General features: G+C 37.7%; 51 protein-coding genes (1 of these 51 running past the window's edge). 10 read left to right on the forward strand and 41 right to left on the reverse strand.

The window, feature by feature from the left end; all coding sequences use genetic code 11:
- The 7 genes from MW695_RS09420 to MW695_RS09450 form a co-directional block, all read right to left on the reverse strand.
- Positions 1-577: the 5' portion of a prenyltransferase/squalene oxidase repeat-containing protein gene (locus MW695_RS09420; protein WP_247105051.1), read on the reverse strand. Its footprint begins 548 nt before the window's first position; the window shows 577 of its 1,125 coding nt (coding positions 1-577); its start codon is at positions 575-577; its stop codon lies off the left edge, out of view.
- 23 nt (positions 578-600) lie between these two features.
- Positions 601-1,476, reverse strand: coding sequence for a carbohydrate ABC transporter permease (locus tag MW695_RS09425; protein ID WP_247105052.1), 876 nt, complete (start codon positions 1,474-1,476; stop codon positions 601-603).
- A gap of 15 nt (positions 1,477-1,491) precedes the next feature.
- Positions 1,492-2,388, reverse strand: coding sequence for an ABC transporter permease (locus MW695_RS09430; protein ID WP_247105116.1), 897 nt, complete (start codon positions 2,386-2,388; stop codon positions 1,492-1,494).
- Between the two features lie 458 nt (positions 2,389-2,846).
- Positions 2,847-4,403 carry an extracellular solute-binding protein gene (locus MW695_RS09435; protein ID WP_247105053.1) on the reverse strand — a complete coding sequence of 519 codons (1,557 nt, stop codon included), beginning with the start codon at positions 4,401-4,403 and terminating at the stop codon, positions 2,847-2,849.
- 437 nt (positions 4,404-4,840) lie between these two features.
- A complete protein-coding gene (locus MW695_RS09440) occupies positions 4,841-7,138 on the reverse strand; it encodes a helix-turn-helix domain-containing protein (protein ID WP_247105054.1) in 2,298 nt (765 codons plus the stop codon).
- A 187-nt stretch (positions 7,139-7,325) separates the two neighbouring features.
- A complete protein-coding gene (locus tag MW695_RS09445) occupies positions 7,326-8,156 on the reverse strand; it encodes a sugar phosphate isomerase/epimerase family protein (RefSeq protein ID WP_247105055.1) in 831 nt (276 codons plus the stop codon).
- Positions 8,153-8,836 (reverse strand): rhamnogalacturonan acetylesterase, encoded by a 684-nt coding sequence (locus tag MW695_RS09450; protein ID WP_247105056.1) that lies wholly within the window; start codon positions 8,834-8,836, stop codon positions 8,153-8,155. The genes MW695_RS09445 and MW695_RS09450 overlap by 4 nt, the downstream gene beginning before the upstream one ends.
- A gap of 208 nt (positions 8,837-9,044) precedes the next feature.
- Between MW695_RS09450 and MW695_RS09455 the strand changes: the two genes are divergently transcribed.
- Complete coding sequence (locus MW695_RS09455) at positions 9,045-9,902, forward strand: metallophosphoesterase (RefSeq protein ID WP_247105057.1); 858 nt, start codon at positions 9,045-9,047, stop codon at positions 9,900-9,902.
- A gap of 69 nt (positions 9,903-9,971) precedes the next feature.
- On the opposite strand, the gene MW695_RS09460 is transcribed toward MW695_RS09455, so the two are convergent.
- The 6 genes from MW695_RS09460 to MW695_RS09485 form a co-directional block, all read right to left on the reverse strand.
- Complete coding sequence (locus MW695_RS09460) at positions 9,972-11,669, reverse strand: Ig-like domain-containing protein (RefSeq protein ID WP_247105058.1); 1,698 nt, start codon at positions 11,667-11,669, stop codon at positions 9,972-9,974.
- A gap of 30 nt (positions 11,670-11,699) precedes the next feature.
- Positions 11,700-16,109: an immunoglobulin-like domain-containing protein gene (locus MW695_RS09465; protein WP_247105059.1), complete on the reverse strand. Its 4,410-nt coding sequence runs from the start codon at positions 16,107-16,109 to the stop codon at positions 11,700-11,702.
- Between the two features lie 130 nt (positions 16,110-16,239).
- Positions 16,240-17,226 (reverse strand): galactofuranose ABC transporter, permease protein YjfF, encoded by a 987-nt coding sequence (yjfF, locus tag MW695_RS09470; RefSeq protein ID WP_247105060.1) that lies wholly within the window; start codon positions 17,224-17,226, stop codon positions 16,240-16,242.
- Positions 17,223-18,260: an ABC transporter permease gene (locus tag MW695_RS09475; RefSeq protein ID WP_247105061.1), complete on the reverse strand. Its 1,038-nt coding sequence runs from the start codon at positions 18,258-18,260 to the stop codon at positions 17,223-17,225. The genes yjfF and MW695_RS09475 overlap by 4 nt, the downstream gene beginning before the upstream one ends.
- Entirely contained in the window at positions 18,257-19,777 is a 1,521-nt protein-coding gene (locus MW695_RS09480; protein WP_247105062.1) for a sugar ABC transporter ATP-binding protein, read from the reverse strand. The genes MW695_RS09475 and MW695_RS09480 overlap by 4 nt, the downstream gene beginning before the upstream one ends.
- Before the next feature lie 90 nt (positions 19,778-19,867).
- Entirely contained in the window at positions 19,868-20,911 is a 1,044-nt protein-coding gene (locus MW695_RS09485; protein ID WP_247105063.1) for an ABC transporter substrate-binding protein, read from the reverse strand.
- A 407-nt stretch (positions 20,912-21,318) separates the two neighbouring features.
- Here MW695_RS09485 and MW695_RS09490 point away from each other — a divergent pair, with 407 nt between their 5' ends.
- The 3 genes from MW695_RS09490 to MW695_RS09500 all read left to right on the forward strand — a co-directional run bounded on the left by MW695_RS09490 (position 21,319) and on the right by MW695_RS09500 (position 25,680).
- A complete protein-coding gene (locus MW695_RS09490) occupies positions 21,319-23,058 on the forward strand; it encodes a sensor histidine kinase (protein ID WP_247105064.1) in 1,740 nt (579 codons plus the stop codon).
- 5 nt (positions 23,059-23,063) lie between these two features.
- Positions 23,064-24,575 carry a response regulator gene (locus tag MW695_RS09495; RefSeq protein WP_247105065.1) on the forward strand — a complete coding sequence of 504 codons (1,512 nt, stop codon included), beginning with the start codon at positions 23,064-23,066 and terminating at the stop codon, positions 24,573-24,575.
- 103 nt (positions 24,576-24,678) lie between these two features.
- Entirely contained in the window at positions 24,679-25,680 is a 1,002-nt protein-coding gene (locus MW695_RS09500) for a substrate-binding domain-containing protein (RefSeq protein WP_247105066.1), read from the forward strand.
- Between the two features lie 51 nt (positions 25,681-25,731).
- On the opposite strand, the gene mtaB is transcribed toward MW695_RS09500, so the two are convergent.
- From mtaB to hemW, 8 genes are all read right to left on the reverse strand, one after another.
- Entirely contained in the window at positions 25,732-27,072 is a 1,341-nt protein-coding gene (mtaB, locus tag MW695_RS09505; RefSeq protein ID WP_247105117.1) for a tRNA (N(6)-L-threonylcarbamoyladenosine(37)-C(2))-methylthiotransferase MtaB, read from the reverse strand.
- 5 nt (positions 27,073-27,077) lie between these two features.
- Complete coding sequence (locus MW695_RS09510) at positions 27,078-27,830, reverse strand: 16S rRNA (uracil(1498)-N(3))-methyltransferase (protein ID WP_247105067.1); 753 nt, start codon at positions 27,828-27,830, stop codon at positions 27,078-27,080.
- Positions 27,831-27,847: 17 nt separating this feature from the next.
- A complete protein-coding gene (prmA, locus tag MW695_RS09515; protein ID WP_247105068.1) occupies positions 27,848-28,786 on the reverse strand; it encodes a 50S ribosomal protein L11 methyltransferase in 939 nt (312 codons plus the stop codon).
- A gap of 32 nt (positions 28,787-28,818) precedes the next feature.
- Positions 28,819-29,928 (reverse strand): molecular chaperone DnaJ, encoded by a 1,110-nt coding sequence (dnaJ, locus tag MW695_RS09520; protein WP_247105069.1) that lies wholly within the window; start codon positions 29,926-29,928, stop codon positions 28,819-28,821.
- Between the two features lie 215 nt (positions 29,929-30,143).
- Positions 30,144-31,976, reverse strand: a complete 1,833-nt coding sequence (gene dnaK, locus MW695_RS09525; protein ID WP_247105070.1) for a molecular chaperone DnaK — start codon at positions 31,974-31,976, stop codon at positions 30,144-30,146.
- Between the two features lie 41 nt (positions 31,977-32,017).
- Positions 32,018-32,578, reverse strand: coding sequence for a nucleotide exchange factor GrpE (gene grpE / locus MW695_RS09530; protein WP_247105071.1), 561 nt, complete (start codon positions 32,576-32,578; stop codon positions 32,018-32,020).
- Positions 32,579-32,697: 119 nt separating this feature from the next.
- Positions 32,698-33,723, reverse strand: a complete 1,026-nt coding sequence (gene hrcA / locus MW695_RS09535; RefSeq protein ID WP_247105072.1) for a heat-inducible transcriptional repressor HrcA — start codon at positions 33,721-33,723, stop codon at positions 32,698-32,700.
- Between the two features lie 91 nt (positions 33,724-33,814).
- Positions 33,815-34,966: a radical SAM family heme chaperone HemW gene (hemW, locus tag MW695_RS09540; RefSeq protein ID WP_247105073.1), complete on the reverse strand. Its 1,152-nt coding sequence runs from the start codon at positions 34,964-34,966 to the stop codon at positions 33,815-33,817.
- Between the two features lie 336 nt (positions 34,967-35,302).
- Between hemW and MW695_RS09545 the strand changes: the two genes are divergently transcribed.
- Positions 35,303-36,298: a DUF3231 family protein gene (locus MW695_RS09545; protein ID WP_247105074.1), complete on the forward strand. Its 996-nt coding sequence runs from the start codon at positions 35,303-35,305 to the stop codon at positions 36,296-36,298.
- 240 nt (positions 36,299-36,538) lie between these two features.
- On the opposite strand, the gene lepA is transcribed toward MW695_RS09545, so the two are convergent.
- The 4 genes from lepA to gpr form a co-directional block, all read right to left on the reverse strand.
- Entirely contained in the window at positions 36,539-38,359 is a 1,821-nt protein-coding gene (lepA, locus tag MW695_RS09550) for a translation elongation factor 4 (RefSeq protein WP_252120711.1), read from the reverse strand.
- Positions 38,360-38,526: 167 nt separating this feature from the next.
- Entirely contained in the window at positions 38,527-38,850 is a 324-nt protein-coding gene (locus tag MW695_RS09555; RefSeq protein WP_247105076.1) for a DUF3679 domain-containing protein, read from the reverse strand.
- A 10-nt stretch (positions 38,851-38,860) separates the two neighbouring features.
- Positions 38,861-40,030 (reverse strand): stage II sporulation protein P, encoded by a 1,170-nt coding sequence (gene spoIIP, locus MW695_RS09560; protein WP_247105077.1) that lies wholly within the window; start codon positions 40,028-40,030, stop codon positions 38,861-38,863.
- A 492-nt stretch (positions 40,031-40,522) separates the two neighbouring features.
- Positions 40,523-41,632, reverse strand: a complete 1,110-nt coding sequence (gene gpr, locus MW695_RS09565; RefSeq protein ID WP_247105078.1) for a GPR endopeptidase — start codon at positions 41,630-41,632, stop codon at positions 40,523-40,525.
- Positions 41,633-41,815: 183 nt separating this feature from the next.
- On the opposite strand from gpr, the gene rpsT reads away from it, so the two are divergent.
- A complete protein-coding gene (rpsT, locus tag MW695_RS09570; RefSeq protein WP_247105079.1) occupies positions 41,816-42,082 on the forward strand; it encodes a 30S ribosomal protein S20 in 267 nt (88 codons plus the stop codon).
- Positions 42,083-42,137: 55 nt separating this feature from the next.
- On the opposite strand, the gene holA is transcribed toward rpsT, so the two are convergent.
- On the reverse strand, positions 42,138-43,154 hold the full coding sequence (gene holA / locus MW695_RS09575; protein WP_247105080.1) for a DNA polymerase III subunit delta: 1,017 nt from the start codon (positions 43,152-43,154) through the stop codon (positions 42,138-42,140).
- 444 nt (positions 43,155-43,598) lie between these two features.
- Here holA and MW695_RS09580 point away from each other — a divergent pair, with 444 nt between their 5' ends.
- Positions 43,599-43,736 (forward strand): YqzM family protein, encoded by a 138-nt coding sequence (locus tag MW695_RS09580; protein ID WP_035345665.1) that lies wholly within the window; start codon positions 43,599-43,601, stop codon positions 43,734-43,736.
- Positions 43,737-43,799: 63 nt separating this feature from the next.
- Here MW695_RS09580 and MW695_RS09585 read toward each other — a convergent pair whose 3' ends face one another.
- From MW695_RS09585 to MW695_RS09595, 3 genes are all read right to left on the reverse strand, one after another.
- Positions 43,800-46,100, reverse strand: coding sequence for a DNA internalization-related competence protein ComEC/Rec2 (locus tag MW695_RS09585; RefSeq protein WP_247105081.1), 2,301 nt, complete (start codon positions 46,098-46,100; stop codon positions 43,800-43,802).
- Positions 46,101-46,104: 4 nt separating this feature from the next.
- Positions 46,105-46,683, reverse strand: a complete 579-nt coding sequence (locus MW695_RS09590; protein ID WP_247105082.1) for a ComE operon protein 2 — start codon at positions 46,681-46,683, stop codon at positions 46,105-46,107.
- Between the two features lie 238 nt (positions 46,684-46,921).
- Positions 46,922-47,536 (reverse strand): helix-hairpin-helix domain-containing protein, encoded by a 615-nt coding sequence (locus tag MW695_RS09595; RefSeq protein WP_247105083.1) that lies wholly within the window; start codon positions 47,534-47,536, stop codon positions 46,922-46,924.
- A 62-nt stretch (positions 47,537-47,598) separates the two neighbouring features.
- Between MW695_RS09595 and MW695_RS09600 the strand changes: the two genes are divergently transcribed.
- A complete protein-coding gene (locus MW695_RS09600; protein ID WP_247105084.1) occupies positions 47,599-47,850 on the forward strand; it encodes a DUF2533 family protein in 252 nt (83 codons plus the stop codon).
- A 91-nt stretch (positions 47,851-47,941) separates the two neighbouring features.
- On the forward strand, positions 47,942-48,778 hold the full coding sequence (comER, locus tag MW695_RS09605) for a late competence protein ComER (protein WP_247105085.1): 837 nt from the start codon (positions 47,942-47,944) through the stop codon (positions 48,776-48,778).
- A 189-nt stretch (positions 48,779-48,967) separates the two neighbouring features.
- On the opposite strand, the gene MW695_RS09610 is transcribed toward comER, so the two are convergent.
- From MW695_RS09610 to MW695_RS09660, 11 genes are all read right to left on the reverse strand, one after another.
- Positions 48,968-49,903, reverse strand: a complete 936-nt coding sequence (locus tag MW695_RS09610; RefSeq protein WP_247105086.1) for an SDR family NAD(P)-dependent oxidoreductase — start codon at positions 49,901-49,903, stop codon at positions 48,968-48,970.
- A gap of 77 nt (positions 49,904-49,980) precedes the next feature.
- Entirely contained in the window at positions 49,981-50,556 is a 576-nt protein-coding gene (locus MW695_RS09615) for a TetR/AcrR family transcriptional regulator (protein ID WP_247105087.1), read from the reverse strand.
- Between the two features lie 101 nt (positions 50,557-50,657).
- Entirely contained in the window at positions 50,658-51,404 is a 747-nt protein-coding gene (locus MW695_RS09620; protein ID WP_247105088.1) for a class I SAM-dependent DNA methyltransferase, read from the reverse strand.
- A 13-nt stretch (positions 51,405-51,417) separates the two neighbouring features.
- Positions 51,418-52,275, reverse strand: coding sequence for a CvfB family protein (locus tag MW695_RS09625; RefSeq protein WP_247105089.1), 858 nt, complete (start codon positions 52,273-52,275; stop codon positions 51,418-51,420).
- Positions 52,275-52,625, reverse strand: coding sequence for a ribosome silencing factor (rsfS, locus tag MW695_RS09630; protein WP_247105090.1), 351 nt, complete (start codon positions 52,623-52,625; stop codon positions 52,275-52,277). Before rsfS ends, MW695_RS09625 begins: the two co-directional genes overlap by 1 nt.
- Before the next feature lie 7 nt (positions 52,626-52,632).
- On the reverse strand, positions 52,633-53,205 hold the full coding sequence (gene yqeK / locus MW695_RS09635) for a bis(5'-nucleosyl)-tetraphosphatase (symmetrical) YqeK (protein ID WP_247105091.1): 573 nt from the start codon (positions 53,203-53,205) through the stop codon (positions 52,633-52,635).
- On the reverse strand, positions 53,195-53,770 hold the full coding sequence (locus tag MW695_RS09640) for a nicotinate-nucleotide adenylyltransferase (RefSeq protein WP_247105092.1): 576 nt from the start codon (positions 53,768-53,770) through the stop codon (positions 53,195-53,197). Before MW695_RS09640 ends, yqeK begins: the two co-directional genes overlap by 11 nt.
- Positions 53,771-53,834: 64 nt before the next feature.
- Positions 53,835-54,125 carry a ribosome assembly RNA-binding protein YhbY gene (gene yhbY, locus MW695_RS09645; RefSeq protein ID WP_247105093.1) on the reverse strand — a complete coding sequence of 97 codons (291 nt, stop codon included), beginning with the start codon at positions 54,123-54,125 and terminating at the stop codon, positions 53,835-53,837.
- Positions 54,119-54,961: a shikimate dehydrogenase gene (gene aroE, locus MW695_RS09650; protein WP_247105094.1), complete on the reverse strand. Its 843-nt coding sequence runs from the start codon at positions 54,959-54,961 to the stop codon at positions 54,119-54,121. Before aroE ends, yhbY begins: the two co-directional genes overlap by 7 nt.
- 13 nt (positions 54,962-54,974) lie before the next feature.
- Positions 54,975-56,084 (reverse strand): ribosome biogenesis GTPase YqeH, encoded by a 1,110-nt coding sequence (gene yqeH, locus MW695_RS09655; RefSeq protein ID WP_247105095.1) that lies wholly within the window; start codon positions 56,082-56,084, stop codon positions 54,975-54,977.
- 3 nt (positions 56,085-56,087) lie between these two features.
- Positions 56,088-56,603, reverse strand: coding sequence for a YqeG family HAD IIIA-type phosphatase (locus tag MW695_RS09660; protein WP_247105096.1), 516 nt, complete (start codon positions 56,601-56,603; stop codon positions 56,088-56,090).
- A gap of 458 nt (positions 56,604-57,061) precedes the next feature.
- Between MW695_RS09660 and MW695_RS09665 the strand changes: the two genes are divergently transcribed.
- Positions 57,062-57,202, forward strand: coding sequence for a sporulation histidine kinase inhibitor Sda (locus tag MW695_RS09665; protein WP_035345636.1), 141 nt, complete (start codon positions 57,062-57,064; stop codon positions 57,200-57,202).
- Positions 57,203-57,403: 201 nt separating this feature from the next.
- On the opposite strand, the gene MW695_RS09670 is transcribed toward MW695_RS09665, so the two are convergent.
- Complete coding sequence (locus tag MW695_RS09670) at positions 57,404-57,613, reverse strand: hypothetical protein (protein WP_035345634.1); 210 nt, start codon at positions 57,611-57,613, stop codon at positions 57,404-57,406.
- Between the last annotated feature and the right edge of the window lie 58 nt (positions 57,614-57,671).

Below are 57,671 nucleotides of genomic sequence, written 5' to 3' on the forward strand. Positions count from 1 at the left end.
AATACTCAGTCGCAGCATTCAAAAATGGTAATCTCTCTTTCTCATCCATCTCCTGTAGGTAAATACATGATGTTGCTAATAAGTCACAACCGCGCCAACTATTGCTTAAATCAATGCTTTTCCACTTCTCAATATAGGCTTCTACTGATTTTGTAAACGCTGGTGCAGCCTTTGCTTTCAAAGGAAGTGGATACAACGGCTCACTTCCTAGCCTCTTTAATGCATTGACAGAATAACCGAGTGCACGTTGTACCATCACTTCATCTTTCTCCATCATTGGATCATCATCAAGGAAATATCCTGTTTCCTTAACTTGTTTACGTTGAAAAAAGTGAATCAGTTTGTTTTTGATCTCCTCCGGTAAAAAGGAGAGCGCATCGTTTCGAATGAGCATATTAATGGCTTGAGCCGTTGATTCAATATCTGGTTTAAAGTGAGTACTCTCCTTAGAGCTTCTAGCGTAATAAAACCCTCCTAATAACGGATCATATTGATACGCTAGCCATTTAAATAAACCGGTATATTGCTCATCTAATTGCTCTAAGGCTTTTATTAATTGCTGTTCTATCACTGACATACACTCACAACCTTTTCATTTAATTAACCTTTCATCGACCCAAGCAATGCTCCCTTGGCAAAATACTTTTGTAAAAATGGATAAACAGCTAGAACAGGTATCGTAGCTACAACAATGACAGCCATCTTTACCGTAATTTCCGGCGGTGGTACACTCGTAAATTCAGCACCGTCATAATTCAAGCCACTAGCTAAAACGACGACCTGTCTTAAAAGAACTTGCACCGGCCATTTTGATGAATCGCTTAAATAAAGGATGGCATGCATATACGTGTTCCAATACGTTACTGCATAAAAAAGCGATATCGTCGCAATGGCTGGCATCGAACAAGGAATCACTATCCGAAACAAGATTCCAAAGTCACTACAGCCATCAATTTTCGCTGACTCTTCAAGTCCTGCTGGAAGATTTTGAAAGAAGCTTTTCAATATAATCATATTAAAAGCATTAATCGCTACAGGTACAATAAGAGCTGCTAATGAATTTAGCAAACCGGTATATTGAACAACGAGAAACGTAGGAATCATCCCACCGTTAAATAACAATGTGAACACAATGAAAAACATTAAAAACCTTCTACCGACTAAATCTTTTCGAGACAGTCCATACGCTGTTAACGTCGATAAAAACATACTAAATATCGTACCACCAACCGTAACACCTATTGATACCATCATCGCCCTCATAATCGTATCAGTCGAAAAAATATAGCGATACGCATCCAAGCTCCACACTGTAGGAATTAATACGAATCGTTTATCCGCTAATTCCGCACTCGTTGTAAATGACGCTGCTACAACATGCAAAAATGGTAAAATACATAATAAAGCGATAATCGTTAATAACGTTATATTAGTCACATCGAAAATTCTACTCCCTATGGATCGATCCTTAACCATTTTTCAGCCCTCCTTTTAATAAACGCCTTCTTCTCCAGCTTTCTTCGATAACCAATTAGCAAACATCACTAGAATTAAACCAATAATCCCTTTGAAAAATCCTACCGCCGTACTATAACTAAACTGACCTTGTTTTAAACCGGCTGTGTACACATACGTATCGAATATTTCCCCTACTTCACGGTTCGAAGCATTTAATAACAGATATACATGCTCAAACCCAAGCTCGAGAACATCTCCAATCTTTAATATTAATAGGACAATAATGACACTTCGAATAGCAGGTAATGTGATGTGCCAGATTTGTCTAATTCGATTAGCCCCATCAATTTTCGCTGCTTCATATTGTTCAGGATCAACCGCTGCCACTGCTGCTAAAAAGATAATCGTTCCCCATCCAGCCTCGCGCCAAATGACTTGTAAGATATACATCGGTCTAAATGTATCTGGATTCATTAAAAAGTTAATCTTCTGAAAACCCATTGCCTCAATAATCGAATTAATAATTCCTCCATCTAACGTCAGCATGACAAAACTTATTGAAACAATAACTACCCAAGACATGAAGTGTGGAATGTAAATTAACGTTTGTACACTTCTCTTAAAAAACTGATTACGCACCTCATTGAGCATTAAAGCCAATATAATTGGAATCGGGAAAAACACTAAAAGCTGAAGAGCAAATAAAATAAGTGTATTTCGAAAAATCATCCAAAAATCAGGACTAGAAAATAAACGCTCAAAGTGTTGAAGGCCTACCCACTCACTTCCCATAATACCTAAATAAGGCTTGTAATCTTGAAAGGCAATAATGAGACCATACATTGGAATATACTTGTAAATAAAAAAGTAAAGAATACCTGGGGCAATCATTAAATAAATCCATTTATTCTTTCTTATATTCTTCATCATTTCAGCACGTCTGTTGTATGGTGGCAACGGTGCTTTCGTTTTCTCAACAACCACTTGATTTTCCATAGCTATCTTCCTTTCGTAACAAAATGGTGTAAACGCTTTCTTGAGTGTAATCTTAATCGCAAAATAAGATTACAGCTATAATCATTTCACCATAATCATGAGAAAATCGTCGTTTTATCAGGGTTTTCGACTAAATCGAAGATAAAGATTATCCGAATCTTTTGTTAATTGATTCAAGTGTATAACCTTTTAGGGCGTACTATGCTTTTCTTACAGGAGACGTGTACATTGTTACAATGAATTTAAGATTATCAAACGAAGTGTAACGTATGGACTCGACACCACCGACGAACCACTTCTTTCTCTCATGATTAAATACTTTAAATTTATTATTCTGTAAAAAAAGAGAATTGACTCTTATCGAATCAATTCTCTAAAATGTCAGTTAAATGTTAGTTAATAGCTTGATAGGAATCATTAATTTCTTCAATAATCGCATCTCCACCTTGTGATCGCCAATCTTCAACTACTGCATCAAAACCTTCTCGATCAGTTTGACCTAGAATATAACGAACTGTAGCATCTTCAATCATTTGATTTAAACGTTCACCGTCACGAATAAATGTCTCTGAATCGAGTGTAACAGCTGGGTTATGAATTAAATAATTGTTATTGTCTAACACTAACTCATCTGCTTTTTGTCTTACTTCATAATCTGTGTATCCCTCGTAACGACCAGTTGTTTCAGGTTCACCAATCTCTAATGTTAAATAAGGTCTTACCTCAGTATCAATAACACGCTGTTCAGCAATCGTATTATCAGCTCGACCATCTTTTAATTCATAGTGCTCACCTTCAACACCCCAGTAGAGAGTATTAATGACCTCTGGACTGGCTAACTTGTCATAGAATCCTAGAATATTTAATAAGTCTTCTTCCGTTTCGATCGATGATTTAGAGAAAATAATAATTTCTCCAAAGCCTGGAATTGCCCAAACACCAAATTCACCTTGTGGACCTTCTACATAATTTTGAACATCAAATTCAATGTCAGGATTAAGTGCCGTAGCATCATTATTCATTGACGTTACATCAGGAAGTGATCCGACGTAAACACCAGCGGTTCCATTAGTGACGAGTGCAATTTGATCATCTTTACTCGTAACAGGAAAGTCTTGATTAATATATCCATTAGAGTGCATCTCTTTATAGAAGTCTAACGTTTCCATATATTCATCAAACATAAACTCTGGAAGCAATTGTCCGTCTTTTTCACCCCACTCATTCGGTGTTCCAAACCACGAAGCGATTGTCTTGAAACCTCCATATATTAAGTCACTCCGATCAGCAATTCCGATCGTATCATTATTACCCGTTCCGTTTGGATCATCCTCAGTAAAGGCACGAACCATTTCAAAAAATTCATCTGTCGTTGTCGGCGCATCTAATCCAAGATTATCAGCCCAATCTTTACGATAAATAATCCCCTGTCTTGAAAGTGGTCGCCCTTGATAAATCCCAAATATTTTTCCGTCGATCATCGTATTAGCTACAATATCTTGATTTAAATTACTTAAATTTTCAAATTGATCTAAATAAGGTCCGATTTCCCAAAACTGATCATTACGTATGGCATCTTTAAATTGGTTTACTTGATTAAAACCTATTCTAACAACATCTGGTAGTGACCCAGTCGCAAAGGCTGTATTTAAGCGCTCATCATAGTTGCTATCAGGAACCCATTGAATATCAAGCTTATAGCCAGTCATTTCCTCAATTAATTCCTGGATTTTAGGGTCTGGCGTCTCAGCTGTGTGTAAGTTCGTCATAATTGAAAACTCATAGGGCTCTCCAGAATCTTCGCCTTCATTACTCGTAGCTTCACCTTCGGTATTATCAGAAGGTGTCGCATCCTCGTTTGAAGCGCTTTCATTATTACATGCACCAAGCATCATTAGTAAAAGAGCAAAAGTACAAATCATTACGATATACTTCTTAGATATCTTCATTCGTATACCCCCAATTAATATTCTTTTTTGATCATACCACACATCTAACCCTGTTTTCCCTAAACATATTACCTGAGCGTGACTTCATCCATAAGCACTTAATTCTTTTTTTACACCTCCAGACAATCATTTTAACAACGTTGTAATGATGATCCGTTCCATTTAAATAATAAAATCATCATACGGTTCATGTTGTTACTGATGATCATAGTCGAAAAAGAATATGATTCATATAATCACCATCTCATTATGTAAGCACTTACATCACTGCAACACTAGTCCTTTTCATCTATCTGATCTAATGATTATTGAGGATATATACAACCAATACCTTCATTTAAAATGCTACTACAATATACGCTGTACTATGTCTTCTACAATGAAAAAGCCCAATGAAAGGTAACACTCAACCTTTTCATTGGACTGCTATTCCTACACTAAGAAATATTTTGGTACTTCTTACGATATTGACCAGGTGTCATATCTTCTTGTTTTTTAAAGGACCGTATAAAATTTTGCGAATTTTTATATTGTAATTGATCAGCAATTTCCTTAACTGTCATAGATGTTTCAACTAACCATTGCTTCGCCTTTTTAAAACGGTAATTCGATAAATATTCACTAAATGTATGATTCGTTTCTTGCTTAAACACACTACTTAAATAGTTGGCATTGTAGTGAAGCTGCGATGCACATTCTTCTAACGTTATCTCCTCACCATAACGCTGGTGAATCATATCAATCATTTTCTCAGAAAGATTATGAAACTGCGATTCCTTTCGCTTTTGGAAAATTTGAATTAAAGGTTGAATCAACCTATCTTGAAACCAGCTTTCAATCTCGACTCTCATATTTAATTGTAGTAGCTCTTCATATAAGGATACATCGAATATTTCCAATTGCTCAAAGCTGACTTGACTTTCTTGCTTTAGCAATAATAAATTATTTAAAAGCTCCATCATATATATTTGGTATTCTCGTGGAGATTGAGCATTTTTAAACACTTTTTCCATCCATATTCGTAACTGTTCGTTCGCTTTCTTCTCTTCACCTAATTTAATCGCTATGAGCAACTCATCTTCAACTCTTTTCGGATAATCGAAAAGGGTTGCCTGCTTTCCAGAATACATCGACGAGAAGTGTACAATAACACCTGTTCCAAGCGTCATTCTATGCTTTAACGCTTCAATCCCTTCTTTATATCCTCTCTTCGCTGCCTTAATATCGGAAAATGAACGACTCACACCAATACTAATACATATTTTTAACGTTTGATGGATATTCATTTGGATCGTTTCCGTTAAATTATATATTTGATCTTTATGAACTTGCTCGTCTGAGAACCCTAATAATAAAATAAGCACTTGATCCATCCAAACCGTTGGTAAGCGGTTATCTGCTGGTACTGTTTCTTCAACAATATTTTTCACTGCAAATGAGATCTTCTCCAAATCATGTGACTGATAATCGTTTTTTTCAAGATTATCAATATGAATCGTACAAACGACCATTTGATCCCATGATTGAACTAAATCTTCTAGTTCAAAGCTTATTAATTTTTTATTAATTTCACTCGTTTTATAATGCCCCGTAAACAATTGATTAATAAAAACCGATTTCATTTGTTGTGAATGTTCCTTAAGTTCAGCTTCCAAATTGGTTTTAGATGAGAATAATTCACTAATATGATCTTCAATCAATTCTAACTCATTTCGCTTATTATTAGTATGTTCTGGCAAGTTTCCTTCAATATAAGACACGAGTTTATTAACTGGAGAGTATAATTTCTTGCTAATAATATATATATATAAACTACAAGTTAAAATAATAAACGTAATCATGAAAAACGTAATCCAGCCAATCGTTTTACTTTCTTCCGTTAAATCATCGATCGAGTTGAAGGAAATATAATTCCAATCATTAAAATCAGACTTATTATATGTAACCGTATATGACTCATCTTGATTAGAAACATTAAATTGACCTGACCGTTCATTAAATCCTTCTAGCGAATCAATGTAATGAGTATCGGCTAATGATTGACCAACCAAATTGGGATCACGATGCACGATAATCGTATATTCTTCATTTGTAATCATGACTTCATCTGACAGTTCATCTACGTTGATCATCTCTGCTAAACTACAAGAAGGGATATTTGTAAAAGCCAAGCCGTATTTTTCACTTAATTTAGGAGGGAGCTTCTTCACTAAACTTATTGTATATGGACATTCCCCAACTAAGATCGGTTCAGTAAACTCTTCATTCTCCAACAAAATCCAAGTCGTATTATGTTCTAAGTCCAAATAGGAAAGAAATTGTTCATGATCAGGGTGCTCATTCAACCTAGAGATTCCTGTGTAATCGACAATCCAATCTTCTTGTAAATTTAATAGAATCACTTCATCTACTTTCGTATCATATGATCTTAAATTGCTCAATTCCTGGCGTAACTCACGATAGATCGAAAAGTCTTCAGCCAATAATGGACGCCTAATAACTGATTCCATTAAGGGGGAATCAATTGATCGACTTACACTATGATGGACCGTTACTAATACCTGCTCTATATTAGATTGGATTTGCCTTATAACTTGTACCTTTTCATGATTCACTTTTTCTTGAATATGTTTTGATGATTGCACATATGAAAAAACACCTACGATAATAACGGGAATGACACTAACGATACTTGCAAATACGATAAGTTTTGTTAATAAGCTTTGGTTTTTCAAATGATTCCCTCCCTTCACCTTTTTATTTGTAAGGGTTTACATTTACGCGAGTAACAAGTTTTTTACATAATATGTAGATTATTATAACACATTCAAACCAATTGAATGATAGATGTTTTTGAGTTTAATTGGAAGAAGAAGAAGGAAAGCCTACTCCTAGGATTAACTAGAAATAGACCTAACAAGATTATTTGGCAAACTGTGCTCGTTTTTGTTCGATAAATTGAATCACTCTATACATATCCTCTGGCTCTGTATGCTCAATGATAATGTGACATTCTGGTTTGTACTGATGCAATCGCTGCATAAATAAATCATAATTTAACAACCCTAATCCTGGTGATGTTTCTCGCAAAATACCTTGCGCGTCCAGGAGGCGATCCTTCGCATGACAAGCAACTATATGCTTTCCTAATAATTCAAACGCTTCTTCAATCACTTCATCTTGTTTTTGATAGTTTTCTTGTGTTAATAAGTTCCCCGGATCAAGAACAACACCAACTTGAGAGCTATTTAATTCATCTAGCATTTGTTTTAACGTTCGTGCTGAACCTATTAAATGCCCATGTGCAGCCTCAAGCCCTACAATGATTCCCCATTGCTCAGCTTCCCTAACTAATTCAACTAACGAATGATAGAGCTTATCCCAATCCTTTTCATAGTCCCCATTAGGTTGAGGCCTTCCTACTTCAGTAGCAATCATAGGTGCACCAAACATTGATGCATAGCGAATCAATTCTTTATATCGTTGTATGAAAGTTTGATGAGCGACTTCATTTTCATCAAATAAATGTAAATAGGATGCAATAATAGAGATATCCACTTCGTTTTTGTCAAATTCTTTTTTTATATTTCGAACGAGTCCAGGGTTTAATACTCCAGGCTTTGTAAAATCATAGTCATTAAATGCTTTCCAAATAGCCAATTGCACATGATTAATCCTATATTCACCTAATGTTTGAGCCATTTCTTTATACGTGTATGTTCCAAATAAATGGGCTAATGCTCCTACCGTCATTTCAATTCCTCCTCATTCATCATAATCTCTATTAATTTTAAAGTATGTAATTGTTTGCACACAATCATTGCGATTTCTCTTGCTCCAAATTCACAGAAATGTGTATCATCTTGGATGCCTTCCTTGTAATTAGGATGTTCTCCTCGCTCTAACCAAAGAAATAAGCGCTTAGATTCTGCTGGACCTAGCCTTTTAAGCAGCTTACGTGTTTGCTCTGTTAAATCTATTAATGGTGTATTTAGCTTAGTAGATAGCTTTTTAATAGCAACAGGATACTCACCATGAGTGTCCAATAACAAACCATCTTCATTGAAGTGTCTTCGCTCAACAGGAGTCATTAATATCGGGATCGCTTCATTCTTTCTCGCTTCTTCAATATATTTTGTTAAATAAGCTTGAAATGTCGTGTATGGCTCTGTCCGCCTTTGTTGATCCTCTTTTTCGTCATTGTGACCAAACTGAATTAAAAGTAGGTCTCCTTTATTCAGGCTATGAGTAAATGCTTCTAACCTTCCTTCATCTATAAAGCTTTTTGAGCTTCGACCAGAAGCAGCATGATTATAAACTTTTATAGAGAGAGGAAGAAGCTCTTGTAACATCTCTCCCCAGCCAGCTTGAGGTCTATTCTTTTCCTCATAGCTAGAAACGGTTGAATCTCCAACAATATGTATATTCTGCACTTACATCGATCCCTCCTTTCTTTTAATGCATTTTATAGTCGTTTTACTACATAAATAGGTTATCCCAACCTCCACACTAACAACGTTGTTACTCTTTATAGTAAGCGCTATCTTATTTATTTGTCAATCAATCATACTATAAAACATGTAATTGAAAGGATAATGATTTTTCTTTATAATAAATATTATTTTATAGTGAGGTGAGAAATTGAAAAAGAGTCGATTGTTTATTTTTTTTCTAATCATTAGCGTACTTTGTTTATTCATTATTTTCTTCCATTCTCAAAACAACTCCCTTGTCGTTACAGAAATCCAGGTTCAGTCTGAACAAATCCCGATCGGCTTTAACGAATTTACCATTGTCCAATTATCAGACCTTCACAATAAAAACTTTTCAAATGACCAACAAGTTTTACTCAAAAAAGTCAATCATACAAATCCAAGTTTAATTGTATTTACAGGAGATTTAGTTGATTCAAAAAAGGATAATAACACACCTAGTCTTCTATTAATGGAGGAATTAGTGCAAATAGCTCCTACTTATTTTGTAACAGGAAACCACGAATGGTGGGCTGGCAATTTTGAAGAATTAGAGAATTCCTTAGTCAATATAGGTGTTCATGTAATGAGAAATTCAGTTGTTGAACTGATAAATAATCAGGATGTTATTCAAATGATTGGTATTGATGATCCAGCACACGCTAAGGGGCATGATTCAGAGCGTACTATCACAGAAATGTTTATTTTAGAAGCTATTACTGAACTCGAGGCAAATCATTTTCAAATTTTATTAGCTCATCATCCAGAAATGCTACCGCTTTATTCGGAATATGACTTTGATTTAGTTTTATCCGGGCATGCACATGGTGGACAAATGAGAATTCCTTTTATTGGGGGGCTGGTTGCTCCTAATCAAGGCTTCTTACCGAAATATACTTCTGGAGAACACGTACTAAACGATACGACAATGATTGTCAATAGAGGTCTTGGAAATAGCGTGATTCCATTACGTCTATTTAATCGTCCTGAAATCGTAGTCGTTACACTTAAATCTATTACGAACTAGAATATAGCTGTAGAGCTTGGAATAAAATCCAAGCTCGACTTTTACTCATTAAACGCATAACCTTAATCTTTATTGCTCTTGTTTTCTTCTTTTATATAAGTAGGTAATACCACCAACGAACAATAATAAGATTCCAATTAATAGGAACTGATATAAATTAGTTGCCGTATCTGGAAGAGGACCTTTACGATCTCCTCCTGGTGGCGGCTCTTCTCCTCCTGGTGGCGGCTCTTCTCCTCCTGGTGGCGGCTCTTCTCCTCCTGGTGGCGGCTCTTCTCCTCCTGGTGGTGGCTCTTCTCCTCCTGGCGGCGGCTCTTCTCCTCCTGGCGGCGGCTCTTCTCCTCCTGGCGGCGGCTCTTCTCCTCCTGGTGGCGGCTCTTCCCCTCCTGGTGGCGGCTCTTCTCCTCCTGGTGGCGGCTCTTCTCCTCCTGGTGGCGGCTCTTCTCCTCCTGGCGGCGGCTCTTCTCCTCCTGGCGGCGGCTCTTCTCCTCCTGACGGCGGCTCTTCTCCTCCTGGCGGCGGCTCTTCTCCTCCTGGCGGCGGCTCTTCTCCTCCTGGCGGCGGCTCTTCTCCTGATTGCTCAATGACATGAACAAAGGCCATCGCCATTAATGCACCATCCACTGTTGTTACTGTTATAGTAGCTGTTCCAACTTCAAGACCAATCATTTCACCTTCGTTATTAATCTCAACAATAGCTGGATCATTCGAAGTCCAAACAACCTGTTGATTGGTTGCATTTGTTGGATAGATATTTGCATGTAATGAGACTTCTTCCCCCACATTTAATATTACATCACTTTCGTCAAGCTCAATGCTCGTAACTGCTACATCATTTGATTCTTGAATACGTGGTAATGTCACTTGTAAATTCTCATATTCTGAACTAGTAATTGGTAATACTGATCCATGACGTGCATTTGCTGGGAATGTATAGCTACTTGGTACAGACCATTCACCCGAGTCTAAATCTGTTGATTCTAAAGGTACATATCCTCTACCGCCAAACTCATCAACAAATAAATACCACTTCTCTTCCTCATTCGATTTGAAAATGATTGGCCCTTCCGTATGCCCAACATCAGGACGTCCCACCCCTTCTCTAATCATGTCAAAATCCGAATCAAAGATCGAATCGCCAACTTCCTGGAAAATATATTTTCCATTAGGAGCTTGGTTGGAATTGTTTCGTTCATCTTTAGAAAAACGATATATTTGCCCATCATGCTCAATCATAGTCGTATCAATAATCGAGTATCCTCGATCAATGTAAATGTTAGGATCACTAAACGTATAAAAATCTCTCGTTGTCGTATACATCATTCGATTGTGAGTTGCACCCGTTTGTCGATGTGCTTCATCTTCATATAACTTCGAGGCCCAGAAGATCACATATTCTCCTTTTTCATCATCATAAAATATTTCAGGTGCCCATGTATTTCCAGCTTCAGGAGGGGCAACTTCAACCTTCCGTTGTTCTGACCAATTAATTAAGTCGTTTGATTCCCAAACCATAATAGAACGACTACCATTCGTTTGTGCTCCATGCCAATCCCAATTTCCATAGATTCTTAAATCAGTTGCGATCATATAGAAGCGATCACCTTCTGGTGCACGAATGATAAACGGATCACGTACTCCTTGATCTCCTAACTGTGAAGTAATAACAGGTTGATCATCGTTCAAATCATTATAATGTAGGGGATCGTTTCCTTCGCTTAAAGCAAAGTATATTTGCTCGCCATCAGATCGTCCTTCTCCCTTCATATAACTGAACAAATAGCCTTCTAATTCCTTCTATTCAGGCAGCTCCTTAACTGTAGCTAGGAACCCTTTCTTAATCACTTCTTCACCTTTCGTAATCGTTGCTATGAGTTTTACTTGCTGATCACCTTCTCCGTGTGCTGGACGAGTGACTTCCCCTGATTCAGAAATGATCTCAGGATTTTCTGAATGCCAAGTCATTTCCGATCCATTTTCACCACTTGTCGGTAATGTGAGATGACCTCGTACGTCTCTAATATGATGAATGTATAGAGCTCTAGCATCTTCAATTAGCTCTTCATATTCACTAGGCAAATGTAAGACCCTTACTGTAAACTTCTTTTCAACAGATTGAACTCCATCAGAGACCGTTAATGTAAGTGTCACCTCTTTATCTCCCTCTTCATAAGAAGGTCTACTCACAAATCCTTCATTAGTTATAATTGAAGAATCATTAGACTCCCATTTAAAAGTCATACCATATGCACCTTCACTAGGAAGAGATAAAGAATACATGACTTCTTCTTCATTTAAATTATTTGCTAAAATGTCACTAAAGCCGATTTGATTAGCGACATGTTCCACTAAAAACCCTTTTAAATCTTCTGCTTTAGCTGCTGATTCTACACTTAATTTCTCCACATCATCAGGCGATAGCGCACCATCATAGATTTGGAATTCGGCTATCATTCCTCCAAAATAAGGATCACTACTATAGAATGATCGACCAATAAACCCACTTGGCCCGGAAGTATTTGCAATCTCCTCTATCGTATAGCCATTTGTTGAACCAGAAGCTACCTCTTCACCATCGATATACAATGTAAGCGATTCTTCCTCACCGTCCATTACTGCAGTCACTAGCTTCCATTCATTAGCTGTTAATGGTCCAGTTGTCGCATTAGCATGCGCTTCATTTTGCCAGCTAGTGACCCCTAATCCGACCCGTGCTTCTCGATCACCTGAATTTCGGCTCGGTGTCGTAAACAAATATTTCTGATCATCCTGACCTAAGGCAAAGATCCACTCTGCTTCTCGATCACCTTTCCAATTCACTAATGATGAAACAGTCACACTATCTAAACCATCTAATACCCCTACAGGAAGCTCAATGTAAGACTGTACATCTCCTCCTTCAAAGTTTATTGCGCCGGCTTGATTTCCTTGAATCCAATCTCCACGCTCTCGGTTGACCCATTGTCCATTAAACGAGCCAGTTTGATCAGGAACCGTCGTTTCATTAATATCAGCCATATCATAATGTAAAATTAAATTAGACTCCGGCTCTTCAATTGGAATTGACCCATCTTCGTCTGCCAACTGAATAACCTCTTCGCTTGATAATGCTCGGTTGTAAATATGAAACTCATCGAATAAACCGTTAAAATACGGATGTGTATCTAGCCTTGACTTACCTAAATAATTCATTTTCGTTTCCATTAGCATTCTTGGCTCAACATTAAATGTAGAGCTTCTAGATACCTCTTCTCCGTTCACATAAAGAACAGCATCAAAGCCGTCAATTGTAATCGCTACATGCTGCCATTGACTTGTTGATAAACGCTGTGCGTTGAGCGCATATTTATAACTATTTGCTAATGGTGTCTGCTCATTACTGAACTTCTCTGTAAAAGGCGTGACAACGGCAAACTCTAACTGATTTGAATCTCCCTGTGTACTTAAATACATAGTATTTCGGTTTACAATTCGTCCAGTATCTGAAGCAAAGTCAAAAATGCGTTGATTCGCTTTGTTTTCCTTTACCTTTACCCAAGTTGACATCGTCATACTTTCTAAATTCAAATCTTGTATCAGATTTTCAGGTAACTCAACATACCCAGTATCTCCATCTAACTCAACAGCTCCAGACGAAGACCCAATTGTCTCATTTGTTGTAATAGTTGCTCCACCTTGTAAACTTGCATCAAAACCATTCCCTGAGACATCCCTAACTATTGTCCCTTCTACATCATTCGGATCAAACGAATATCGAACGACAGGCTCTTCGACTGGAGTAGGACCTGGTATTGCATAATGTTCCTGTACACGGTTATACTCATCACGAGTAATCGGGATAACCGTTCCATGTCTCGGTCCTGGTGGTAAAGCATAATCTGATGAAGGTAATAAATTGTCGACAAACTGCTGACCATCTTCTAAATTATCTGACCAACGTACATGGTAAGGCCATGAATCTAAAAACAAATACCACTTATCTTCATGAATATCTTTAAAAACCGTTTGTCCTTCATTATTCCCTTGATGGCCAATTAAGCCTCGGTTCCCATCACGAGTACCTTCAATTAGTTCAAACTGAAAGCCATTATCTTCAATACCATCTGCATCATAGAAAATATGTGGTGCCTTCTCATAATACACCCTATAATTCACTTCACTTTTTGTAAATCGGTACAGTGTATCATCATGCTCAATAAAGGTCGTATCAATCGTTGGAAAGCCGTCATCTATAAAAACTTTCGGCTCTGAAAAGGTGTGAAAGTCACGGGTCGTAGCATAATACATCACATTATATTGACCTGCAGGTCGTCCATTAGGGTAATCGCCATACGTATCTTCATTTTTCATTGACGAAGCCCAAAATACAACATAATCACCTGTATTCGGATCATAAAAAGCCTCTGGAGCCCAAGTGTTACCACCTTTTTCTGGAGCGACTTTCACCATGCGTTGCTCACTCCAATTCACTAAGTCATCTGACTCCCAGATCATTAAATAGTGACTACCTGTTATTTGTGCTTGATCAAAGTTCGTACTTTCTCCCATTTTCAAATCTGTTGCAAGCATATAAAACTTATCGCCTTCTGGGGATCGAATGATAAACGGATCACGTAATCCTTCTTCACCCATTGTCGACTGTATAACCGATTGTCCATTGTTCAATGCTCTCCACATTAAAGGGTCTTCTGCAGTTGCAAAGGAGATTTCTTCCCCACCTTCATATTCGCCGGTAAAATAAGAAAAGAAATAAGCATCATACTCGACTTCACCAGGATCTTTTAATACATTCACTTCAAACTCTCGTTGTTCAAATACGTCATCTAATGCGATTGTAGCCGTTAACGTAACTGCTACATCTTCACTTTGTCTAGTTACCCACCCTAATTGTTCTAATTGCCCTTCAGCTTCTTCTGTTCCTTTAATAATAGATGGGTGTGAAGACTCCCACGTAATCTTTGAATCGTGCTCACCCTCAATTGGTAAATGAAGATTCCCTTTCACTTGCTCTTGATTATAAATAGAAATAGCATTTGCATCAGATTGAACCTTATATTCATCTGTCCACTCTTGAAGGACAATTACTGTAAATGTCTTTGTAACCGATAACCCTTCATAATGAAGAGTTGCAGATAAATCAATCATCGTATCCCCATCCTCAACACTTGGACGAGTTACAGCCCCATTGTGAGAAAGAACATCAGGATGACTAGACTCCCAATCAATCTCAACACCATGCTTACCTAGAGTAGGTAATGATACATGACGAGTGACATGGTCTAAATCCTCATCTTGTTCTGAAAGATACGGTATTAAATCTAGAGATTCGTAAGCATCTTGCAAAACAAGTTCATGAATAGAGGTTATTTGAGCCAATGTATTTGTATAAAGCTCCTCTATTTGTACGTTTGATAGAGCTTCGTCATACACACGAAAATCTCCAATCACTCCTTTAAAATAAGGATCATTTTCAAAAATAGATTTTCCGATAAAGCCTGAAAATGAAGCACTATCATCAATAATATTCGCTAATTGCTTGCCTTGTGCTGATCCGGACGCGACTTCCTCACCATTAACAAATAAACTTAATGTATCCTCAGAGCCTGAGAACACAACGGTAACGACTTCCCAGCTATTAGATCTCAAGCCTTCGTTGCTTCTCATTAACGTTTCATTCCTCCAGCCAGCCTCTGAAATACCAGTTGCTGCTACATTGCTATTTTCAATTCCATGTCTCGGTGTCGCAAAAAAGTAAGCGTTACCATTTTCGATATCATCCGATACTTTCCCCAGCCCAAAGATCCAACGGTTTTGACCATCATTTTCCCAATTCACTAGCGCAGAAATTGTTACATCCTCTACTCCTTCAAGAATATCCTCACCTTCAGGACTTTTAGGAATTTCAATAAATCCACTATTCGAATTCGTTCCTCCGCCATTAAACGAAACAAATCCCCCTTCTTCATTATGAAGAATTTGACCATTTTCAGGGTTTTTAAATAGACCGTCAAATTGTTGTCCACTTTCTGATACATCCCTTACTTTTATAACCCCATCTTCTTCCGCATATGAAGACATATTGTAATGTAGGATTAATGAATCTTCTTCTGTATTTGCTAGAATTGGTGCTGGGTTTATCATAGAAGGGAATAGCAATAGAACGATTAAACTAATAGACAACCACTTTTGCTTCATTATTCGATTCATATTTTTCCTCCTTCAAAATTCTTTACTATACATAGACATAAAAGGTCACCTTAAAGATTAAAACCAAACTTTTTCAATGCCCTTTAAACATAACCTTCTTCCGTACGATTACTCACACCCCCTTCAAAAACTAATGAGCTGAAACTGTTTCTTTCTTATGATCAGTCCTCATAACGATGATACGTTGAAGGACAATGAATAAAAGCAGTAATAATCCAATCGCAATTCGCGTCCACCAGGCACTAAGTGACCCTTCAAAAACAATAAGTGATTGAATCGTCCCCAAAATAAGAACACCTACAACACTTCCGGCAACATATCCAACTCCACCGGTTAATAAAGTCCCACCAATAACGACAGCAGCTATTGCATTTAATTCAAACCCATTAGCATGTAAGCCATAGCCTGATAACATATAAAAGGTGAAAACAATTCCTGCTAATGAAGCTGTAAAGCCACTTAATGTATAAACCATGATTTTTGTTCTCCCAACCGGAAGCCCCATTAACATTGCAGACTGCTCACTTCCTCCAATCGCATAAACATTACGACCAAACTTTGTATAGTGAGTAATAAAAATAGCTGCTACAACAACAATCAAAGCGATAAGGACACTGTAAGAAAGAAAATAATCACCTACATAGATTCTTGTACTCGCCATGTATTTAAAGAAATCATGATCGATCGTAATCGTTTGCACACTTATTACAAAGCTTAACCCTCTTGCTAAAAACATCCCTGCCAGTGTTACGATGAAAGGCTGTAATTGAAAATAATGAATACAACAGCCCATTAAGAATCCCAGCACAGGACCGACTAATAGGGCTATAGGAATGACTAACCAAACAGGCACTCCTTGAACAAGCAAACTAGCAACGACCATGCTCGTCAAAGCAATGACCGATCCAACTGATAAATCAATTCCACCAGATAAGATAACAAATGTCATTCCAACCGCCACAATAATCAAAAAAGCATTATCGACAAATAAATTAAGAAACACTTGCGGTGACGAAAAGTTATCATATCTCACTAATCCAAATACATACATAAGTAAAAAAAGACCAATTGTAATAAACACCGGAATAAGCCGTTTATTTATGTGTAATAGATTCAAGTCATTGTCACTCCTTTCCCCTTTTCCTTCATAGGCTTATTACGAGAGAACACACTCGATATTTTCTTTCTAAATTGTGGGGATTGAAGAAGGCAAACGAGTAAGACGACTAAAGCTTTTACAACTAAAATAATATCTGCTGGAACCCCAATTGAATAAATCGTTGTTGTTAAGCTTTGAATAATAAGGGCACCGATCACTGTCCCCATTAAATAGAACCTTCCTCCCATTAATGAAGTACCGCCGATAACGACTGCTAAAATCGCATCAAGTTCATACCATAAGCCTGCATTGTTTCCATCTGCACTCATGACATTCGAGCTCAATATCAATCCTGCAATTCCAGCACATAATCCACAAAACATGTAAACCATTAAGATGACATTTTTTGATTGGATACCTGCTAAGCGGCTCGCAGTCGGATTTCCACCTACTGATTCAATAAATAATCCGATAGCGGTTTTTCGAGTCAGATACATTGCAATGAATAGAACAAATAGAACGATAAAAATCGAGAAAGGTAACATCAATAAATACCCTCCTCCTATAAATGAATACGGAGAATAATACACAGTTGTAATCTGTCCATTCGTGATAAGTTGGGCAATTCCTCTACCGGCTACCATTAGAATTAATGTCGCTACAATCGGTTGAATGCCTAGCCTAGAAATTAATAATCCATTCCAAAGTCCCGTCACAACCGCCAATAGCAGTGCAAACAAGATCGCTAGAAAAAGAGGTGTTAAACTGTCCGTTGATGCCCCAAAGCTCCCTCCGACAACAGTTGCAGCAATTGCCCCTGACATGGCAATAACTGATCCTACCCCTAAGTCAATCCCTTTTGTGGCGATGACAAGCGTCATGCCAATTGAAATAAGGATTAATGGTGCACCACGGTTTAAAATGTTAATTAAACTACCAGTCAAATGCCCATTTCTCACTTCAATAATAAAAAAGCTTGGATTAATCACTAAATTAAAAAGTAAAATGAGGCCAAGCATAACAAGTGGCCAAAACAGCTTTGATCTCATCATCCATTTCCACCTGCCATTTCCTCCATAATATGTGACTGATCCAATTGCCCTTCATTGACCCATTCAGACACCTTTTCACGATCTCTCAACACAATGACTCGTCTACTACATCTAATCACTTCTTCAAGTTCAGCAGAAATGAAAACAATGGATTTCCCTTCCTCACTCAGACGAATCATTAACTTTTCTATTTCAGCTTTCGCACCTACATCAATCCCTCTAGTTGGTTCGTCTAAAATCAGTAAATCTGGGTTTGTCATAAGCCAGCGTGCTAATAAGACCTTCTGTTGATTGCCACCGCTTAAATTTTTGATCAACTGTTCTGGATTTCGAGGGTTTATGTTTAACAATTCGATATATTGATCAGCTAACTCTATTTGCTTCTTTTTTGGGATAAATGAAAACCACCCATAGACACCTTGAATAGCTAAGATCATGTTTTCTCTAACGGTTAATTCCGGGATAATCCCATCTGCTTTTCGATTTTCTGAACAAAAGGCAATGCGCTGTTTAATTGCTTGCTTAGGTGAGGAAAAATCGACCTTTTGACCACGTATATACATTTCTCCATCGTCTAATTTATCTGCTCCGAATAATAATCGGGCTATTTCGGTTCGCCCTGAACCTAACAATCCTGCAAAACCGACGATTTCATTAGAATGCAATGTCAAATGAAATGGTTGAATACTCCCTTTTTTAGAGCCATTCACTACCTTTAAAAAGACAGGATGCTCTTGTTCAATATGAGTCTGTGATTCTTTCTCGAGCTTAGCATCAAGCTGCTCTTTTTCAGTGCCAATCATCTTCTCCACTAATTTAAACCGTGGTAACTCATAAGTTAAATACTCACCAATCAATTGACCATTTCTCAATACTGTCATTCGATCTGCTATTTCATAGATCTGATCTAAGAAATGGCTAATAAAAATAATCGCCATGCCCTCTTGTCTGAGCTTTCTCATTACATTAAACAATTGCTGTACCTCATTTAAATCCAAGCTCGATGTAGGCTCATCCAAAATAAGAACTTTACATGAAATATTAAGAGCTCGCGCAATCGCAATCATTTGTTGAATTGCAACGGAATATGATGATAGCTCCTTTGTCACATCAATCGTTAAATCGAGACGTTTCAATATTTGTTCAGATTTGACTTTCATTGTCTTCCAGTCAATTCTCCCACGCTTTAACAACTCACGACCTATGAAAATATTTTCAACAACAGAGAGATTAGGGCATAAATTAACCTCTTGATACACTGTACTAATCCCTACTTCTTGAGAGTGAATCGGACTCGTTACATGCAATTCATTATCTTCAAGTAAAATGATGCCTTGATCGTACGTATATACACCTGTTAATACTTTAATTAACGTCGATTTCCCTGCACCATTTTCACCCATTAATGCATGTACTTCACCTGGAAATAATCGAAACGCGACATTCGATAGCGCTTTTACACCTGGAAATTCTTTTGTTATTCCTTCCATAGTTAAAATCGGTTTCTCATCACTCATACTACTCCACCTCCAGTCAGCTTAATAACGATCAGCATGTTATAAGCCACTTTCTTTCCTCACTGGGATCAAGTGGCTTATTTTTTTCTATTAATACGTTCTTGAATCAATTAGATCAGCAGCCTGATCCATTGTATACATATCTTCTTCTACTGCTATTCTCTTCGGTAATTCTTCACCAGCAAAATGCGCTTCAATTAACTCAACAAGTTGCGGCCCAAACTGTGGATTACATTCAATGGTTACGTTCATCTTCCCAGCGACCATCGCTTCAAATGCACCCTTTACTGCATCAACGCCAATAACGATAATATCCTCAGCAGGCTTAAGGCCATATTCTTCAATAGCTTGAATCGCACCTATCGCCATATCATCATTATGAGCATATAAAACATCAATGTTATCACCATCTGAACGTAAGAAAGCTTCCATTACTTCTTTGCCTTCTGTTCTAGTAAAATTACCTGTTTGTGATTGTGTGATTGTCAATTGTGGATGATCAGCAATAATTTCTTCAAACCCTTCTTTTCGATCAATTGCCGGTGCTGAGCCTACAGTTCCTTGTAGCTCAACTATATTAATGTCACCTTCAACATCTGCTAGCTCGTCTACGAGCCATCTACCAGCTTTTCTACCTTCTTCTACAAAGTCTGAGCCTAAGAACGTTACCCACATCGAGTCATCATCAATATCTACCGCACGGTCCACTAGGAATACAGGAATCTCAGCGTCCTTTGCTTCTTGTAATACAGTCTCAAACCCTGTCTCAACAACCGGTGAGAAAACAATCGCATCTACACCTTGTGAAATAAAGGAGCGTATCGCCATGATTTGATTTTGTTGCTGCTGCTGCGCATCGGAAAACTGTAAATCATGTCCTGCATCTGCAATTGCATCTTGAATCGATTGTGTATTTGCTGTCCGCCACTCACTTTCAGCGCCCACTTGAGAAAACCCAATGACGAGAGAATCCGATTTCTCTGACTGATTTGCTTCCTCTTCAACCTCATCACCATTATCAACCTCATCCTCCACTTCCTGATCTACTTCAGAAGCATCACCACAAGCAACTAAAAAGCTTAACACTAGCACAACCAATAATAGTAGCCATTTTGTACGAATGACTTTTGACATTGACCTTCCCCCTTTATATTTCGCTAATAACGAATTGACTTAATTAGCGTACGGTCATTATAAAACGCTTTCATTTAGAAGTTAATAAATGAATTTTTGAATAAATGTTGTTTTATTTTGAATCTCACAGATCTTATTTCTTTTTTGTGTAATTTCTTTAAAGCTTGTTGTACTTTTTTTTGATAGCTTGCGAAATAGACATATACATGTGCTACCCCATGATAAAACAATCGCTAAATTACGCAGATTTTGTCTATAAAATGATGGAATAAAAACAAGAATAAAAGCAAATCCTCACCCAATCCGTCGAGATTGAGCTAGTTACAAAAAAAAGATTTCAATTTAATTACTAATGATATAAAATACTCTTTAAAGCGCTTACAAAATTAGATGTGGTGAGAACTATTATGAGCATGAAGCATTTATTCGTTTCTAGTTTGCGGACTAAATTTCTTATTATGTTTATTGTCTTAACCGTTATCCCGTTAGTATTTGTAGGTATGATCTCTTACCAGAAAGCGATGAATATTATTTCTGAAAATGCCATTTCGAAGTCTCAGCTAAAAGGTACACAGCTCAGTCAAGAAATTGATGGAATTTTTCAAAATATAATGAGGTTCACCGAAATTGGTAAACAGGAGAATACGATACGTTTTTTGATGGATGACTGGCATGAATATGATTACGAGGATGCCAAATCCATTTTGAATATGTTTACGACCTATCGCGAGATTATTCCAATGAGTCGCCATATTCTTGAAATTACGATAATAAACCAAAGTGGAAAAGCATTAAGTGAAAGTAAAGGATTACATACCAATCACATTTCTTCTACTATAAATGAAGAAATAGATGTGATCCGACATACTACCCAACCAATTATGGAGCTGACAGAATTTAATTCGGAAACAGTCATCTCTATTACTCAACCTATTATCTGGGATATTACTCATGAAACGGTTGGATATATGAATATTATTGTCGATCATACCGTTATCCTTTCCCTCTTAGAAAAAGCTTCATTAGAACAAAATGGTCTATTTTTTATTCAGTCAAATCATGAGAACTTTCCTTTTACGATTTATCACAATGATTTATATACTCAAAATCTTCGTAGCGAAACCGATTTCAATAATATTTTTCACGAAGCTGAATCGGATCAATCTGTACTCATCACGTCGCATGAATCTGATACGACAGGTTGGCTCATTTTTGGTGTAGTTCCAGAAAAGGAAATATTAAAGGAAGCAAATAGTATTCGAAACTTAATTATGTTAACAGTTGTCAGTAGTATTATTTTTACGATTTCGCTCTACATATTCATTACTTCGAGACTCATTAGACCGATCAGCCATTTAAAAGATAAGATTAAATTAGCTTCTAATGGTGATTTGACGGTGAAAGTAGAAAATCATAGCTTTGATGAAATTTCAGAGCTTGGTCAATCATTTAATAGAATGATTGAAAAAATTAAAGCACTTCTAGAAACAAGTATAAATAAAGAAAAACAATTAAAAATGGCCGAGCTACGAGCACTACAAGCTCAAATTAACCCTCATTTTCTCTACAATACTCTAGATACAATTATTTGGATGGCTGAAGCTAAAAAAGAGAAAGACGTTATGACCATTACGAAAGCATTGTCTCATTTTTTTCGAATATCTTTAAATAAAGGGAAAGATTTAATCACGATTGAACAGGAGATTAGTCACGTGAAAAACTACTTAGTCATTCAAAAAATAAGGTATCGCGATATTTTAGATATACAATTTACGATAAATAAAGAGATTGAGCCATTTATTATTCACAAGCTTACACTGCAACCATTAATTGAAAATGCTATCTACCATGGAATAAAAAACAAAAGAGGAAAAGGTTTTATCCACATCATTGGTGATTTCGATTCAAACAAGCACATCTGTTTTCGCATAACGGACAATGGTCTCGGCATCGAAGAGAAGAAATTAGCCGAAATCAGACGCTGTTTATTAGCAAATGAGCCCGTACAAACTGCAAAAGGTGGATATGGAATGTACAACGTTCAAGAGCGAATTCGACTCTATTATGGTGAGCCATATGGTATTGAGATTGATAGTGTATATGGCATGGGCACTACTATTCATTTAACTATTCCAATGGAGAGGTGAGATTTATGAAAAAAGTATTTTTAGTCGATGATGAAATCGAAGTGCGGGAAGGGATTAGACATTGTATGGATTGGGAGAATAATGGGTTCCTATTTTGTGGAGATGCGCCCGATGGTGAAATGGCTCTTCCCTTAATTGAACAAGAGCAACCTGATATTGTCATAACTGATATTAAAATGCCCTTTATGGATGGTCTGGAGTTAAGTCGGATATTACGTAATAAGTTACCTTATACAAAAATTATTATTCTCAGTGGCCATGATGAATTTGAATATGCACGAGAAGCTTTACGAATCCAAATTACCGAGTATTGTTTAAAACCACTAAATGCTACTGATTTATTAGACGTGCTATTAAAATTATCAAAGCAAATCGATTTAGAAAAGAAAGAAAGAGACAAATTAAATGAATTACAAAATAAAGCAACTGAAAACGAAAATCTGACTAAAAATCAATTTTTATTAGATTTATGTGAAGGAATGTATTCCACTACAAATGCTATTAAAGAAGCAGATAAATTGAACATTCAACTAATTGCCAGTTATTACGTTGTTGTTATGATTGAATTACAACAAAAATTGCACCCACTCATACATTCAATACCTTCGTTTTCAATCATTCAATTTCAACGTAATGGCAAAGAGACTGTCTACATTATAAAAGCCAATTCTAAACATATCATAACGAAACAAATACAACATATTAAAGAAGCCTTGAAATCATCTTCAGGAAATATATTCGGAATGGGAACAGTTAAGGACCGTATTCAAGACATTCCCACCTCTTATCAAGAAGCCTATGCGCAAGTGCATAACAATCGAAGCTTTTATGCACCTCTCCCGATAACGGGCATACAATCATTTTTTAACAGAACTGAAATGAAGCAATTCTTATCATATGGTCAGACTGAGGAAATCAAACCATTATGTAGAGGGCTCATAAAGGAACTAAATCGAAAAAGTGAGAGTCATTCATTTATATATTATTACTTTCTAATGGAATTCACAGCAACTGTTACGGATTACTTGAAGAGTCTAAGCAACAACTCTAATGATCATTTCGTTTCTTCAATCCAACAAATTGAGCTAAATCAATCCATTCATGATTCTTCACAGCTAGCAAGTTATATGACATCTATTCTAACAGAAGTGATTCAACTACGGAATCAACTCAAAAGTAAAAATTACCCTCTTATTCAAAAAGCGAAAGAGTTTATGAAAGAGCATTACGCAGATTCTCAACTGTCTCTGCAAAAAATTGCAGACGTAGTCAATGTTAGTCCAGCTTATTTTAGTCACATTTTTAGTCAGGAAGAAGGACAAACAATAAAGGAATATTTAACTTTTATCCGAATTGAAAAAGCGAAGGAGTTGCTTATTACGACAAATGAGAAAACCTATGAAATCGCATTAAAAGTCGGTTATAGTGATTCCCATTATTTTTGTAATATGTTTAAGCGCATCACAACTATGACTACACGAGAATTTAAACGACAAAGTTTAATGAAGCTGAGTTAAAGCGACCTGCTGAAAAGTATCGTTTGAAGTCGTTACGAGCATTTGAGCAAAACACAGCGCTTTTTTATCAACTTCGCTTCTATGACAAAGGAGGCTATCGTCAGTGAAACTATCCGTAATGATCATTTGTTCATTATTTCTTTTTAGTGCTAGTGCCTGTCATATAATCACAACAGATGAGCCTGAACTATTTCCTGACGAAACAAATGTGCAGCTTGAAGAAAGAGATGCCATTACCTTTGCTATCATCTATCCTGTCGCTCACTCTTTCTTTGAAGCAGTAACAGTTAGTGCTAAGGAAACTGCAGAAGCAATGGGAGTCGAAGTCATTATACGCGCTCCTTCAACTGCTAATGTCGAATCACAAATTCAAATCATTGAGCACTTCATCCAGCAAGGAGTCGATGGAATTGCAATCGGCCCTACCGATTCTGCCGCTCTCACTCCATTCATTAATAAAGCTGTACTAGAAGGAATTCCTGTTATTTGTTTTGATACGGATGCACCTGAAAGTAAGCGCCTTTCCTATATTGGCACAGATAATTTAGCTGCTGGCGAACATTTAGGTGAGGTTGTTGCTCGTCTCCTAGATTATCATGGTGACCTTATTATAAGTACAGGATTATCAACAATGCTGAATCTTAACTCAAGAATAGAGGGTGTCAAAAATACACTTAAGCAGTACCCTGAGATTAACATAATAGAAATAAAGTCAAATGAAGGTATCCCATCGAAAACCATTACTAACATTGAACAAATGATTGAAGAATATCCAGACTTTGATGCCTTAGTTGGAATTGATTCACTTTCTGGCCCTGCTGCCGTAACAGTATGGAAAGCGAAAGGACTCCAAGATAAAATAGCTGTCACCTTCGATGATTTACCAATGATTATTGACGGTGTACAAAATAATCAAATTAACAGTACTATTTCACAAAGTCAATTTGTATGGGGACAATTAGTCGTGGAACGACTGTATGAAAACTATTATGGCCATGAAATACCTGAATATGAAATGACTGAAACGCTTGAAGTTAATCTAGAAAACATTAATGACTATTTGAATCAATTAAACGGAAATTCTAATATAGAGCACAAACAATAATGCACTTAGTTCAGCGTTTCGCTAAAACTAAGTGCGTTAGATTTACTTACATTAAGCTATTTCAATCGGCTCTTTATCTATAACTCGAACAAACTCACCTTCATTGTATGGGTATCCAGGCTTGGTCACTTTTATCTTCACAAGCTTGCCGATCAAAGCATCGGATGCAGGAACTTTCACCTTAAGGTAATTATCAGTATAGCCAATATACAAGCCACTTCCCTCATTTTCCTTATCGCGTTCTTCAGGTATCATTTCAAGAACTTCCCCATCGAACTGGGTAGCATATTCCTTTGCTAATTGATTAGATAGCTCAATTAATCGATGGACTCGTTTATTTTTAATTTCCTCATTCACCTGATCATCCATTCGTGCTGCAGGTGTTCCCGTTCTCTTCGAATAAGGAAATACATGTAGTTCACTAAATTTGTGCTTAGCAATAAATTGATACGTCTCTTCAAATTCTTCTTCTGTTTCACCAGGAAAGCCCACAATAACGTCTGAAGTGATCGCCACACCTGGCATGATTTCCTTTAAACGTTTTAGTCTTTCAGCAAAGAAAGCCATCGTATATTTCCGACGCATCCGTTTCAATACCGTATCTGAACCTGATTGCAGTGGAATATGCAGGTGGCGAACAACCTTTTCTGACTGATCAATGACTCGAATCACTTCATCTGTTAATTGACTTGCCTCAATAGAAGAAATTCGAATTCGCTTTAATCCTTGTATTTGTTCCAGATCCTTTAATAGTCGTGCCAAGCTATAATCCTTTAAATCCTCACCGTAACCACCAGTATGAATTCCCGTTAGTACAATCTCCTTATAGCCTGCTTCCACGAGCTGAGTAGCTTGTTTCATTACATCTTCTGGATCACGCGAACGCATTAGACCACGTGCCCACGGGATAATACAAAATGTACAAAAGTTATTACAGCCCTCTTGAATTTTTAATGAAGCACGAGTGCGATCTGTAAAAGCCGGTACATCTAATTCCTCATACACTCTAGACTTCATTATATTCCCTACACCATTGATTGGCTCGCGTTTTTGCTTGAATTCTTCAATATAATCAAGCATTTTTATACGATCTTGTGTTCCAACGACAATATCAACACCTGGTATCGCCATAATCTCAGCAGGAGATGTTTGTGCATAACAGCCCGTAACACAAACAACCGCATCAGGATTTTTACGAATCGCGCGTCTGATGACTTGACGACTTTTCTTATCACCTGTATTCGTAACCGTACAGGTGTTTATTACATATACATCCGAAATTGCTTCAAATTCAACTTTTTCATAACCTGCTTGCTGAAATAATTGCCATATCGCTTCGGTTTCATAATAATTCACTTTACAACCTAATGTATGAAAGGCAACCGTGCCCATGTTCTTCACCTCATTAATTCAAAATGATACGAAATAGCAGAAAGTGCATACATTGCTGCCGTTTCTGTTCTTAATATACGTGGTCCAAAGCTACAAGGAACAGCCTCTTGTTCCTGCAGTTTCTCCACCTCTTCCTCAGATAATCCACCTTCTGGACCAATGATGATAAGCAACCGTTGGCCTTTTGTTAATTCTTGAAGTGTATTAGCAAAATAGGTATGATCCTGCTCCTTCGCTACTTCTTCATAGGCAATGACCGTTCTATCATAATGTTGAACCATTTTCAAAAGTTCTGTAAACGGTATAAAATCAGCAACATACGGAATTTTTTCACGATACGCTTGCTCTGCTGCTTCCTTTGCAATTTTTTCAAGCCGCTCTCGTTTTTTCATTGCTTTCTTTCGATCCCATTTCACAATCGACCTTGAAGCAGCAAACGGTTGGAATGTATGCACTCCGAGCTCTGTTCCCTTCTGAATGATCCAATCTAGCTTATCCGCTTTCGGTAATGCTTGAGCAATTGTCACCTCAATGGGAAGTTCCGTGTTCGGTTGAATTGCTTCGTCTATAACGGCTATAACTTGTTGATCTGACATGTCTTTAATTGTGCAACGAACCGTGCGAGATGCATTATTACTACATACAATTACGTCACCAATAGACATCCGCATCACCTTAGAGATATGTTTAACATCTTCTCCAGTTATGCTTACCTCATTATCCTTCATTTGTTCCGGTAATACAAAATAGCGCTGCATTTCATTTCCTCGCTTTATTAAGCTTTTGTCGCAACAAGTGCAACCCAATCTTCCATTTCGACGACTTCTTTGATGATAAATCCACCTTGTTCTAATGATTTTTTTACATCATCTTTTTTTCTTTTTATAATCCCTGAAGTAATAAATGTCCCATTTTGCTTAAGAACCGCTGCCGCATCTTGAACAAATGTCATAATAACCTCTGCTAATATGTTAGCAATAACTAAATCATATTCGCCAGAGATTCCCTCTAATAAATCATTTTGCTCAACACGAACGATAGAAGAGACTTCATTTCCACCGATATTCTCTTTCGCGCTCTTCACAGCAACATAGTCTAGATCTAATGCTAAGACTTCTTTAGCCCCAAGCTTTGCCGCAGCGATACTTAACACTCCTGACCCCGTTCCTACATCTATGACGGCTGCTTGACTCGTTAAATACTTTTCTAATGCCTGTATACAAAGAACCGTTGTTGGATGCGTTCCGGTACCGAAAGCCATTCCTGGATCTAATTCTATAATCATTTCATTATCTGTAGCCTCATACTCTTCCCAAGTAGGCTTAATTGTTAGTGAATGAGAGATGCGAATAGGTTTGTAATATTTCTTCCAAGCAGTTGCCCATTCTGTCTCATCCACTTCAACCAAATGAACCTTATTCTGTCCTAATTCGATATCATACTGAAGGAGTCCATTAACGGACTCCTTAATACCATCGATTGTGTCAGTTAGAAAACTGTTTACAGGAAAATACGCTTTAATCATTACCCCATCTTCAGGATAATCATCAGGAGAGAGTTGGTATATTTCTCCGAAACGATCGCCCCAATCTTTTACTAAATCACTAGGGTCTTCAATTACTACACCGCTTGCCCCAGCTTCATGTAAAATATGACAAACTGGCTCCACCGCTTCTTCACTAGTATGAATACTAAATTCTGACCATTTTAACATCCAACTCACTCCTTAACATAAGCTATATAAGCTTATTCCCCTTTAAATGCTCGCTTTACCTTCGCAAAGAAGCTGTCATTTTGTTCATCTGGCTGACCACCTGTCATTTGCGAAAACTCACGTAATAAGTCTTTTTCCTTCTCAGTTAAGTTCTTTGGTGTCACTACACGGATTTTCACATGCTGATCACCTTGACCCCGCCCGTGTACGTTAGGTACCCCTTTACTTCTCAGGCGAAAATTCGTCCCCGTCTGTGTTCCAGCCGGAATTTTCAATTTCACTTTACCAGTTAAAGTTGGTACCTCAATTTCATCACCGAGCGCTACTTGGGCAAATGTTAACGGCATTTCACAGTAAATGTCATCACCTTCACGTTCAAAAAATTCATGCGTTTTCACATTAAATACAACAAATAAATCTCCTGGAGGTCCACCATTAGAACCAGCTTCCCCTTGTCCGGATACTCGTAGTTGTTGGCCGTGATCAATTCCTGCAGGGACTTTAACGCTAATTTTTTTACGTTTCTTCACTTTACCTTGCCCACCACAAGTTGAGCACTTATGTTTAATTTGCTTACCTGTACCGTCGCAATAATGACAAACTCGACGGTTTACAACACGACCAAACGGTGTATTCTGTTCAACATTTAGCTGTCCTGATCCACCACAATGCGAACATGTTTCAGGTTTAGTTCCTGGCTTTGCTCCAGAACCTGAACATGTTTGACACGTTTCTTCTCGCGGAATTTCTATTTCTGTTTCTTTTCCAAATACTGCTTCCTTAAACTCTAACGTCATCGTATATTGTAAATCCGCTCCTTGACGAGGTGCATTCGGATTGCGACGTCCGCCGCCACCAAAGAACATATCAAATATATCGCCAAAGCCACCTCCAAAGTCTCCTCCTCCACCAAATCCTTGATTTGGATCTGTATGACCAAATTGATCATAGTGAGACTTCTTCTGAGGATCACTTAATGTGTCATACGCCTCTTTTACTTCTTTAAACTTTGCCTCAGCATCCGCTTCTTTATTGACGTCTGGATGATATTTACGCGCAAGCTTGCGATACGCCTTCTTCACCTCATCAACTGAAGCATTTTGATCAACACCAAGGACTTCATAGTAATCTCGTTTACTCATGTCATCCACTCCCGATTCTATTCCATAACGTTCATCTTACCACCTTACAAACCCTTTTCGCAATAAGAAAAGTAACAGTTTGTTACTTACTCGATTTCTACATTTATCAAAAGCATTAGAACAGCTCTTGCCTTACGACAAAAATATCCTTTTCACATATCCTCTTAGAAAAAGTCAAAGTCAACGTAGTTGACTTTGACTTATGTGAAAGGTGATTATTTCTTTTCTTCGTCATTCACTTCTTCATAGTCAGCATCGACAACATTATCATCCGCTTGTTCAGCTTGACCTTCAGCACCTTGTGCTTGTTGAGCTTGTGCAGCAGCCTGCTCATACATCTTTGTTGTAAGAGCTGTTACTACCTCTTGTAGCTCATCTTTTGCAGTACGGATTTCTTCAATGTTATCAGCTTCAATCGCTGATTTCAGCTTATCTTTTGCTGCCTCAGCCTTCTCTTTTTCACCTTGATCAATGTTTTCTCCTAAATCGTTGATCGTTTTTTCTGTTTGGAAAACAAGCTGATCTGCTTCATTTCGAAGCTCAACCTCTTCACGACGCTTCTTATCTTCCTCTGCGTTCGCTTCAGCATCCTTAACCATTTGATCAATTTCTTCATCAGATAATCCCGAAGAAGAAGTAATCGTAATTGATTGTTCTTTGTTTGTCCCTAGATCTTTCGCCTTAACATTTACAATCCCGTTAGCATCAATGTCAAACGAAACTTCAATTTGTGGTACACCACGTGGTGCTGGTGGAATATCTGATAATTGGAATCGTCCCAGTGTTTTATTATTTGCTGCCATTTCACGTTCACCTTGCAGAACATGAATATCAACAGAAGGCTGATTATCGGCTGCCGTTGAAAATACTTGTGATTTTGATGTTGGAATCGTCGTGTTACGCTCAATCAACTTCGTAAATACGCCACCCATTGTTTCAATTCCTAATGAAAGTGGTGTAACATCTAGTAATACAACGTCCTTAACATCTCCAGTTAACACGCCAGCTTGAATAGCAGCACCGAGCGCGACTACTTCATCAGGATTTACCCCTTTGTGAGGATCTTTCCCAGTAAGACTTTTAATCGCTTCTTGTACAGCAGGAATACGTGTTGAACCCCCAACTAATACAATTTTATCAATTTCACTTGCAGATAGACCTGCATCCGATAATGCACGACGAGTTGGCTCAAGTGTACGTTCAACTAAATCAGCAGAAAGCTCTTCAAACTTAGCACGACTCAAAGATAACTCTAAATGTTTCGGTCCTGTTGCATCAGCTGTAATAAAAGGTAGTGAAATTTGTGTTTGTGTTACACCAGATAAATCTTTCTTAGCTTTTTCTGCTGCATCCTTCAAACGTTGCATCGCCATTTTATCTTGAGAAAGATCGATACCATTATCTTTCTTAAATTGCTCCACAAGATAGTCGATAATAACCTGGTCAAAGTCATCTCCACCAAGCTTGTTATCTCCAGATGTTGCTTTAACTTCGAAGAATCCATCTCCTAATTCAAGAATGGACACATCAAACGTACCACCACCAAGGTCATAAACAAGTATCGTTTGATCATCTTCCTTATCAAGACCGTAAGCAAGCGCAGCCGCTGTTGGTTCGTTAACAATACGATCCACTTCTAAACCGGCAATTTTCCCAGCATCTTTTGTTGCTTGACGCTGTGAATCATTGAAATAAGCAGGTACTGTAATAACAGCCTTCGTTACTTTTTCACCTAAGTATTCTTCTGCATCAGATTTAAGCTTCTGTAAAATAATTGCAGAAATTTCTTGAGGAGAATACTCTTTTTCTTCAATACTCTCCTTATGGTCTGTACCCATATGACGCTTAATCGAAATAATCGTATTTGGGTTTGTGATTGCTTGACGCTTTGCCACTTCCCCCACTTGGCGCTCTCCATCCTTAAATGCAACAACAGATGGTGTCGTACGGTTACCCTCTGGATTTGGGATAACAGTTGCTTCTCCACCTTCCATCACTGCCACGCAAGAGTTCGTTGTACCTAAATCGATACCAATAATTTTACTCATTATTATTGTTCCTCCATTCGTTTACTAGATTTATTTCATTTCTAAGCATTAACCTTAACCATCGCTGGTCGTAGGACTCTGTCTTTTAGCTTGTAACCTTTTTGCAATTCTTCCACAATTTGACCAGATTCAAACCCGTCTTCTTCCACTTGCATCACCGCTTGGTGAAGATGAGGATCAAACGTTTGGCCCTCTGTTTCAATTACCGCCACACCTTCATTATTTAATGTGTCTTGTAATTGACGATAGACCATTTCCATCCCTTGTAATAGAGACTTCGTTTCGTCTGATTCAGGATTTACTAATAAAGCACGTTCGAAGTTATCTAATACAGGTAATAATGATTCAATAACGACTTGTGATCTATATTTAGCCGCTGCTTCTTTCTCTTCACGAGAACGGCGTCTGAAATTATCATAATCTGCTTGAGTACGTAATAGTCGATTATTTAATTCATTGATTTGTGCTTCTAATTGTTCATCTTTCGACCCTACGACTTCAGCTTCAGCCTCCACTGCTTCATCGCTATCATGCTCTGCATCAGCAATTGGTTCTTGCTCAGCTTTTGTCTCCTCAACCGTTTGTGTTTCTTTTTCTGCCATCTCGTTCACCTCCTAAATAAAATACATGAATCTTATGTATGTTGAAAGACGACATAGTGAAATGTCAAAAGACGTCTTTATTGCCTTTTGACATCCTTACTATGTTATCATTTCTCCAATTAACGATACAAGTTTGTTAATAGTTTTGTTAAATCTTTCGATAGTGTATCTACAACACCAATCACTCGTCGATATTCCATTCTTGTTGGACCTAATATTCCAATTGTGCCCATTTGCTTACCACCAATTGAATACGTTGCTGTAATCAAACTACAATGATCAAACGCTTCAAGTTGATTTTCTTCACCTATTTTAACTTGTACACCGGTATGAGGTGTTTTTAAAATTTGCAACATAGTGGCATCTTCTTCCAGCATATTAAGAAGCATGCGGATTTTTTCAACATCCTTGAATTCTGGTTGTGTGAGTAAATTCGTCTTACCACTATAGAATAGCTTCTCATGTTTCTCCATTTCAAATGAAGCCATAAGTAATTTCATGACATGTTCATAATTTTGGACATGTGTTCGTAACACATCTGCGACTTCATATTGAAGCTTCTTTCTGAGTTTGTACAACGGAACTCCCTTTAATCGTTCATTTAAGATATTCACCGTTCTTTCTAACTCAGCAGCTTCAATTCCATCAGGAATAGCGATTGTTTGACTTTCAACATGGCCTGTGTCAGTCACAACAATAACAGTTGCCGACACTTTACTTAACGGAATGATCTGAATATTAGTCAATGAAGTCTCAAACAATTCAGGCCCTAGTACAACAGAAATATAACTTGTCATACTCGATAATACGCGAGCAGAATGTTGGATGACTTCCTCTAACTCCCGTATTCGTTCATCAAAACCAGAACGAATATCAAATCGCTCTGCGGTTGTTAAGTGATGAGGTAACAACAAATGATCCACATAAAACCGATAACCTTTCTGAGAAGGTATACGACCCGCGGAGCTGTGTGGTTTCTCTAAGAAACCTAATTCTTCTAAGTCTGCCATATCATTACGAATCGTAGCTGGGCTAAACGTAATATCCTCACGCTTAGAAATGCTTCTTGATCCAACAGGTTCAGCAGAACGGATATAATCGTCAACGATTGCATGTAGAATGAGCAATTGTCTCTCTGTTAACATCCCCTCACCACCTCTGTTAGCACTCAATCTATTCGAGTGCTAAATCTAATGATAAATTACCAAATGGACTGTCATTTGTCAATAAAAACACTCAATTAATTGATTGTTCCTCTAGAATCGCAATAAATTGTTCGAATACTTCATTGCCTAAAAGTAATCCATCAGCTGTTAGTTGAATGCGATCTACAGATTCGAATAAAAGCCCTCGCGCTTGTAGTGTATGAAGTTGTTTCGAAAAACAATCGTGTATAGACATACCAAATTTAACCTGGAATTCATCTTTACTTACACCTTCTAATTTTCGCAACCCTAAAAACATTTGTTCTTCAATTTGCTCCACTTTACTCACGTGATGAATAGATACGGTCGGTACGTCCCCTTGCCCAATCGCACGTAAATACTTCGGTAATGGACCATGGTTTTGGTAACGCACGCCATTTAAATAACCATGAGCACCTGCACCAAAACCAAAATATTCTTCATTGTTCCAATAAACGAGATTGTGCTGACTTTCAAAGCCTTCCTTAGCAAAATTACTGATTTCATATTGTGCCAGCTTCGCTTTCGCCGTCACCGCTCGTAAATTTTTGTACATTTCCACCTCATCCTCTTCTGGAGGAAGTGTTAATTTCCCTTGACGCTTTCTATTAAAAAAAATCGTCTTCTCCTCTACCTTCAACGAATAAGCTGATACGTGTTCAATCTCCAACGCTAAAGCTTCCTTTAACGTTTGACGGAAATGCTCCGGTGTTTGTTTCGGTAAACCGAACATTAGATCTAGAGAAATATTCTGAAACCCTGATGCTCTTGCACGCTCTACTGCATCGTACACACTGCTCCGATTATGAGTTCGTCCAATTTCCTTCAATAGTTTTTCGTCAAAGGTTTGAACACCCATGCTTAATCGGTTCACGCCGAAATCCTTTAAGATCGTTAGCTTTTCATCATCAATGCTGTCAGGATTCACTTCAATTGTAAATTCACGAAGATGATCCAAGTCCATCATTTGCTGCATCCCTTTTAAAAGTCGTTTTAATTGCTTCGCTGACAAAGCTGTTGGTGTTCCCCCACCAATGAAAATCGTTTCCAACGAGCAAGAGGATACGTCAGAGCGCTTCATTTCAGTTAATAGGGCTTCAATATATTCGTCCACTGGCTGATTTTTTAGATAGACTTTGTTAAAATCACAATAATAACAAATATGCTCACAAAAAGGGATATGAATATATGCTGCTTTTACCACCAGATCCCTCCTTTCATTCATGTTGAAGAACATTGGAATTTTAGACAAATCTTTTCAAGCTGATAGGGGTGTCCCGAGTGGAACACCCCCCATATGATTGAATCACCCATAGATTGAATAGCCATAAGCTCATTTCACTTACAAAATTGTATCTCCATTTGTATTCTAAAGTATCCAACCAAATCTAGCAACTAAATGATTTTATTAAGGTTGAAATGCTTCCCTTATATGAATTATAAAATACCCCAATTAGGATCAACACCTTTACAGGCCAATACATAAATATGTAAATTATAGACAAAAATATATTTATTCGTAAAAATAGGAGGTAATAAATTGAGTGAGCATATTAGGTTAACTGCGGCAGAAATCGGTTCTCTATGGTCAAGTTATATGACCGAAAGCGCAAGTATTCCCATGTTAAAGTACTTTCTTGCTAATGTAGAAGACTCAGAAATTAAATCAATCATTAATTTAACATTGACTACCTCACAGAATCACTTAATGGAATTAAAAACTATATTTAAGCGTGAAGCGTTTCCAATTCCAATAGGCTTCTCATTAGAAGATGTAAATTTGAATGCGCCCCGATTATTTTCTGATACATACTTTCTATACTTCATTAGAAGCTTAAGCAAAGCTGGAATTGCATCAAATGGAGCAGCCCTTTCCACTGCTGCACGAGAAGATATTAGAAAGTTATATAACAAATACTTAGTCGACGCTGTAGCAATTGAAGGTGCCACAAAACAATTATTACTAACTAAAGGTATATTTGTTCGTCCCCCACATTTGCCTACCCCGAAGGAGCCTGAATTTGTTAAAAACGAAAAGTTCCTAAAAGGTTGGTTTGGAGAAAAAAGACCGTTAACAGCAGAAGAAATTACCCACATATATTTGAATTATAATAATAATATACATGGTAAGTCTCTATTACTTGGATTTGCGCAAACCTCTCAATTTGAAAAAGTGAAAAGACACTTTTTAAGAGGGGTAGAATTATCGAAAAAAATTATAAGTGAGTTACAAACTCTTTTAGAAGAAAGTCATTTACCTGCGCCTATGACTTGGGATGCTGAAGTTACAGATAATACAGTTCCTGTTTTTTCGGATAAACTTATGATGTTTCAAACAAATACATTAACAGCTATGTCGTTAGCTAATATAGGCGGTTCTATGGCATTAAGTTTCCGCAGGGATATTGCTGCGAAATATTCAAAGCAACTGGTCAATGTCGGTCTTTATGCTGAAGATGGTGCAGAGCTAATGATTAATAACGGTTGGTTAGAGCTTCCACCTATCTCTGCTAATCGAAAGGATTTAATAAACTAAAATGTTGAGCATAGTTGCATTCGGAAAGGAATTTGTTATGATTGCCTATTCTACACCTCGGAGTATCGCACAACCAATTATCTTTTTTTGAAAAAATCCCAAATAAAAACAGTACTCCAATGTTAGGTTAGTCCGACATATTGGAGTGCTGTTAAGTTTGAAATCTATGTTTCGTACAGGTTGAACACACTGTTTATTCTAAAGAAATACGAATCATCCTATTAGTTTCTTCTTAATACTTTAATCATCCATACGCAAAACAGCCATAAAGGCTTCCTGCGGCACTTCGACATTCCCTACTGATTTCATCCGTTTCTTACCTTCTTTTTGCTTTTCAAGTAGCTTACGTTTACGAGAAATATCGCCACCGTAACATTTTGCCAATACGTTCTTACGAATCGCTTTAATCGTTGATCTGGCAATAATTTTCGTTCCTATACTCGCTTGAACCGGAACTTCAAATTGTTGACGAGGAATTAATTCCTTTAACTTTTCAACGATTACCTTTCCACGCTCAAATGCAAAATCACGGTGAACGATAACAGAAAGAGCATCAACCTTCTCAGCATTAAGTAGAATATCCATTTTAACGAGCTTTGATGGTTTATATCCAATTAATTCATAGTCAAATGATGCATACCCTTTCGTACTTGATTTCAATTGATCAAAGAAATCATAGACGATCTCCGATAAAGGAATTTCGTACACTATTTGTACGCGTATATCATCTAAATATTGCATATCAATGAATATACCGCGCTTCCCTTGGCAAAGCTCCATTATCGCCCCAACAAATTCATTTGGTACCATAATTTTTGCTTTCACATACGGCTCTTCCACTTGATCAATCTTTTGTGTATCAGGCATATTAGAAGGGTTATCAATCGTTACCTCTTCCCCACTTGTCGTCAATACTTTATAAACCACACTTGGTGCTGTTGTAATTAACGTAATGCCAAATTCACGTTCAATCCGCTCTTGTATAATTTCCATATGAAGAAGCCCTAAGAAGCCACAACGGAAACCAAAGCCTAATGCTTGAGATGTTTCGGGCTCATATTGTAACGAAGCATCATTTAATTCTAAACGCTCCAGTGCTTCTCTTAAATCATTGTAATCATTTGTATCAACTGGATATAGACCACAATAAACCATCGGGTTCATACGTCGATATCCAGGTAATGGCTTATCTGCTGGTCTAGTTGCCTCAGTTATCGTATCCCCGACACGTGTATCACCTACATTTTTAATAGACGCCGTTAAAAATCCAACATCTCCAACCGTTAATTCGTCACGTTTCTCAGCCTTTGGAGTAAAGACTCCAATTTCTTGGACTTCAAACTCCTTACCCGTTGCCATCATTTTAATCTTCTGGCCCGGCTTAACCGTTCCCTCAACAATTCGTATATAAGCAATAACACCCCGATACGAATCATACAATGAATCGAAAATTAACGCTTGCAATGGCGCTTGTGGGTTACCTTGAGGTGCTGGAACAAGCTCTACGACTTGCTCTAATATTTCCTCAATCCCTATCCCGTTTTTCGCTGATGCTAACACAGCACCTGATGCATCCAATCCAATCACATCTTCAACCTCTTGTTTCACTCGATCAGGCTCAGCACTTGGTAAGTCAATTTTATTTATGACCGGTAGAATTTCCAAATCATTATCAAGCGCCAAATAGACATTCGCTAATGTTTGCGCTTCAATTCCTTGAGCCGCATCAACGATAAGCAACGCTCCCTCACAGGCCGCTAAACTACGTGACACTTCATATGTAAAATCGACATGTCCAGGCGTATCAATTAAATGAAATATATATTCTTCCCCATCTTGAGCCTTATACGTTAACTGAACGGCATTTAACTTAATTGTAATTCCTCGTTCACGTTCTAAATCCATTGCATCTAGCGTTTGATCTTTCATTTCACGGTCAGTCAGTGCACCCGTCTGCTCCAAAATTCGGTCAGCAAGTGTTGATTTTCCGTGGTCAATGTGCGCGATAATAGAAAAGTTCCGTATCTTTGATTGCCGCGCTAACCGCTGTTCATTATTCATCACATAATCACTCCTACAAAATCGTACAGAACATCACTCTGTATTATACCTTTCACCCACCTATCTATCAACTAAGAATAAAAGCTACTGAAAAACAAAACTTCTTCAGTAGCTTCAATCATAATGCAAGAGTCAACTGTTTAAAATTCGTAAATACACGATCCTTTTTAATATGAAGACTCTTTTCCGTTCAAATAATGAATCGTAGCAACCATTCTTGAAAGACAAGCTCGACTCATTTTATTCAAACCATTTGCAACCCCTTCTCCTAGATCAGAGAAAAAGTTAAACCGTCCTATCTCTTCCACCTTTTCTCCTTTATTCACTAACTCTTCGAAGGTTTCATTTTGAAGCTTCGTTTCGATTTGATTAATCTCAAGTGGGATAGGTTTATCTATTCCAAGTTCTTCACTTACAAGCTGAACACCAAGCAATATTCCAAATAAGAGGAACAAACCGACAACAGCGATCGATAATAGAGCTCGTTTCATTTTTATCCTCCTATCCATCTACTGCATGATGCTCCCAATAAAATTCAGCAAATACTTCTGCTACAGCCTCAGCAGCACGATATGTTTCTTCTAATGTGTTTTCTACTCCACCGAATTCAATTAGTACCGAATTACTTGATAAATCCTGGTTAAATCGTCCATTCGTATACGGACCATCTTTTAAAATAACACCACGGCTTAATCCTGGGTAGTGCTCTTCCAAATCATTATGGAGTGATTTTGCAAGCTCGTAGTTTTCTTCATAATTTTCATGATTCCCACCAATAACGAATACCGTTCTTGCAAATTCTTCGTTATTAATCGTAACGGTCGTGCGATCTCTTGGAAGTGAGTCACGGTGAATATCAAAGAAATAATGTAAATCACTATTTTCCTCCATCGCTTCTACAACAAAATTTCTTGAAGCGTCATACGATTGTGGATAATTCCAACCTTTCTCTCGCAAATTCTCCTGGATATCCCGTTCCTCTACCTCTGTTCCTATTCCACGCTTTTCTAATTCCTGTGATAACTTCTCTCCTACTAGCGTAATATTCACTTTATTATGAAATGCTTCATTTGGTTCATTTGTTTCTAATTCAGGTAGAAACGATTCCGTATTATGAGAATGGATAATATGAACAACCTTGCGTCCATCCGTTGATTCTTCTATCTCTTCACGCTCTCTCTCTAACTGTTCAAGACGTTCTAAACTTTCCTGTGTTGCCTCACGCTCTGCTAAAATGACATCCATCGGCGGAGCAGATTCAACAGGTATATTTGTATAATCCGTTCCTTCCCCAGCTATTAAGATACTACCATCAAATAATGCAAATCCAGGGAGTTCTCTCCCAAGTAAACTTCTAGGATCATTTGGATTAATACTTGTAGCAATTTCAAACAAAACTGAGCTAATACTAGGGGGTTCACTATCATTTGGCAAGACGGATTTAAAATGCTGATTTTCCATACCTAATAAGTAAAGAAAATGCTCTCCTTTAATATTTGATGACCATTCATGTATTTGATTCGAGGCTAGTCCATGTCCTGGTTCAAATGAAGTAAGGATACCGGTGAAAATAAATAATCCCATGATTCCAATAATAAATAATGAAAATATTTTCTTTATGCTTGTCCGGTTTACACCGACACCAAACCTTAACTGTCTTCTCTTTCGCATCGTCTCATCTCCTATCAGTTAGCTACATTGAAAACAACATCAATACGTTAAGTAAAAGAAACGACCTCATTCCACCATATGAATGAGAGTGAAAAAAAGAACTAAGAAAATAGCAAAGTTTCATCAAAGTTAATTTGGGCACAAAAAAAGTGCGATTTCCACTTTTTCAAGTCACTCAAGGAAGAGTAATGGCTCCGCTCGTTGTGCGCCTTGCAATGAGAAACCCACTCATTGCAAGGCTTTCAAAATCGGGCAACGGCTACGCACATTACTTAAAGCCACTGAAAAAGTGAAAATTTCACTTTTTCAGTGGCCTCGAAAGCGAGTAGCTCAAGCGCAATAGAACGAACCTGTGACAGCCCCTTACTTTAAAGAGTAAGAAATAATAAAAGTCGGTGAAATTTTACTTTTCGTAAAATTTCACCGACTTTTTCATTTCAGAGGAGGGTTTTGTCCAGCCTCTTATTGTTCATCATATTTAGCTAATTAGTATTAATGAGTAAAGCTGCCGACATTTTGCTGATTGATATGTTCATGTAGGGCGGCATTTAATCCTTGAGCAATCACATTAGCCATATCATCAATAAACACATCCACTTCCTTTGGTGTCACCATCAAATTATGTCCAAGTGGGGATAAGACCTCTTGAATAAGCTGCCGTTTCTCCTGCTCTGGTAAAGTTCCGATCATTCCCAAGATCGTTTCACGCTTCTTTTCATCTGGCAAGTCTTCCTCTGTCAATGTACGGCGCTCTCCAAATGTCATGCCAGCTGGAGCAAGTGACCTTGACGGTTGATTGCCTTCTCGAATTTCTCGACCGAAATGTTTAAGAACATAGTCAATCGTATCACTCGTAATTGAAACCGCATCGACAACCGTTGGAATACCAATTGCAATGACAGGAATTCCAAGTATATCTTTACTAATTTCTTTACGTTTATTTCCTACCCCACTGCCTGGATGAATGCCGGTATCACTTATTTGAATCGTTGAGTTGACTCTCGTAATAGAACGAGATGCTAAGGCGTCAATGGCTATGACAAAATCTGGCTTTGTTTTTTCAATCACACCAAAGATAACATCGCTCGTTTCTATACCAGTTACCCCCATGACACCAGGAGATATTGCACTAACAGGACGGAAACCATCCTCTACTTGCTCAGGAGCTAGTTCATACAAATGTCTTGTAACAAGCAAGTTCTCCACAGCGATAGGACCTAGTGCATCTGGTGTTACATTCCAATTACCCAGTCCGACAATGAGACAAGTATCGTTTGGTCCGACTCCGATCTCTTTCATGAATGAACTAAACTGATTTGCAAACACTCTCTCCATCTTCTCCTGAATATCCGTATCTTTTTTGCGTATTCCTTGAGATTCAAACGTTAAATAATGTCCAGGTTTCTTCCCAAGTCGATCTGCACCTTTCTCATCAATCGTCACTCGAGTAATAATGACGTCATCAATCGTTTCCTCTTCAATCTGTACACCTGTGACTTCACTTTGTTCATTGCTTTCTTGTTCCTCAACGGCAATTTGATGAGCCTCGACAGCTAAATCAGTACGAATTTGAAAACGGCTTAAATCTAACTCTTCCGTCACAATAATCACTCCTTCATAACAAACAAAGATTTTTCTATGATCATAGCGTGTGCTAAGCAAACAGTTTTCATTCTTCTATTGCATTTAAGCGCCGTTTTTGGTAAAATCCTTCTTGTTGTATAATCGCCTGAATACAAGGTTTCGAACCGTTCATGATAGGTGATGACTCAGGAGGTGAAATAAATGCCAAATATTAAATCAGCCATTAAGCGTGTAAAAACAAACGACAAGCGTCGTGCTCAAAACATTGCTGTTAAATCAGCTCTTCGTACTTCAATCAAAACTTTTGAAGCAAAAGTAGAAGCGGGCGAAAAGGAAGAAGCAACAGTAGCTTTCAAAGATGCTGTAAAGCGCCTTGATAAAGCAGCTAGTAAAGGACTTATCCATAAAAATGCCGCTTCTCGCCAAAAGTCTCGCTTATCAAAGCGTCTAAACGGACTTTCTGCCTAACTAGAAGCAATAAAAAAGCCGGCTTTTTGCCGGTTTTTTTATTGCTTCTTCTCCATCATTCTTCAGCAAATTTCATTAATAATAATTCAACAGCAAGAACCTTATCCATTTTTCCTGTTTTAATCGCATAATCAACATCCGCTGTCGCCTCAAGCATTCGTAGCAGAAACCCCTCTGAAAAACGTCTAATTTGTTTACTCGCTAACTTAACAACGTACGGATGAAGCTTTAATTGCGATGCAATTTCACCTTGTGAAAAAGATTTTCTTAACATTTCTTTCACTTGATAATAAATGCGAATTTGCCGTGCGATCAAGGCAAGAATCTTGAGTGGTTCCTCTTTCAACTTTAATAAATCATGATAGATGATTAATGCACGATCAACTCGCCTCGTAACTGCATACTCAATTAAAGCAAAGACATCCTGCTCAAGTGAGCGTGCAACTAATAAGTCTACAACATCTTCGGTTATCTCACCTTTTTCACCAACATATAAGGTGAGCTTTTCTATTTCTGAGGAAAGCTGAAGTAGCTGAATGCCTACTCGCTCAATTAACCTTTCTTTCGCTTGTCCAATAAACGAGACACCTTTTGCTTTCGCTTGTTCCTCTAGCCATTTTTCTGTCGTTTTCAAATCAAATGGAGAGCAATCAACAACGGTTTGCTTTTTCAAACGCTTTGTTAGTTTCTTACGTTCATCTAGTTTTTCATAAGGTGCACAAATAATAAGAACTGTTTCAGGTACAGGATTTTCCACGTATTGCTCAAGCGACTTTAAATTATGATCGAGCTTTGTATCTTGTTTAGCACTTGTTACAAAAAGACAATCTTTCACGATGACCACCTTATTCCCACCGAAAAAAGGCACTGTTTCTGCTTCCTCAATCGCAAGGTCAATTAACGTCTCCTGAACATTATATGTAATCACATTTGGATCGTCCGATGAGCCAACCTGTTGTCGAATGATAGCTTGTATAATATCTTCCATTAGAAATGATTGCAGGCCATACATAAAATATATTGGAGCAACCTTTCCCTTTTCCACTTCTTTTTTTATTGTTAAATAAGACACCGTTCATTCCCCATTTTGTATGCATAGTTTTTCATCTATTGGAAAAGCTACGCATGGAATCATCTACTTGTGTCTTTAGCTTAGACAATTCATGAAAAAATGACAAGTATAAGTTTTGCAAAGGAGGCTTAAGCTCGAATTAGCCAAGCCCCCATTTATAATAAACGCTATGAACTGTGACCCCGGGCAATCACACTCACAACGATAAATCGCCCCTGCACTAGTTATAGTATCCTATGCGATTTAAAACTATAGGTGACAACTCTTTACAGTTCTTTCGAATCGAACGCGATAAGAAAAAAAACAAAATACTTTTTTTAAATCTCACCTTAAAAAGTGAACAATTTCTTGAACAATTCATTGAATCAACTCCTTTTAATTGAATCGGTCTAGCTTTTTTTTATCGCATCACTTATACTTATGAGGGAAAAGGAGGGGTGCCAGATGAATCAATTTGAAAAAGAAGTTCAAAGTAAACGTAATGATGCAATTGACTCTGGTGTTGCCTTTGTTGTATCTTTTGGTTTTTTTGCCACACTTTTTATCATCGCATCAATTGTTGATATTTTCTCTGGTTTTTAAAATCAAAAGTAGGCAATGTAAAGAGAAGCTCGTCTATCGCTATCATGCGTAGATGGGCTTTTCCTATTGCATCATTGCCCTAGTAATAGATACCTTCCCATTATGAATGGTCAATCGAACAGCTCCATCTTGATCACTCCGCAAAATGAACGCACCTTGGTCCGTCAATCGTTCAATGACCTCTTCATGTGGATGACCATATCGATTTGAGCGCCCTACTGGAATAAATACCGCATATGGATCCAATTGCTCTAAAAATGGAGCAGTCGTCGAAGTACGACTACCATGATGGCCTACTTTAAGTACATCAACCTTTAAATCCGGATAGCGTTGCAATAACATACGCTCTCCACTTTCTTCGAGATCACCTGTAAATAGAAACGTTATTCCTTCCAATTCAACATACAATACGATCGAACGATCATTTAACCCCTGCTCCTTGCCAACTGGCGCTAATATATAAAATGTCACGCCTTGCTTCTCAAAGCTCATACCCTCCTTTACAAAATGAATAGCGGTACCGTGTTTAGCTAATTCCGTTAAGACTGCCTTCTCAAGCTCACCTTCTACTTCACCAAAGCTGTATAACACTTTATCGATTTGAATCATATTAACTACTGCTTCTACTCCACCAATATGGTCAGCATGACCGTGCGTCAGAATTAAACCGTCTAATCGACTAATCCCTCTTTGCTTCAATTCAGGTACAACAATATCTTTCCCTACATCAAATGGGGCTCGACGTTCACGCCATTGTTCATTAACAAAGGTAAGCTGACCTCCCGTATCAATTAAATACACGCCTTGACGAAAGGGTAGCTCAATTAGAAAACTGTCTCCTTGCCCAACATCAATCATCGTTATATGTGCACGATAATCCACATATGGCTTTCCTATTTGAATCACTAGCACAACCAGTAGTAACATAATTGGCCATTTCCACCAATGCTTTCTTCTTCTTTCAAAGCAAAGCAACGAAAAGAAAATGACCCCATACATAAAAACAACCATCCACTCTGAAGGCTCACCAACAACGATTGTTGCAAATGTCTTATTAGACAGCACCGTTAAAATATGGTGACTAAGCGGAACCATCCATTCTAATAAATAAAAAGCAACATTAAATGTCATTGGTAGAAAGAGCGAAATAATAAATCCAATAAACGATAAGGGCAAAAAGACGAATGTAATGAGTGGAATAAAAATCAAATTAATAGGTAAGCTTAACCACGCAATTTCATAAACATGACATAACAATATAGGAAGTGAAAGTAGTTGTGAAATCATTGTTACAGCTATGAGTTGGCTCCAATAAGAGGAATAGCTACGAATCGTTTTAGCTGATAAAAGCAAACCATATGAAACAAGAAAAGAAAGCTGAAAACCAAGTTGGAATAAGGAATAAGGTGAGATGAATAAATAAAGAAGATAGACAACCGTAATACCGACTAATGGGGGGATTTTTTGTTTTAGACGTAGACAAAGAAGCACGACAATTGTCATAAGACTTGCACGTATAACCGAAGGAGCTGCACCAGCAATCACGGTATAAACAGGTAAAAAAACAATTAAACATTCAAGCGCTCGTTCACGTGTTATTCCAAATCGGATCAGAAGGTAAAAGCTAGCAGTAACGACTAACCCGACATGCATACCCGAAACAGCCAATAAATGAATGACACCTAATCGTTGATATGCTTCTAACACAGAGCCATCCATTAACGTTCGATCTCCAAATACAAGTGCATGTACGACACTTGCTACGTCTGGACTTAGATTCTGCTCCAGCTTCCTCATGTTATGCTGTCGCCAACGTTGTAGCTTCTCGGATATAGAATAAGCTGGAGGCTGTACACAATGAAGATGAACAGCTTGTAATACCCAATACATATTATGTTCTTTCAAATATCTCGGATAATTAAATTGAGCAAAATTGGTAGGTGGATTAGGCGCTGATAACGCCCCACCAACTCGACAAAGCTCACCATGGCCATACGTTAATGCAATCTCCTGCTCTCTTTCAGTTGAAAAAAAGAGTCGAACCTCAACATCTTCCTCTTCAAGCGTCCGAAAGCGAAAAGCCATTCGATCACCATCTATTTCGGGGATTTGAATGATCTTTCCTTCTAACGCTTGTTCTTCCCCATTGAATACAGTCGTATCATCTTTAATATAAAAACCAATACATACAAATAATAGAAAAGGTAGAAGTAGTATAAGTAATAGTGATCGAAACGAGTGTTGTGAAAAAAGTAATACGAGAATAGGCAGGAAAAGAAGATAAAGCAGTATGCTTGGACCTCTTAACGAAATGATAAGTCCAAGCGTTGCCATATAAGGAATTAGAGGTAAGTATCGAAGCATTTGATTAACCCTTAATAGGAGCTTGTGTATATAACGTGTTCGCCTCATCACGTAATCGAAGTAATTCTTCTTGTTCAAAACCCGCACCTTCAAGCTTTTCCAAGAGCTCAGCAGTAAACTTAAGCTTGTCCAAATGATGTTGATCAACACTGAGCATTTCTAGTTCAACTTGCTTCACTACTACACCAGCCTCTTTAAACATCTCTTCTGCATAAGGGTGGTTTTTATAATCGGATGCATAGTATATTTTTTTTATACCTGCTTGAATGATAGCCTTCGAACAATGAACACAAGGGAAATGAGTCACATAGATTTCAGCACCCTCTGTTCCAACACCAAACTTTGCACATTGTAGCAGTGCGTTGATCTCTGCATGTATCGTCCGTATACAGTGGTTATCTACAACGTAACAGCCATCATCTATGCAATGAGCTCCACCTGATACCGAGCCATTATAGCCACCTGCGATAATTCGTTTATCTCGAACAATAGTCGCCCCAACCATCAGGCGTGTACATGTACTTCTCAAAGCTAATAAATGGCTTTGAGCCATAAAATATTGATCCCATGAAATTCTCTCCATATAGGTACACCTCTTCTCTTTACTTACGTTAGTGTAGAAAAATTATTAAAAAACGTCAACTAAGAAAAACGCGATAGCACGGGAACTGGTAAAGTTTATATTCTAACTTTTTCGGTGTCCTTTAAGCGATGTGCGAAACCATTGCCTATTTTAAAAAACGGTTACAACGGTTTTAAGTTTTCATAAAAAATAGGGGGTCTTTCATAAAAACGTGTAACGAGCGGAGCCATCGCTGACATTACCGAAAATCAACCTCTCCTTCTAAACGTTCAACTGACTTCTCACCAATACCAGACACGTTTTGTAATTCTTCTACTGAACGAAATGGACCATTCTCTTCTCGATAGGCAATAATAGCAGCTGCTTTTTGAGGACCGATTCCTGGTAACGCTTCTAACTCCTTTTCATCTGCAGTATTAATGGAAACTTTCCCTGTTTCTACGCCATTTACCTGTTGAATGTTAACCGGATTCCACATTTCATCAAAAGCTGGGACATAAATGACCATTTCATCTTCTACTAATTGAGCGAAATTCACCTGTCGTTCATCAGCTTCTTTTGTTAGCCCACCCGCTAGTTCAATCACTTCGTATACCCTACTTCCAAGTGGCAATGAATATACAGTTGGATACTGAACTTCACCTTTAATATCAACCATAATCACCTCGTTTAACGGCTCTGTTAAGTCCTCATCTTCCATTTCACCCGTATGGTCTAATGAAGCTTGTCCCCAATCAATGTCGACTGCTTCATTTTCCAACGGATTCGCATATAAGTAAACCAACACCACTGATAATAAAACAGCCAATCCTACACCAACATATCTCCTATAACGTTGAATCTTCTTGATCATTTAGCACACTTCCTTTATTCTGTTATACAGACATTTCTTTTTTGAAACGAGGAGATTAAACTATGACCGTACATTTACAAATCGCAGAACAAGTGAAAAAACATCGCCAAGCACAGAAAGAGTTTTTGAAACTAGACGCAGAAAGAGAACACGCAATTGCAGGAGCACTTTCGCTTGCAAGAGCAGGACAACATTTTGAAACAAATGAGATTAACCGAATTACGAAAGAAATGAATACCATTGCTTCAGCCTTTCAATTTCCAATGCGAAAACAAGTAACAAAGCAGATGGTGAATGAATACATTTCACGTTAATATTGATATTCTTTCCGCATAGTTTCAAATGTGCATTCATATAGTTCATTATAATAAGTATGTGAATTTTGAATGACGGGAGGAATGTACGATGAAAATCGGGGTTATCGGAACAGGGAGTATGGGTACAATCTTATTAGAATCCTTTATCGATGCTCGTGTATATAGGGATCATGACTTTATGATGACAAACCGTTCAATCGAAAAAGCCTATGACTTGTCAGAAAAGCTCCCAATGATTGAGGTCGTAGAATCGAGCACAAACTTAGTGCAGCATTGCGACCTTATCTTTATTTGTGTAAAGCCGCTTCAATTCCCTAACCTCTTACGTGACTTAAAGGATCATTTAAACTCAGATCAAATAGTTATTTCGATTACAAGTCCTATTACAGTTTCACAATTGGAAGAAATGATTCCTAGCAAAGTTGCTCGAACGATTCCAAGTATCTTAAACCGCGCAATGACAGGTCCGTCTCTATTAAGCTTTGGTGAACGGTGCAAGGAGGCTGACAGAGCCTTTATTCATGAACTTATGTCCACCATTTCAAAACCACTCGTTATTGACGAAGCAATCACTCGCGTTTCATCAGATATCGTTAGCTGTGGACCTGCATTTATGAGCTATTTGCTTCAACAATTTATTGATGGCGCAACAAGGCAGACCCAGATTTCAAAGGAAGATGCAACAACTCTGACAACCAATATGATAATTGGATTAGGAAAGTTACTTGAAAAGGGATTTTACACTTTACCAACTCTACAAGAGCGTGTCTGTGTACCTGGAGGTATTACGGGTGAGGGAATTAAAGTTTTAGAGCAAGAGGTTGACTATATGTTTGACCATCTCTTTCAACAAACACATGCAAAGTATTATGAAGATCAAGAACTCATTTCCAACTCGATGAATGAACATACAAGAAAAAGGTAAATCAATAAGGGGTTCATACGATTGTGGATATATCAATTGAACCCCTATGCTACCTTTAGTAATTACGACACATTTACTAAAACTCCTGCAAGATTATAATTTTTTTATCTTGTAAAACCATTCCTTTCACGACTTCACTCAGTTTCTCCTCTTTATCACCTTCACATCGATAGTTATATTAGCATGAATCTAATCATGTTTCTTTAACCACTCAATTGTTTCGATTAACCCTACTTGATACGGTGTTTTAGGTAAAGCTCCTATCTCATTTTCATATTTCTCACCACTTAATATGATCGGTGTCTCAGAAATGTACATCATCTCAACTAATTCTCGCATAAGCGGTGAGAAAAGCCCCATAAATCGAATCATCGCTTTCGAGATCGGAATGATTTTTTTATTATAAGATACTTCCGTTCGTAACAACTTCATAATTTCATATCCTGTAATGGAATGTGTGGAAGGTATATTCCATATTTGATTATAGCAATCATCTCTTAGAGAAAGCTCTACCATTGCCTTTGCACCATCAATCGTATAAAGAAATTCTCGCTTAGTTCGAAGGTTCCCTACAAAGATACCTGTTTGTCCCTTCACCACACTTTTTAATGTTTCATGAAGGATTGTGCCATTGGCATTAGGTCCATAAACATCTGGCATATGCACAAGTAAAGTTGGAACGCTACTCGTCATTAACCGCTGCTCAAGAGCTAATCGTATTTTCCCCTTTTTCGTATGTGGCCTCTTTTCTACACTTTCTGTAATCGGACTGCGTGAAGGAATTCCATAAGCGTATACATTATCAACATAAGCTACTTTACTATCACTTTCTTCTGCTACACTTAAAATATTTTGCAAACATATAAATAAATTCTCTTCCCATTGGTGATAGGGGAAATTTAATGAATGAAAAAGAACCTCTACCCCTTTCGCCGCTTTTGCTATATCTTGTTTATTCCTTGCATCACCAGATTGAATTGTTACATGATCATGATGACCAAATAATGAGCGGAGCTTCTCTTCATTTCTAGCAAAAGCAATGACCTCCCATCCTCGATTAACTAATTCATTTACAAGTGCATAACCAATACTCCCAGACGCTCCAATGACTAATACTCTTTTCATTAACATCATCCTTCATCATTATTAACCAGTGGTCAATTAAGCTTATAAAAAAGTTCAAGCTGTACGGAACAATTGTATCAATCATCTAGTAATCCTCTTAATACAAACAGCGCATAAGACCGTGCAGCTTCTTCTACTTCAATAAATTCGTTTACGTAGCCAAGTTGGTGTGAAATATACCCGTGTAATGCTACGAAAGCAGAGTATACATTTTGTAAAGTGACACGACGTTTCGCTAATCTGTGTACCGCTTTAGCGAAAGTTTGGTAGCACAAATGAGCAGACTGATGTGTTAGGCTATCTACTTCTTCATTACGTGTCATAAACATGACTTCATATTCACTTTGATGATTTAAGCCAAATTGAATAAATGTCAAAAACAATGAGAGTAATTGATCTTGATTGTCAGATTCTTCGTATACGATACCTTCAATTAGTCGATTCAAACGGTTAAAGTCTGCTTCAACTATTGAATAAAAAAGTTCTGCTTTGTTTTTCATATGATAATATAAAGCTCCATGACTACAACCAAGCTCACTTGCAATACTTCTCATCGAAACATGCTGATAGCCTTTATTCACAATTTGCTTCCTAGCTGTATGCAGGATCATTTCTTTCGTTAATTCTTCTGATGCTCGTTTACGTGGTGACATCTTATACCCCTTTATTGACCATTGGTTAATTATTAGTATAATACGATCTATCTAATTATTCAAGAGTTTAATATACCCCTTAATCGATACATTAAGGGGCCTTACTTCGAACAAGAAAAAAACAAACGCTCACTTTCATCAGTAGCTTGATTTTCTGTAAAGCTTTCCTCTACTGCTTCAACAGTAAACCCAACTCTTTCTAACCAATTTATATACGATTGAATCGGATATGTACGTTGTTTATGTAATTCTTCATAACGATCATACCGTCCATCTTCACCTCGTTGAAAAAAGGTCAATTCATGTTCAACACTGTCATTGAACTCTCCGGAAAAGGAGTTCCAAATATATGAAACATCCTCATCATCATCTGTATATGTTTCTCCAATAAATTGAGCTATTTTCGAAACTGAGTGACAGTCAAATAGGAGTAAACCATCCCCTTTTAGGTGCTCATAACAGCGTCGAAACGTTCCCTTAATTTCTTCTTCTGTTTCTAAATAATTGATTGAATCACAATAAATCGTAATTAAATCATACTCATTTTCAGTTTGAAATTCAGACATCGATTGCTGAATTAGAAACGGTGAACAAGATACTTGCTCGCATTTCTTATGGGCTACAGCAAGCATATCAATAGAAAGGTCTACCCCTGTTAATTGCTTTGCACCATTGTTATGAAAGCGAATAAGCATTTCTCCTGTTCCACAACCAATATCTAGAATGGCCGAGTTCGAAAAAGTCTTCTTTTTCGCCTCAAGCTTTCTCCTTGTGAACGCTAACCATTGATCATATGGAGCATCTGACATTAAGTAATCATAAACGGACGCAAACGATTGATAGCTCATATTTTAGCTCCCTCTAGCTCTTTCGTAAATAAGTCCAGCCATCACGTTGTTCAATTTTCTTTTCCTTCATTAACTTACCAAGAGCTCGCTTGAACTTTGCCTTACTTATTCGAAAACGTGCTTCAATATCTTCTGGTGGTGTTTTATCCCAATACGGCATTGCACCATTTCGTTGCTTTAAATACTCCATAATTTTATCTGCATCCTCAGATTGTTGTTCTGAGCGAATCGGCATTGTCGTCACATTCACTCGTCCATCGTTACGAACAAACACCACTCGCACAGTAAGGCGTTGACCATAGCGAATAGGCTCTGTCACTTCATCATCATGCAAAAAAGCCAAATAACCTTCCTCAGAGAAGAGCAACGTACCATCATCTAAAAAGTGATAGGCGTATCCAGTAATTTCTTTATTTTTTAATGATTGCTCGGCAGCAATAGCGTCTTTTTCTACTGCCTGACCTCTCATCATTTTAGCCATTAACCGTCCTTTCTTATCCCATGTATAAGAAAGGGGAAGCTTGTCCCCAGGCTGTGGCCAAAGATTTCGATCGTATGGCAATTCATCCATCGACAAAAACAAATCACGTGAAATCCCATTATAAAAGAACACTCCATGACCTGTTTTAACCGTAACCGCTTCAAGCCACGCTATCTCGCCATCCTTTAATAACGGCTCCTCCATCGTTGCTGCCAAGCGCTGCTGATGGTCATGATATAAAAAGACATCTATCTTATCACCTATTTCAATCTCGCCTTTTGTCTCACGTTGATGAAGGAGTAGATCCGTCTTACCATCACTAACGAAAAATCCAAAATCCGCCTTACGTACGACCTCTAATGTCATAGAGAACCCCGGCTTCAGTGTCATCAGTCTATAACTCCTTCAAGAGCCACTTCAGGTGCATCGCCCCATAGCTTCTCTAAATTATAATATGGACGCTCATCTTTGTGGAAAACATGAGTAACGACATCTCCTAAATCAATTAAAACCCATCTAGCTTGATCAAAGCCTTCCAAGCGCTTAATTTCAATACCTTCTTTTTGAGCAGACTTCTTCACTTCTTCTGCAATCGCTTGTACTTGCTTATCTGAATTAGCATGACAAATGACAAAATAGTCAGCGATCACCGACACACCTTTCATATTTAATGCGACGATGTTCTCGCCACGTTTATCATCCATTGCTTGAGCGACTAGCTGTAAAATTGAGGATGTCATGTATGCATCACTTCTCCCTTTTTTGTTTTGTTATTAAATCATTATAGGTTGCCATTGTTTCAGGGTAAATTAATTGACGGCGCGTCATTAAAAACACAATTGTGTTTTCTAATGCTTGAATAATCGCTCCCTCTAGATCAACCTTTGCGATCTCACGAACAACATCCACGCCAGGAAATTGACGATTGGGCTCAATATAATCCGCTAGGAAAACAACTTTTTCTAATAAGTTCATGCCTACTCGACCAGTTGTATGATAGCGTATAGCATTCAAAACATCTTCATCCGTTATTCCTTGTTCTTCCTTGACATAATACGCCCCACATGGTGCATGTAAAAGTTCACTACCATAATCCAATAAGGTGTGATCTTGAAGATGATCTCTTATTAGAGTACGCATTTCATCTTTGCTGCGAAACTTAGCATAATCATGAAAGATAGCTGCTAATTCTGCCTTCCCTTCATCTGCTCCAAATCGTCTTGCGAGTTCAATTGCAGATTCTACAACTCCAAGTGTGTGAATATACCGATGATCTGTTAAATGCTGCTTAACAATCGCTAAAGCTTGCTCACGATCCATATAATCCCCTCTCCTTAATAATCGACTCTACCCTATCTCGAACCATATACGTAATAGGTTTCCCTTCCTTCACACGTTTACGAATAGATGAAGAGGAAATGTCGACTTGAACCATATCGAATTGCTTAACATATTGAGTATAGCTTGATTGAGACTTGGCTCCAGGTCGTGATACGCCAATGAAAGGCACTAGTTTTAAGAGCTCATTTATCCTTTCCCATTTGGGTAAATAATCAATCATATCACCGCCAATTAAAAAGGAAAAATGATGCGTCGGATACATTTCTTTTAATAAATGGACAGTATCAATTGTATAAGAACGTCCTTCTCTCTCAAATTCAACCGTTGAAATATGAAATGATTTCTGACCATCAATACTTGCCAATAACATATCTAGCCGATCCTGGTTAGACTCCAAATCATGATCAGATTTATGAGGAGGGCGCCCGACAGGTAGAAACCATACTTCATCCAGCTCAAATGTATAGAGCGCCTCTTGCGCCATTAGCATATGACCAAGATGAGGGGGGTTGAAAGTCCCTCCAAATAGAGCAATTCGCTTCATACTCCCACTCCTTTAAATCAAAGGTACTGAAAAAGGTGATTTGTACTTTTTCAGTGGCCTACTTTTAAGGTAGGACAATCTCTTTGTTTTCATTGGATTCTTTGTACAGAACAATTGTATGACCAATTATTTGCACAAGCTCTGCACTAGTAGACGAAGTTAAAGCTTGTGCAACATCTTTTTTGTCCTCATCACAGTTTTGTAATATACTTACCTTTAACAATTCACGCGCTTCTAGAGCATCGGAGATCTGCTTACTCATATTTTCATTTACGCCACCTTTGCCTACTTGAAATATTGGTTGTAGGTGATGGGCTTTAGAGCGCAAATAACGCTTTTGCTTACCTGTTAACATGTTTTCCCTCCTAGCTGTTTCAAAACAAGCTGTTCCATTTTCTTTCGATTAGGCTTTTGGCCTGTCCAATGTTCAAATGATAAAGCTGCTTGGTTAACGAACATTCCTACACCATTTAAAATTTGAGCACCACGTTTTCTTGCATCCTTTAATAAGACGGTTTCAATTGGATTATAGATTAAATCACTGACGACTACATCATCACGTATGTTCTCTAATGAAAAAGGTGATTGTTCCATGTGAGGGCTCATCCCAACAGAAGTTGTGTTAATGATAACATCAAATTCTCCTGCCTTATTTTCAGCCTCTTCCCTTGTCATTAAAACCGTTCTTATATCAAACGTTTCAGCTAATTTCTTAAAGGGTTCTGCCTTCTCAATTGTGCGATTCGTTATTGTCAAATTTGCTATCCCTCTATCCAATAATGCCGCCACAATGCCCCGTGCTGCCCCGCCTGCACCAATGATTAAAACACGCTTTTCACTGAGCACAGGCACTAGCTCAAGCAATGATTCAACATAACCTTTTCCATCCGTATTATATCCAATCAATCGACCATTATCATTAACAATCGTATTAACAGCTCCGATTAATTGTGCTTGTTCATCTATTTCATCTAAATATTTCATGACAGCGACTTTGTGGGGGACCGTTACATTACAACCAATAATACCTAGAGCACGTATCCCTGCAACCGCTTCTTTCAACAACTCAGGTGTAACATCAAAAGCATGATATTCCGCTTCAATACCTAATGAAATAAATGCATCATTATGAATGAGCGGTGACATCGAATGTCCCACTGGATGTCCTAACAGTCCAAAAACTGATTTCACTTGTACTCACCTCTTATATAATCGATTCACGAATTGATACGTTCACACCTTCAGGAGCATATGCTTCAATACGTAAATTTTGACCGTGTACCGTTACCCAACCAAGTCCGGAAAAAACAATGTCCATTTTTTCTTCCCTCACGAGAAATGTTGATTTTACTAAAGGTGGTAACTTTTCTTTAGAGGTCGGTCCAGGAGGTACTAACAATTCTCCAAGGTGCTGTTCGTATAACGAACTTGCTTTATCTTTTTTTGTACGGTGTATCATTAATTCATTAGACAAGTAGCATGTAAATGAAGATCGTTCACCTTCAGCAAAATCAAATCGACAAAGACCACCGAAAAACAATGTCTGCTCAGGATTTAATTGAAATACCTTCGGCTTAATTTCCTTTTTAGGAGTAATTACTTTTAATTCTTCGCTATCGACATAATGAGCCATTTGATGGTGATTGATGATACCTGGTGTATCATAAAGCGTCTTGCCATCATCTAGGGGTAAATCAATCATATCAAGTGTCGTACCTGGAAAATGAGAGGTTGTTATGAGCTGTTCGGTATCTCCACCATATGCCTTAATCAATTGGTTAATAAAGGTTGATTTCCCAACGTTTGTACATCCAACGATAAAGACATCTCGACCACTCCGATAATGATTAATAGCTTCCGCTACTTCTTCGATTCCCTTCCCCTTCTCCGCACTCATTAGACTAACATCCACTGGACGCAACCCTAAATCTTTAGCTGTTTTTTTCATCCAATTAACAAGACGATTGTGATTCAATGATTTAGGTAGCAGATCAACCTTATTTCCAACGAGCAAGACATCATTATTTCCGACGAATCGATGTAAACCTGGCAACCAGCTTCCTGTAAAGTCGAAAATATCAACAATTTTAACGATTAATGCTTTACGTTCGCCGAGCCCGTGTAATATTTTCAGGAAATCATCATCTGTTAGGGAAATATCTTGAACTTCATTATAATGCTTCAACCTGAAACAACGTTGACATGTCACGACATCTTTTTCTAAAGCCGAAGGAGGTGTATAACCAAGTTGGTTCTTTTCGGTTGTTTGGATTTCAATTCCACAGCCAACACATGTGATTGTTCTCTCTTCCATTTCCTAGTCCTCCCATTTAATTAGTCCACGTTTTCTCATCCATTTCAAAACAAAGCGTTCCATCGTACGGTTAAGCTTTGTAGCTAGTCCATCGGTATTCGTTACAGGTACAACAAGAATTGTGTGCAAATTTGCACGGTTCCCACCTAATACGTCAGTAAACATTTGATCTCCAATAACAACGACGTCTTCATTTTTCAAATTCATCTCTCGACAGGCTTGTATAAAAGCACGTCTTCTTGGCTTCTGAGCACTGTGAATGAAAACAGCTTCTTCTGGTTCAGCAAATGCTTTTACACGTTTTAGATTATTATTCGAGACGATCGTAATCTTCATGCCCATTTCTTTGAGCTCTTTAAACCATTGCTGAACTTTAGGCGTTGCCTGAGGTCGATCCCACTCAACTAGTGTATTATCAAGATCTGTGATGATCCCTTTTATTCCTTTTTTCTTCAATTCATCAAAACGAATGTCATAAATGCTCTTCTCATATTGATTTGGCAACAGCTGTTTTAACACAAGGCCACACCTCTTTATAAATTTCCAATATTCCTTTACCAAACTTTAACTATACCGTTTTTTTATTTATATTTCAATAAGTGTCATACATAATAATGTAAGCATATGAGCACACCTCCATTTTACAAATTTCTCTTTTTATCTCTAATATTTAAAAAAATTTTCGACAAATCCAATCACCATCCAACACTGTGGATAAACTTATGCACATATAAAACCAACCTGGGTAAGGGTTTGACTAAAGAGCAAACAGGGTATTAACAAGTTATACACCGATTAGTGTGGATAATTAGAACAGTTGTTCTAATTTCCTTATCATGGTAGGATTAAATTAATTAATAAACGTACATTTATATGCATAGGTCACATCATGTATTCTACTTTTTTCAAAATGGTAAGCAAACATAGAATGGAAAAAAGGAGGTGAACCTGTCTATCTTGAATTGGACAGGATAACGATGAAAAACCTTTCTGATGAATTGTTAATTGAAACTTACTATAAGGCCATCGAATTGAATTTAAGTCATGATTTTATTGAATTAATCCGCCTTGAATTGACTAGACGCTCTCTAACAGATAAAATAAAACTTTCTTCATAAATATGTTTATGACTGAATATGCTCTAGTGTTAATCTTATATTAAAACTCTTAGCTGTCAGTACTTAAGAAAGTGGCCATAAGTTCAATGTATCGATCACCAATTACTAGCACCTGTTCAGATTAGACTTCCCTACGACTTAGAATCTATGGTTATACAAAAAGGTTGCCTACGATAATATGTAGACAACCTTTTTTTGAATTTATCGGCGATTTCTAGGTCCAATTCGTATATATTCCCTTGGTTTAAATGGCCCTGTACGGTCAATTCCATCATCTAATTGTTGAATTTGATACGTATCTAACCCCTTCAAATGAATTTGTCTTTCATTATATTCATGAGCATACCACCCACTTGAAAATAAAACTAAAAACAAGCTAACGGCTGCCAAGCATTTTTGTCTTTTACTCATATGTTACACTCCAGTTGAATTTGCTTCTTTTGTTACTTAGAATGGCTCATTCAATAAA

The organism is Halalkalibacter sp. APA_J-10(15) (assembly GCF_023017105.1).
Lineage (GTDB): Bacteria > Bacillota > Bacilli > Bacillales > Bacillaceae_D > Halalkalibacter.

Bases quoted from the DNA above. Each gene is read 5' to 3' on its own strand.
- MW695_RS09425 (WP_247105052.1), bottom strand. From the start codon at position 1,476: ATGGTTAAGGATCGATCCATAGGGAGTAGAATTTTCGATGTGACTAAT.
- MW695_RS09430 (WP_247105116.1), bottom strand. From the start codon at position 2,388: ATGATGAAGAATATAAGAAAGAATAAATGGATTTATTTAATGATTGCC.
- MW695_RS09435 (WP_247105053.1), bottom strand. From the start codon at position 4,403: ATGAAGATATCTAAGAAGTATATCGTAATGATTTGTACTTTTGCTCTT.
- MW695_RS09445 (WP_247105055.1), bottom strand. From the start codon at position 8,156: ATGACGGTAGGAGCATTAGCCCATTTATTTGGAACATACACGTATAAA.
- MW695_RS09460 (WP_247105058.1), bottom strand. From the start codon at position 11,669: ATGAAGGGAGAAGGACGATCTGATGGCGAGCAAATATACTTTGCTTTA.
- MW695_RS09465 (WP_247105059.1), bottom strand. From the start codon at position 16,109: ATGAATCGAATAATGAAGCAAAAGTGGTTGTCTATTAGTTTAATCGTT.
- MW695_RS09475 (WP_247105061.1), bottom strand. From the start codon at position 18,260: ATGATGAGATCAAAGCTGTTTTGGCCACTTGTTATGCTTGGCCTCATT.
- MW695_RS09480 (WP_247105062.1), bottom strand. From the start codon at position 19,777: ATGAGTGATGAGAAACCGATTTTAACTATGGAAGGAATAACAAAAGAA.
- MW695_RS09485 (WP_247105063.1), bottom strand. From the start codon at position 20,911: ATGTCAAAAGTCATTCGTACAAAATGGCTACTATTATTGGTTGTGCTA.
- MW695_RS09490 (WP_247105064.1), top strand. From the start codon at position 21,319: ATGAGCATGAAGCATTTATTCGTTTCTAGTTTGCGGACTAAATTTCTT.
- MW695_RS09495 (WP_247105065.1), top strand. From the start codon at position 23,064: ATGAAAAAAGTATTTTTAGTCGATGATGAAATCGAAGTGCGGGAAGGG.
- mtaB (WP_247105117.1), bottom strand. From the start codon at position 27,072: ATGGGCACGGTTGCCTTTCATACATTAGGTTGTAAAGTGAATTATTAT.
- MW695_RS09510 (WP_247105067.1), bottom strand. From the start codon at position 27,830: ATGCAGCGCTATTTTGTATTACCGGAACAAATGAAGGATAATGAGGTA.
- prmA (WP_247105068.1), bottom strand. From the start codon at position 28,786: ATGTTAAAATGGTCAGAATTTAGTATTCATACTAGTGAAGAAGCGGTG.
- dnaJ (WP_247105069.1), bottom strand. From the start codon at position 29,928: ATGAGTAAACGAGATTACTATGAAGTCCTTGGTGTTGATCAAAATGCT.
- dnaK (WP_247105070.1), bottom strand. From the start codon at position 31,976: ATGAGTAAAATTATTGGTATCGATTTAGGTACAACGAACTCTTGCGTG.
- grpE (WP_247105071.1), bottom strand. From the start codon at position 32,578: ATGGCAGAAAAAGAAACACAAACGGTTGAGGAGACAAAAGCTGAGCAA.
- hrcA (WP_247105072.1), bottom strand. From the start codon at position 33,723: ATGTTAACAGAGAGACAATTGCTCATTCTACATGCAATCGTTGACGAT.
- lepA (WP_252120711.1), bottom strand. From the start codon at position 38,359: ATGAATAATGAACAGCGGTTAGCGCGGCAATCAAAGATACGGAACTTT.
- MW695_RS09555 (WP_247105076.1), bottom strand. From the start codon at position 38,850: ATGAAACGAGCTCTATTATCGATCGCTGTTGTCGGTTTGTTCCTCTTA.
- spoIIP (WP_247105077.1), bottom strand. From the start codon at position 40,030: ATGCGAAAGAGAAGACAGTTAAGGTTTGGTGTCGGTGTAAACCGGACA.
- rpsT (WP_247105079.1), top strand. From the start codon at position 41,816: ATGCCAAATATTAAATCAGCCATTAAGCGTGTAAAAACAAACGACAAG.
- MW695_RS09580 (WP_035345665.1), top strand. From the start codon at position 43,599: ATGAATCAATTTGAAAAAGAAGTTCAAAGTAAACGTAATGATGCAATT.
- MW695_RS09585 (WP_247105081.1), bottom strand. From the start codon at position 46,100: ATGCTTCGATACTTACCTCTAATTCCTTATATGGCAACGCTTGGACTT.
- MW695_RS09590 (WP_247105082.1), bottom strand. From the start codon at position 46,683: ATGGAGAGAATTTCATGGGATCAATATTTTATGGCTCAAAGCCATTTA.
- MW695_RS09595 (WP_247105083.1), bottom strand. From the start codon at position 47,536: ATGATCAAGAAGATTCAACGTTATAGGAGATATGTTGGTGTAGGATTG.
- MW695_RS09600 (WP_247105084.1), top strand. From the start codon at position 47,599: ATGACCGTACATTTACAAATCGCAGAACAAGTGAAAAAACATCGCCAA.
- comER (WP_247105085.1), top strand. From the start codon at position 47,942: ATGAAAATCGGGGTTATCGGAACAGGGAGTATGGGTACAATCTTATTA.
- MW695_RS09610 (WP_247105086.1), bottom strand. From the start codon at position 49,903: ATGAAAAGAGTATTAGTCATTGGAGCGTCTGGGAGTATTGGTTATGCA.
- MW695_RS09615 (WP_247105087.1), bottom strand. From the start codon at position 50,556: ATGTCACCACGTAAACGAGCATCAGAAGAATTAACGAAAGAAATGATC.
- MW695_RS09620 (WP_247105088.1), bottom strand. From the start codon at position 51,404: ATGAGCTATCAATCGTTTGCGTCCGTTTATGATTACTTAATGTCAGAT.
- MW695_RS09625 (WP_247105089.1), bottom strand. From the start codon at position 52,275: ATGACACTGAAGCCGGGGTTCTCTATGACATTAGAGGTCGTACGTAAG.
- rsfS (WP_247105090.1), bottom strand. From the start codon at position 52,625: ATGACATCCTCAATTTTACAGCTAGTCGCTCAAGCAATGGATGATAAA.
- yqeK (WP_247105091.1), bottom strand. From the start codon at position 53,205: ATGGATCGTGAGCAAGCTTTAGCGATTGTTAAGCAGCATTTAACAGAT.
- MW695_RS09640 (WP_247105092.1), bottom strand. From the start codon at position 53,770: ATGAAGCGAATTGCTCTATTTGGAGGGACTTTCAACCCCCCTCATCTT.
- yhbY (WP_247105093.1), bottom strand. From the start codon at position 54,125: ATGTTAACAGGTAAGCAAAAGCGTTATTTGCGCTCTAAAGCCCATCAC.
- yqeH (WP_247105095.1), bottom strand. From the start codon at position 56,084: ATGGAAGAGAGAACAATCACATGTGTTGGCTGTGGAATTGAAATCCAA.
- MW695_RS09665 (WP_035345636.1), top strand. From the start codon at position 57,062: ATGAAAAACCTTTCTGATGAATTGTTAATTGAAACTTACTATAAGGCC.
- MW695_RS09670 (WP_035345634.1), bottom strand. From the start codon at position 57,613: ATGAGTAAAAGACAAAAATGCTTGGCAGCCGTTAGCTTGTTTTTAGTT.